Raw genomic sequence first — 57,115 nt, forward strand, 5'->3', positions numbered from 1 at the left:
CGGGATCCTCCTTGCAGGGAAGTTCAACCCCTGCCGTGCAGGCAGACAGCCTGAAACTGGGGACAACACCACTCAGAGGATTGCTGATCGTTCCATCAGGGACAGCCACTCCTGCCCACTCATCCTCCCTTCCAGCTGGAAGCGTTCCGCAGGGTGGGCATGGCGTGCAGGCTGGAGGAACCCCGACACAGAACAGCCCCGGATCATCAGGACAAGCAGCAGGTCTCTTGCCAGCGACTGCGAACCTGAAAGCAGGGACCGTTCTCCAGCTCCTGCCCCACAGTCCCGGAACACTCCACGCGCAAGCCTCGACACAGGGGAACACACCGGCCTTTACCGCAACAGCCGTCGGGCAGCATGCAGGCGGGACGATTCTCAATTCCCCGCTGGGTCAAATTCTTGTCGCCGGCCTGAACCATCTTGCAGAAGGCGAGAGCATTTCCCTGCGTCTGGTCTCTGTCGAAAACCCTCTTGCGCTTCTCTCAAAAACCCTGAACCCGGATGAGCGTCTGCACGAGGATCTGAGGCAGGCTCTGGCCATTCTGAACTCCTACGGGCAGGGACAGCAGTTTCACAATTCCCTTCCCCAGCCAGATACAAAGCTGACAAGCAAGCTGCTTTTCTTCCTCAATGCTCTCAACATAACACCCAGGCAGTCCTTTGAAACGCTCCCCCTGTTTCAGGCACTTGCCGATCTGGGCGAAGATCAGCTCCTGCAACGCCTCCTGCAGGATCTTCCCACTCTGGGCCGTTCCATCGAAACGCCGGCCGGGGACTGGCGGGCCATGCACATTCCCCTGTGGATTGACGGACAGCTGGAAACACTGCGCTTCCATATCAGGGATCAGGAACAGCAGGACAGCGAACAGGACCCGCAGGATAAAACCACACGTTTTCAACTGGAACTGAACCTCAGAGCAGTGGGAGACATGCAGCTGGACGGACTGGTCAAGAGCAAACGCTTCGACCTGATCATCAGAACGCGATCTCCCCTGCCCGCTCAAATGACCCGGGATATCCAGCAGCTCTTTTCGGATTCAGTCTCTGCCACAGGATATGAGGGCGCCTTGCGTTTCGAAGCCTCTGCGGACTGGACAAGTCTGCAGAACCATTCGGTTCAGACACAGGATCACAGCATCTGATCCGCAGAGCAGTTTCAAACCTATAAATGCGAAACAGAAAAGCGTCATCCAGCAGCAAGGCCCGGAGTTCCCATGTCTTTCAGCACCCCTGAAACTGCCTTTCCGAAAATCTCGCCCCTTATGAAAACTCTGGTCTTCGCCGGGGGACTCCCCTTTGTCTTCGGAGCCCTGCTCTCTCTTGCTGATGGCTCCTTTCTCGGGATTGCAGCGAACCATTTTCTGCTGAGTTATGGCGCGGTCATCGCGTCCTTTGTTTCCGGTTTGCACTGGTCCCGGGAAATGTTTGGCAAAAACAGCGGCTATCCCTTGCTGATCATCAGCAATGTGACGGCACTGGCGGCCTGGCTTGCCCTGATGACAGGTGGCTCGACAGGACTTGCCCTGCTGATTCTGGTCTTTGCCGCATTGCTTTATATCGACCACAAACTGAGGGTTGCCTTATCCGTGACACGGGAGTTTTTCAAACTGAGAGCAGCCATCACTGCACTCGTGATCTCCTGCCTTTTCATCGGTTTGATCGCGGGGCTCTGATACAGCCGAACCTTCAGTGTCTATTGCCTGGAGCGAGAGGCCCGTCTGTGAAGCTGCGTACCCATTTCATCCATCTCGATCTGCTCTTTCAGATCCAGTTCCCTTTGCAAACGCTCACGTTCCGCTTTCTGGGCCTCTTCGTACTTCTTCAGTTCCAGAAAGAAATCGCGGACAATCTGCTGGGCCTCATCCACAGCCTGCTGCGCGAGGGCCACGCGTTCCAGTGCCTCTGCCCGTTCCTGCTTATAGCGTTCAATATAGGCCGGAAAGGTCACCGTCATTTCAGGTTGGGACTGAACAAAAGCCCTTTCCCTTTCCAGAGCAAGGTCCAGTGCCTCAACAGCCTCTTCCATCCGCTGCAGAAAACCCTTGCGCTGCAAGAGTTCCTCGCGCGCTTCATCAAGTCTGTAATTCGAAACCCTTACAAGACTGTCCACTGACGTTTTCAAAGGCATCTGTTAAGCCTCCGTCATTCGAAATCGCGCAAAGACGGTTCCTGCCCCTGCATGGAAAACCCGCTGGCAGCTCCGGCCTGTTGTCCATAAAGTTCTTCAGCAACTGGTTCCTGCGGATGTGGTTCCGAAAAGGCTGTGCCAACCTCAATTCCAAGAATTTGAGCCAGTTGTGTATAGCCTGTCACCAGATCGCTTTGTTCGTGTTTGCCCTGTTTCAGAAAGGCTTCCAGCGCATCGTGATGGGCAATGGCCTGATCCACAGCAAGGTCTGCACCGGCCTGATAGGCACCGATGCGGATCAGTTCAGCCATGTTCTCATAAGTCGAGAGCAGCTCACGCGCCCGGGAAACAAGTGCATTTTCAGTGTCACTGTTGCATTCGGGCAGGGTCCGCGAAACCGACTTCAGGACATTGATCGCCGGGAACCTGTTCCTCTCGGCAATCCGGCGCTCCAGAACAATGTGCCCATCCAGAATACCCCGGACAGCGTCGGCAATGGGTTCGTTGTGATCATCCCCGTCAACCAGAACCGTAAAAAGCCCTGTCACCGATCCTCTTTCGGAGGTTCCCGGTCCGGCTCTTTCAAGCAGCTGGGGAAGCTCTGCGAAGACAGAAGGTGTATAGCCTTTGCTCGCCGGAGGCTCACCGGCAGACAGGCCAATCTCGCGCATGGCCATGGCAAAACGGGTCACAGAGTCCATCAGACACAGGACATCCAGTCCTTCGTCCCGGAAGTATTCGGACAGGGCCATGGTCAGATAGGCCGCCTGGCGCCTCATCAGGGGCGGTTCGTCAGACGTCGCGACCACGACAACCGAGTTGGCAAGACCTTCCTCGCCAAGATCATCCTCAAGCCACTCCTGAACCTCGCGCCCCCGTTCACCAATCAGTCCGATCACGTTCACATCAAGCGATGTGTAACGGGCCATCATCGACAGAAGAACCGACTTTCCGACACCCGACCCTGCGAAGATCCCCATCCGCTGCCCCCGGCAACAGGACAGAAAGGTATTGATCGTGCGAACGCCCAGATCAATTTTGTCACCGACACGCTTGCGATTGTGGGCAGGCGGAGGCTGGCGGCGGATTTTGAAGGGTTCAGGCCCCGCCGGTAACGGCCCCTTGCCATCAATCGGTTCGCCAAGGGCGTTGATGACACGCCCCAGCCAGGCTCTCGTGGGACGGATCACCGGCGTCGACTGGGACAGGACGGCCTTGCACCCGAGGCCAATTCCATCCAGGGAACCAAAGGCAAGCAGTTGCGCACGCCCCTGCTGAAAACCGATCACCTCGCAAGGGACAGGCTTGTTGTCGCGGCCAATGAGTTTGCAACGGGATCCGATTGTCAAAAGCCTGTCCAGTCCGGACAGTTCCACCAGCATGCCCAGGATACCCGAAACACGTCCATAGACCTGATGGTCAGACAGATTGTCAATTTCCCTTGTCAGGCTTTCAATTGTCATTGGCTACTCTTCAGCAAAACAGTCAGTTTCCTCAGTATGCGGATGGTAACATCCCATCCCTTTCGCTGCAGTTAAAATCACAGCTTGCAGAGATTCAGGAAGGCGATTTTCTGCCGGGACGCCGGGACAAGGCGAAACAGAAAACACAGCCCTTCACCACAGCTTACCCCCGGCAGAACCACAGAGGTGCTTAACCTTAATTTTCGCTTTACTGTAAATGCTGTTAATCAAGTTTCATGAAAAAAGCCTGTTCCCGGCAATAGAGAGACACCAAAAACACATACAATCATCCTCTTTCCTTCACAGAAAACAGAGTCCCGCCCCCGGAAACTGCTGCAAATTCATCCCTGCAGGGCTTTTTTCTGAAATGCCCCGTTTTTGTCACAGTTTTTATCAACCGGTAAGGTTTTGTTAACATCTATGGCGCAGTATCAAATTTATGTTAACCTTTCTTAATCGAAGGTAATCGACAGGTTACCTATTCCCTGAATGGTCAGGATTCATCTGACGCAGAAACAGATTTTACAGGATGTAAATCATGAGAGTTTTGCTGGTTGAAGACGATACTGCAACCGCCCAAAGCATCGAGATGATGCTGAAATCCGAAGGTTATGTTTGTGACATCACGGACATGGGTGAAGATGGACTGGAAATCGGCAAGATCTACGATTACGACATCATTATCCTGGATCTGATGCTTCCGGATATCGAAGGCTACGAGGTTATTCGCCGCATGCGCGCAGCGCGTGTCCAGACACCGATCCTTATTCTCTCGGGCCTCAACGGTCTGGACGACAAGATCAAGGGACTGGGTTTTGGTGCGGATGACTATCTGACCAAGCCTTTCGACAAGCGCGAACTGGTTGCCCGTATCCAGGCCATTGTTCGCCGCTCCAAGGGACATTCCGCTTCACTGATCAAGACCGGTCGTCTGACGGTGAACCTTGATACCCGCACTGTCGAGGTCGACAACAAGCTTCTGCACCTGACAGGCAAGGAATACGGCATCCTCGAACTGCTGTCGCTGCGCAAGGGCACAACGCTGACCAAGGAAATGTTCCTGAATCACCTCTATGGCGGCATGGACGAGCCCGAGCTCAAAATCATTGATGTCTTCGTCTGCAAACTGCGCAAGAAGCTGACCAATGTGACCGGCGGAGAGAACTACATCGAAACCGTATGGGGACGCGGTTACGTCCTGCGTGACCCCTATGAGGACGAGGAACAGGCAGCGGCCAACGGCTGATCTCCTTTCGCTCTGTCACCATTTACAAGAAAGCTGCCTTTTCACAGGGCAGCTTTTTTTGTGGCTCCGTTTTGCCCCGGGTCTGCAGCCATAACAAAAGCCCGCCGGACCATTCCGCAACGGGCTTCTGTTCAATCGACTGACCCTGCTGCTGGCATGCCGGCAGGGCTCTGCTTCTGTTACATGTTGCGTGTCAGGCCATAGACGCCACGCTGTCCGGGGATCAGCTTGAAGTCATCGGAAATACCCAGAACAGTTTCCGCACCTCCCAGATAAAGGAAGCCGTCGTCCTGCATGATACCGGACATGCCGGACAACACCTTGGACTTGGTTGGCTGATCAAAGTAAATCAGGACGTTACGACAGAAAATCACATCGAACCTGCCCAGTCCGGCAGGGCTGGACAACAGGTTAAACGGCTTGAATGTCACCATTCTGCGGATATCCTGGGAAATCTGCCAGCGATCCCCGTCCTGCGTGAAATGCTTCATCAGGAAGTTGATGGGAAGTCCGCGCTGTACTTCAAACTGTGTATAGACACCGTCCTTGGCCTTTTGCAGAATCTCGTTGGACAGATCCGTTGCCACAATTTCGATTTTCCAGCCCATGAGCTTCGCCTTTGCCTCATCCAGCAACATGGCGAGACTGTAGGGCTCCTGACCACTTGAACAGGCCGCAGACCAGATGCGAATGCTCTTGGTCGCAGCACGCTTTTCAAGCAGCTGGGGCAAAACCAGATCACGGAACTGGTCAAAGGGTTTCTGATCACGGAAGAAGAACGACTCATTGGTTGTCATCGCTTCTGTGATATCGACCAGCAATCGCTCGTCACTGGACGTGCGCAGCTTCTGGATCAGTTCATCAAAGCCTGAGAGGTTCCATCGACGCGCAACAGGATTCAAGCGACTCTCCAACAGGTAGGACTTGTCCTGATTCAGAACCAGTCCTGATCTCTGTTTGAGAATATCCGAGATATATTCGAAATCTTTCACATTCATGCCGCCGACCTTGTAACAAGACGTTGAATTTGAGGTGCGAGCTCTTTTAATGGCAACACTGCAGAACACAACCCGGCTGTTGCAACCGCACCAGGCATTCCCCACACAACACTGCTCTTTTCATCCTGCGCCACAACAGAACCACCTGCTGCAGTCACAATTTCGGAAGAGCGAAGTCCATCGCTCCCCATTCCTGTAAGTATCACAACCAGCAGTCGGGAACCATAGATCGCGGAAAGAGACCGGACCATGGGATCAACCGAAGGGCGACAGAAGTTTTCCGGCGCGTCCTGATTGAGACGAAGAACAAGGTTTGTTCCCTGTTTTTCAAACACCATGTGGTATCCACCCGGTGCCAGATAGATGTGCCCGCCTTTTACAATCTCTCCATCAACACCCTCCTTGCAGGGCATCGGGGAAACGCGGGAAATATGTTCCGCCAGCAAGGTCGTAAAGGTTGCCGGCATATGCTGTGTAATCACCACAGGCTGCGTTGTTGTCCCCAGGTTTCCCAGAACCTCGAACAGGGCCTGTGGTCCGCCCGTTGAACTTCCGATTGCAATGACATCCGGTTTGGCAGAGCCAAAGGGACGCAGAGAAACCTGCTTGCCTGCTCCGGGGGTCGCAGCAGCCGGTGAAACAGCGCGTTGCGGAGCCGCAGCCGTCTTTGCGGCCGGTGCCGCCGGGCGTCTGGCCACTTCAGGCTCGGGCCCCTGTTCCGTTTTTTGCGGGCCAACCACGATACGGGTTCTCATGCCCTTTGCCGCAGCTCCCAGGGCCTTGACCTTTTCAACGAGCTCCCGCTTGAAGTCATCAGCCCGGGTCAGAGAGCCTGAAGACGTGGGCTTGGGCAGGTAGTCCGCAGCACCCAGGCTCAGGGCCTTCATGGAAATCTCGGCGTTCTTGCGTGTCAATGTCGAGGCCATGATAACCTGCAAACCGGGTTTGGCCTGCAAAAGTTTCGGCAGGGCCTCGATGCCGTCCATAACCGGCATTTCAATATCCAGCACAACAACATCGATCTTGGCCGGATCTGCTTCCAGTCTGCGAACTGCAATCTCGCCGTTCGCAACAGACTCTACAACCTTGATGGCGGGATCACTCTCCAGCGTTCGCGTCAGAAGTCCCCGAATCACAGCGGAGTCATCAACAACCATTACCTGAAAGTCATGTTGCCCTGCATCTCTGACGGATGGTCCAGAGGGCGAAAGTGCTGAAGGCATATTAGAGGAGACCTACCTGAGAAAATTTGGATTCAATGATGTCACTGTCAAACGGCTTCATGATGTATTCGTTTGCACCGGCAGAGATCGCCTGCTGGATGTGCGCCATATCGTTTTCCGTTGTACAGAAAACAACAACCGGCTGCTGAACATTTTCCAGCGCGCGAAGGTCGATCAGGAATTCCAGACCGTTTTTAACAGGCATGTTCCAGTCAAGCAGAACGACATCCGGCATGGCAGCCTTGCATTTATCCAGTGCGACCTGACCGTCTTCGGCTTCCTCAATATTGAAACTGAGACCTTCAAGGATCTTGCGGGCAACCATTCTGACAACTTTGGAGTCATCGACCACCAGACAGGTTTTCATTTTGCAGCTCCGTATTAGTTATTTTGAAGCCCGGATAAAGACAGTCCCGGGCTTTGAACATCCCTGTTCTCTTATGCAACCTCGATGCGCTTGCCGTAATCCAGGAAGCGATTCACGTCCAGTACGACCAGAAGCGTACCATCCAAACGGTAAATACCGACAGAATAATCTCTGAAACGCTGATCCAGAGTCGGAGGATTTCTCTCGAAGGAAGACGAATCAACGGCCAGAACCTCGCCCACTGAATCAACCATCAGACTGTAGAGGTCATTCTCGTGCTCCACGACAATGCTCATGCTGTGCTCTTCCTCACGGTCCGGCAGCCCCAGACGCTTGCGCACATCAATTGCTGTCACAATCCGGCCACGCAGGTTCAGGGAACCGGCAATCTCGACAGGAGCCAGCGGAATGGGAGTAATCTGCTGGGCATTGAGAATATCCTGAACCGTCAAGACAGGCACTCCAAAGAGCTGTCCAGCGATGTAAAACGTGACAAAATCTTCTGTCGCTTTATAGGTTTCACTCACGGATTTTACCTTTCTTTCCGATCACCACTTAGGCCGCAGCGCCCTTGAGCTCTGCCAGGGTATCATTCAATGTCGACAACAGCGCGTCACGATCTGTCTTGGCCACATAGTCCTTGAAGCCCACCTCGCGACCGCGATCCAGATCGGCAGCAGAAGCAAAGGAAGACAGCGCCACCATCGGGATATTTTTCCAGCGATCGTTCTGCTGCAGCATTTCAGCGAACTCGAAACCGTTGACGTCAGGCATTTCGATATCGGAAACGATCACATCGAACATCTTGCCGTCCTCACAGAGCTGAAGCGCAGCCTTGACGCTGTCCACAGCCTTCACCTCGTAACCACCTGCTGTGAGCAGTGGTGTCAACAGGTTGCGGAAGAACGGACTGTCATCCACGATCAGGATACGGCTGCGTCCGCCACTGCTTCCATCAGCAGCACCCTCGGCAACAAACCAGTCGGGGAAGGCCTGTGTCAGATAGTAGGTTGTGTCCAGAACATCTGTCGCTTTCTCGGCGATGATGGCACTTCCGATAAAGCCGGGTTTGCCTGCACCGATTTCAACATTCATGCGGTCTTCGACAATATCGACGATCTCGTCGACGACCAGCCCCATGGAACGGTTGCGGTCAGAGAAGACCAGAACAGGCTTGTGCCCTTCCTTCGGAAGCACTGTGTTTTCTTCCATGGGAACCAGCGGCATCAACTGACCACGATACTGGACCAGATACTGGCCACCGGAGTGCTCCACCTTCTGCATGTCCACCTCTTCCAGGCGGGCCACAAGAGCCAGCGGAACAGATTTCGGCGCTTCGTCTCCGCCTTTGAAGACCAGCATGGCAACACGCTCTTCGTCCTTGGCAAGATGGCGATCCGCCAGCGAACCGATGTCTCCGTCCGTAACGGCGATTTCACCGGTGGACGCGGCAATGCCGTTCGGATCAAGGATCATCACCACAGCGCCATCACCCAGAATGGTGTTACCGGAGAAGAGCTGGATGTCACGGAGGATCGGTGCCACAGGCTTGACCACGATTTCCTCGGTGTCAAATACGCGGTCCACAATGATACCAAAGTTGTAGGTTCCCACCTGGGCCACAACGATAAAGTTGTCATTGCGCAGCTTGTCCTGCTCGTCCTCTTCCTGTGTTGACAGCTTCAGAAGGCTCTTCAGGTTCACCAGAGGCAGCAGACGGTTGCGCAGACGCAGAACCGGCGTGTCATTGATACGCTCGATCACATGTTCCGAATTGTCGGATGCACGCACCAGTTCGACAACAGACAGCTGCGGAATGGCAAAGCGCTCACGACCGGACTCGACGATCAGGGCAGAAACAATCGCCAGTGTCAGCGGAATCTTGATGGTAAAGGTTGTTCCCTTGCCTTCCACAGAATTCAGCTCGACCGTACCGCCGATTTTCTCGATGTTGGTGCGTACAACGTCCATACCGACACCGCGGCCCGATACAGATGTCACCTGTGCAGCGGTCGAGAAACCGGCCTTGAAGACAAACTGGTGGATCTGCTGATCGTTCATGGTTTCCAGTTCGGCCTCGGTCGCCAAACCGTTTTCGATACATTTCGACTTGATCTTGTCGGTGTTCAGGCCACGGCCATCATCCTGGATCAGGATAATAATGTGTCCACCTTCGTGATAGGCGTTCAGGAGAACCTGACCGTTTTCCGACTTGCCTGCGGCAAGACGATCAGCGGGCATTTCCAGACCGTGATCCGCAGAGTTCCGCACCATGTGCGTCAGCGGATCCTTGATCAGTTCCAGAACCTGACGGTCAAGTTCTGTATCCGCGCCCTTCATGACGAGATCGATTTTCTTGTCCAGTTCGTGCGCCAGATCGCGAACAATCCGTGGCAGTTTTGCCCAGGCGTTGCCAATCGGCTGCATACGCGTTTTCATCACGCCTTCCTGCAGCTCTGAAACCACGTGGTTCAGGCGTTGCAGTGGCGCAGCAAATTCGCTCTCTTTCTGGGTCCGCAGAATCTGCAGAAGCTGGTTTCTGGTCAGAACAAGCTCGGACACCATGGTCATCAGGTTCTCGAGCAGATCCACGTTCACACGAATAGACTGATTGGCCACAGAGGTTTCCGGAGCGGCAGCCTTGGCTGGTTCCTTCGGCTTGGCAGCTTCTGCCTTTGGCTTTGGCGCTTCGGCAACAGGAGCGGGGGCTGGCGCGGGAGCAGCTTCAACCGGGGCAGCAGCCTCTTCCTGGGCAGCGGCTTCAGCAGCCTGCATGGCTGCGAATTCCTCGGGACCGGGAGCATCGCGGAATGCGCGTTCCAGCTCGTCCAGTTCCTCTTCCTCTTCTTCGACAGCAGCGCCCATGGCAGGCTCGGCTTCAACAGGAGCAGGAGCCGCTGCGGCAGGTGCAGCACCAGCGTCCATACCATCAGCATGGGCGTTGAGGCGCGCAATCAGATCGCTGTCGTCTCCTTCAGGTTCTTCTTCGGTAGCTTCCAGAACACCCAGAATTTCACGGATTTTGTCCAGGCATTCCAGAATGAGGGAAACACCCTTTTCACTGACTTCCAGCTCGCCATCACGGAATTTGCCCATGATGTTCTCACCGGAGTGAGCGACCGACTCCAGTCTGGGAAGGCCAAGGAAACCACAGGTTCCCTTAATGGTGTGCATCAGGCGGAAGATGCTACTGAGCAATTCCGTATCATTTGGATTTTGCTCTAGCTTTACCAGCTCCATGTCCAGAGTGGTCAAGCCTTCGTTGGTTTCCGTCAGAAACTCGCTCAAAAGATCATCCATAGTCGCATTCCAGCCAAATTATACTGTAGAGACAATTGCGAACAGGCACTTACGTCTGTTCGGTTGTGTCCTAGATTGGCAGAGGAAGATTAATAACCTCTTACCTGAGGCGCACTATCTGTAAAAAGAATCCCGTTTTCTCTCTATTCAAATACATCTTTGTTTTCATAAGCTTACAACCTGGACCAGACTTTATCCGAAAGAGGGTCAAGCTTTTTGCCCCTTTTAAAATTCTCCATGCTCCCGGAATCTTTACCGTAAAATTAACCTTGAGACCCTCTGCGAACGATTGACAGAAGACCCATGACAGAGGCAAAACCTTTTTGATAATGCCACGCATAATCACATCCGAGGCCGGATGATGATGAATGGAACCAAACAAAGGCACAGCAGGGCTGGTGAAACACCGTCTTCAGTCCGCTTTTCTGGAGAGCGTTTTTTCTTGTCGCAGATCTCTGAGATACAACAGAACAAAGAGAAGAGCTTCCCGGTCAGGAGGTTCAGTCCGTCCCTCACCGGTTTGTCCTTTCTGATTGCCCTGCTTTTTGTCTTTCCCGTGATTGTCGTGACCTCCACGGCCTTTCAGTCGTCCGGCGAGCTGTGGCATCACCTGATTTCGACAGTTCTGACCGACTACATTGTCACGACCCTGCTTCTTGCCATCGGCGTTGCACTGATCGTCGCCATTGTCGGAACAGGCACGGCATGGCTTGTGACCATGTGCAAATTCCCCGGCGTCCGCTTTTTTGAATGGGCCCTGATCCTGCCCATGGCTGTCCCGGCCTACGTGATGGCCTATACCTATACAGACTTTTTACAGGTCAGTGGCCCTGTCCAGTCGCTGATCAGGGAACTGGCAGGCCTGAGCTACGGAGAATACTGGTTTCCGGAAATCCGTTCTCTTGGTGGAGCCACCATCATGCTGGGCTTTGTTCTGTACCCCTACGTCTACATGCTGGCCCGGGCGACCTTCAACGAGCAGTCCATCTGTGCACTGGAGGTCAGCCGAACCCTTGGAGCCGGCCCTTTCCGGACTTTCTTCAGGGTTGCCCTGCCTCTGGCCCGCCCCGGCATTCTGGCCGGCACGGCACTGGCCCTGATGGAAACACTGGCCGATTTCGGAACGGTCTCCTTCTTCGGCATCCAGACCTTCACAACCGGTATCGTCAACGCCTGGCTCAGTTTTGGTGATCTGGACGCAGCAAGACAACTTGCCACCTGTCTGCTGGTCTTCGTCTTCATGGTCATTACACTGGAACGCCTGTCCAGGCGCAAGGCACGCTACCACCACGCCACAAACCGCTATCAAACCCTGCCCGACTACAGGCTTTCACCCCTTCAGGCCCTTCTGGCCTTTCTGGCCTGTTTCATCCCTCTGCTGATCGGTTTCATTGTCCCGGCACTCATCTTGATTGCCATGAGCTTCCAGCTCGGGGATGCCCAGTTTGGCCCGAAGTTTTTCACTCTGGCAGGCAACAGCTTCACAATTGCGGCGATCACTGCTGTTGCAGCCGTTCTTCTGGCCCTGCCTCTGGTTTATGCCCAGCGTCTGACCCCCGGTCTGATGATCAGTCTGACCAACCGGATGGCTTCCATGGGCTATGCCATTCCGGGAACCGTTGTTGCTCTTGGTGTCCTCTTCCCCCTTGCGGCCTTTGACAACGCCCTTGCCTCCTGGACCAAAGAAAACTTCGGTTTTTCAACGGGCCTGCTCCTGACCGGAAGTGTCGCTGCGCTGGTTTTTGCCTATCTGGTTCGCTTCATGGCGGCTTCAATCCAGACACTGGAAAGCGGCCTCCAGAAAATCAGACCCTCCATGGAAGACGCCTCCCGCACCCTCGGTATGGGCAAGTACGCAACCCTCTGGCACGTGCATATGCCCATGATGAAAGGCAGCCTTCTGACAGCCGGTCTCATGGTTTTTGTCGATGTCATGAAGGAATTGCCTGCCACACTGGTCATGCGCCCGTTCAACTTCGACACGCTGGCGGTCCAGGCCTACAATCTGGCTTCGGATGAGCGTCTGTCTGAATCATCGACAGCATCACTGACAATTGTTCTGGTTGGACTGCTTCCAACCATTCTGCTCAGCCGGGCAATTTCCAAAAGCCGGGCCGGCAACGGAGAAACAGCAAAGAGCAAAGGAAGAGAGGAGCCTTAATCCTCTTCGTCCCGGCGGCCCACAGTGTCCAGAAGCGTATCGGAGAGTTCATCAAAGGTACGAACCACGGCTGCATTCGCCTTGTAGGCAGTAGAGGCAACCTTCAAATCGACGATTTCCTGCTCGAGGGAAACATTGCTCTGTGCCTCAATTCCGGAAGCACCAGCCAAACCGCCGGAAAGACCTTGCGGAACCGGGCGACCTTCTCTCAGGCGGACATCGGCGCTCACACCACCGTTCACACCGGAAACCGCTTCAACCCTGGAAGGACGGAACGGCACAAGATCCGGCAGGGCCGAGGACTCAACAGAGCGCACATTCACAATGTTGTTCGCAGCAACAGAGGCACGAACAGCATTGGTCTGAAGTCCTGAAACGGGAATGTCAAAGCGCATCCTGCTGTCTCTCTTCCTTCCTGGAAGCCGGAATTCCACCTTGGAATCCTGTGGCAAGACACCAACTATGGATGAAAGCCCGTTCAAAGGCAAATAAAGGTATTTCTCTCAAATTTGAACCTTTTGCCCCCTTTCAACGTTCAGAGAATAGAGGCCGCCAATCCATCAGGATGGCAGGCCGGAGCAGGGTCGTTACCTTTTGGTCACCCTGCTTATGCGAATGTCTCGTTGCAGCTATGCATCCATAGGCTTTTTCTTGTTCATGCCGTACTATGAACATAGAGTGGCTGTGAAATGTTATCCGTGTCAGATCACTCGCAACGTCTCCAACGGTCTGACACGCGGGAGCAGCCCTGAAGATGCTGCATGGGAAGTAACAGGATAAACACATGAAAAAATCCTATTTAACAGCTTTCATTCTGGCAGCTGGAACAGCGGTCTGGGTTCTTTCCGGGCAGGTTGGAACCGGCAGTGACCAAACTGCGGACGACCAGACCGGCGACAGTGAAGAGCAGGTCATTCCTGTCTCCAAGCCCCCTGTTGACCTGACACTGGAAAACGAAATCCAGTCTGTCAGGGTCAGCCCGTTCCTCGCCCAGGACTACAGCAGATCAATCTCGCTGAGAGGTCAAAGCGAGGCCCTCCGGTCTGTATCGGTCAAATCGGAAGTCCAGGGCAACATCGAGGAGCTTCCCTTCGAAAAAGGCGCTTTCGTCAAGGCAGGGGATGTCATCGCCCGGGTCGAGATCAACGACAAACGCGCCAGAATCGAGGAAGCCAAAGCCCTCCTCGCCCAGAGAACAATCGAGTATGAAGCCGCCAAGCGCCTGTCCAAAAAAGGCTTCAAGGCCGAAACACAGCTGGCAGCCAACAAGGCCGAACTGGAAGCCGCCCGCGCCAATCTTCGCCGTATGGAAATTGATCTGGCAAAGACACAGATCAAGGCGCCCTTTGACGGTATCCTGAACTCCCGCCCTGTTGAAATCGGCACCTATCTGGATACAGGCGACGAGCTTGGTGTCATTGTTGATCTGTCTTCGATACTGGTTTCTGCTGAAATCAACGAGAAACTGGTTTCCAGCCTCTCCGTTGGGGATCACGCAGAGGTTCACCTCTCATCCGGTCAGCGTGCTGTTGGCGAGGTTCGCTTTATTGCAGCAAGGGCAAATCCCGATACACGCACATTCCGGATCGAGGTGATCGTGCCCAATCCGGATTATTCCATTGCCGATGGTGTCACTGCCGAACTTTCCATTCAAATGGCTGCGCGCAAGGCCCATCTTGTTTCCCCGGGAATTCTGACCATCCGTGATGACGGACAGGTCGGCGTTTTCACACTGAAACAGGACAACACAGTGGAATTTGTTCCAGCGGACATTCTTGAAAGCACAACAGACGGCCTGTGGCTCAGCAACCTGCCGGACGATGCCGTTCTGGTTACTGTTGGCCAGGAATTCGTCCTCGACGGACAGAAGGTCCTGCCTGTTGATGCCAAAACCCTGCAGCCCTTTGAACAGAGTGCAGCCGGCCTTGAGCAAAATGCCGACCGCTCCTCCAGTGCGCAGGTGAACCCGGCGGAGCAACCCTCATGAACACCCTTATTGCAGCGGCCATTCATCACTCCCGGACTGTCCTGACTTCCCTGCTCCTGATCCTCATCAGCGGAACGATCTCCTACATCACCATTCCCAAGGAAGACACACCGGACATCAACGTTCCCTTCATCTATGTCAGCATGCACTATGAAGGCATTTCCCCTGCTGATTCCGAACGCCTCCTGCTCAAACCAATGGAGCAGGAACTGAAGGATATTGAAGGCGTGAAGGAGATGACATCAACAGCCTATCAGGGTGGCGGCAACGTCACGATGGAATTTGACGCAGGCTTTGATGTCGATATCGCACTGGCCAATGTCCGTGAAAAGGTCGACATCGCCAAGGCCGAGCTGCCCGAGGATGCCGACGAGCCGACTGTCAACGAGGTCAACCTGAGCCTCTTCCCCATTCTCGTGGTCAACCTGTCGGGCGAGCTCCCGCAGCGCACACTGCTGCAGGCCGCCAATCGTCTCCAGGACAAGATCGAGGGGATCCAGACCGTTCTGGAAGCCAAGATTGTCGGCGAACGGGAAGATCTGGTTGAACTGGTTGTCGATCCGCTGGCCCTTGAAAGTTACAATCTGGATGCCTCTGCCATTGTCGATGCCATTTCCCGTTCCAACATTGTCGTTGCTGCAGGGTCACTGGACACAGGGCAGGGACGCTTTACCATTCAGGTTCCCGGCCTTTTCGAAGGACCTGAAGACATTCTGAACATGCCGGTCAAGTCCGATGGCGATGCTGTTGTCAGCGTCAGGGACATTGCCTCGCTGCGCAAGACCTTCAAGGATGCGGAAGATTATGCACGCGTCAACGGACAGGGTGCAGTCACTCTGGAAATCTCGAAACGGACCGGCACCAACATCATTGAAACCATTGATCAAGTTCGCGCTGCTGTCATGGAAGAAAGCGCACAGTGGCCGGATGCCATTCAGGTCAGCTTTTCCCAGGACCAGTCAACACAGATCAAGACCATGCTGCTGGATCTGCAGAACAATGTGGCATCGGCCATCATTCTCGTTCTGATCGTCGTGGTCGCGGCCCTGGGTGTTCGCTCCGGCCTGCTGGTCGGTCTCGCCATCCCCGGTTCCTTTCTGACAGGCATCCTGCTGCTCAATGCCTTTGGCCTGACCGTGAACATGGTTGTGCTGTTCAGCCTGATTCTGGCTGTCGGGATGCTGGTCGACGGCGCCATTGTGGTGACAGAGCTGGCCGACCGGAAAATGAGCGAGGGCCTGCATCGTCGTGAGGCCTACAAGATCGCGGGCCAGCGTATGGCCTGGCCGATTATCGCAGCGACACTGACAACCCTTGCTGCCTTCGCCCCGCTGCTGTTCTGGCCGGGCACTGTTGGCGAGTTTATGAGATACATGCCGATCACCCTGATCATGACGCTCTCTGCCTCTCTGGTCATGGCCCTGATTGCCGTACCAACCCTGGGCAGCCTGATCGGCAAACCGGGGGGAGCCGCAGATCCGAAGGTGATGGCCAATCTGGCCGCTTCGGAAAGCGGAGACCTGACGTCTCTGTCCGGCCCGACCGGCCTTTATGTTCGCACCCTGAAAAAGGCCCTGAACTATCCGGGACTGGTGGTTCTGACAACGGTCGGTATCCTTTTTGCCTCCTTCACGCTCTACGGGCAGTTCGGCAAGGGCATCGAGTTCTTCCCCGAAGTCGATCCGGACCGGATGGCCGTCCAGATCAGGGCACAGGGCAACATGTCGCTGAACGAAAAGGATTCACTGGTTGCCGAGGTCGAGAAGGTGATTCTCGACATGCAGCGCGAGGACGGAGAGTTCCACAGCATTTACGCAACCTCCTATGCCGACACCCCCTCCGGCAATGATACCCCCGAAGATGTCATTGGCATTATCCAGATCGAGTTTACCGACTGGTTCAATCGCAGAACTGCCAACGAGATCATCGAGGAAATCCGCACACGCACAACAAACCTTGCCGGTATTGCTGTCGAGGCGCGCAAGGAAGAAGGAGGCCCGCCTGTTGGCAAGGCCATCCAGCTGGAGATTTCCTCAAGCACCCCGGAACTGATCTACCCGACCGCACAACGCATTGCCAACAAGCTTCATGAAACGGAAGGCCTTGTCGAAATTGAGGATGGTCTGCCTCTTCCCGGGATTGAATGGCGCCTGAACGTGGACCGCGCACAGGCCGCAAAGTTTAACGCCGACATTGCCCTCATTGGCAGCTACGTCCGCATGCTGACAAACGGCATGAAGGTTGGAACCTACCGCCCTGATGACAATGACGAGGAAGTTGATCTGGTCGTGCGTCTGCCGGAAGACAAACGCAATCTCGAGCACATGGATCAGATCAAGATTCAAACCAACACCGGCCTGATCCCGCTTTCCAACTTCGTCAAACGCGAAGCCGTGCCAAAGATTTCCCTGATCAACCGCATTGATGCGAAGCGCACTGTGACTGTCAAAGCAGATGTGGCACCGGGCGTTCTGGCCGACAATGTCGTCACGGACCTGCAAGCCTGGGCAGAAACGCAGGAATGGGACCCGAGGGTCAGCATCACCTTCAAGGGTGAAAACGAGGAACAGGAAGCCGCACAGGCCTTCCTTGGCAAGGCCTTTGGCATTGCCCTGTTCCTGATTGCGATCATTCTGGTCACCCAGTTCAACAGCTTCTACAGTGCCGCCCTGATTCTGTCCGCGGTGATCATGTCCACAGCCGGTGTCATGCTGGGGCTTTTGATCATCCAGCAACCTTTCAGCATTATCATGTCGGGGATCGGTGTCATCGCTCTGGCGGGGATTGTCGTCAACAACAACATTGTCCTGATCGACACCCATGATCGCATGAACAAGCTTTTCAAGGACCCGGCCGAGGCCATCCTGAGAACTGGTGCCCAGCGCCTTCGTCCTGTCATGCTGACAACGATCACCACCATTCTGGGCCTGATGCCCATGGTTCTGTCCATGAACATCGACCTGATCAACCGCAATGTCATGATCGGGGCGCCTTCGACCCAATGGTGGACGCAGCTCTCGACAGCCATTGCCGCCGGGCTGTGCTTTGCAACAGTGCTGACACTGATCGTTACACCCTGCGCCCTGATGCTGCGGGTGAAGTTCAGAAACTTCATCTCCCGCATAGGCAGGAAGAAAAAACAGCCTCCATCGGAAACAGAGGCTGCTGAACCTGCCGAATAGGGTCCCTCCTTCCTGTCACGGGAAACGGAAAAAGGCTCTGATCCTTTCACACGGATCAGAGCCTTTTACTTTTTGGGAAGGATCGCCTGCCTAATCCCTGAAGGCATCAAAGGCAGCATGGATACGAAAGGCGGTCGTCATCCAGCACAGTGTTCCGAAAATCCAGGCCATGACAGCAAAGTACTGAGGCAGGGCACAGGCCAGCAGCAGGAACGCAATTGTTTCGGCGCCCTCGGTTAATCCCCCGAGGTAATAGATGCTCTTCTTGCCTCTGATCTCCGTTGAAATCCCGCGTTTTGCAGCCAGGATTGCAAAGGCCAGAAAGGAGCATCCTGTCCCGATAAAGGCGTAGATCAGAAAGGCTCCAGCCAGAGCATTGGCTTCCGGAGCATAGAGTATCAACCCGAAGACGGCTCCTGAATAGAACAGGAAATCCAGCGTGATATCCAGATAGCCCCCAAGGTCTGTCTGGTAGCTGCCTCCATCCGGTTTCACAGCACGCGCAACGGCACCGTCGAGCCCGTCAAAACAGCGATTGAGCAGAATGCAGACAAAGGCCAGCCATTGCAGCTGGTATGCCAGAAGGGGAATGCTCAGCATCCCGATGACAAAACCGGTCCAGGTGATCTGATTGGGTGTCACGCCCATCCGGGCCAGTCTGCTGCCAAGCCTGTTGAGGGGAGGATCAATAATCCTGCGCAAAGAGGCGTCAAACAAAACTCACCCTCCCCTGATCCGGACAGACAAACCTAGGAATTGTCTTCGGGGTCGTCATCAACAGACCCGTCTGGCTGTGAACGGGCTTTCTGCCGTTCTTTCTGTGCTTCCATCTTGCGGATCATGGTCCGGAAAGAGAACTGGGCCAGAATGATGCTGACACCGTAACCGATCCCTGCAAGAGCAAGGGCAATCCAGGGTGTGGACAACAGGAAAGCCCCGTAGGCTGCGATGGCAACCATCACCAGTCCGACAAATTTGCGGGGGATGTGGATGCGCTTGGAGGAAAAGGTTGGCAGGGTACAGACAAACAGGGCTCCAACTGCAACGAACAGAGCACCGTTCAGGATCTCGTTGCGCCAGAAGGCATCGCCCATTTCAAAGCTCAGCACCATGGGCACAAGCATCAGACCGGCACCACCGGGGGCCGGCACGCCCACGAAAAACTTCGTGGCCCAGACCGGAGGATTCTCGTCAATCAGCCCCGTGTTGAAACGTGCCAGACGCATGGCGCAGCAAATGGCAAAGAGAATTGCCAGAGCCCAGGCAAAACCACCGGCATCCGGCAGAGCCCAGAGATAGACCACCAGCGCCGGAGCCACACCAAAGTTCACGAAATCGGCAAGAGAGTCCAGCTGGGCCCCGAATTCACTCTGGGCTTTCAGAAGACGGGCCGCCGGACCATCAAGACCATCGGTCACCATTGCCACGACAATACCAAGAACAGCCAGTTCCCAGTTTTGCTCCAGCGCGGCACGAATGGACGACAGGCCCGCACACAAACCCAGCAGGGTCAGACTGTTGGGAACCAGACGGGCAATGGACAAACCGCGAAGGCGTTTTTTACGGGCACGTCGTCTCATGATCAGCGCGCCTCGGCGTTGCGCTGGTCTTCATCGGAATTCAGATCGGCAATGACGGTCTCACCACCGATCATGCGTTGGCCGACAGCGACGAAAGGCTCTGTTCCCTTCGGCAGATACACATCGGTACGGCTTCCGAAACGGATCAGGCCAAAGCGCTCACCGGCCCTGACATTCTGGCCAATATGCAGCCAGTTCAGAATACGGCGCGCAATCAGGCCCGCGATCTGGACAAAGGCGACTTCCTTGCCATCCTCGGTTTCCATCTTCACGGACATGCGCTCGTTTTCTTCAGAGGCCTTGTCCAGTGCAGCGTTCAGAAACTTGCCGTGGTGGTAAACAGTTTCGGTGATACGGCCATCTGTTGGAACACGGTTCACATGAACATCAAAAACACTCAGAAAGATGGAAATCCGTGTTCTTGGCTCGCTTCCCATTTCCAGTTCAGCGGGTGGCACCGCGGTTTCAATTGCGGAAACCACTCCATCGGCAGGGCTGACAACCAGTCCCTTGCGCACAGGTGTCTGGCGCACAGGGTCACGGAAGAAATAGGTACAGAAAGCAGCAACAAGCAGGCCGGGAATGACCAGGGGCTTCCACAGCAGGGCAGCAAAAACAGAAAGAGCCAGAGCTCCGACAATGAAAGGCCAGCCAGCCTTGTTGATTGGAACCAGAACGTGCTTGAGCACTGTTGTCTCCTTTAGAGGTCTCATGAATTCCCTGTCAGACAAAAGAACAGGAAACCGGTCAAAGAACATGACCTGACGCAGATAGGTCGCAGTTGGTGCAACTCAATATAGCATTCGTATCAGTAATGTAAGGAAAAGTGACAGAAACTTAAAGGACAAGCGTCACAGGACAGTCATTTTATGCTGTCGCAATGCCGACCGCGCCTTTTCAAACGGGAAGATATAATTTTATTGCGTATTTCCGGTCTGCTTTGGAACAACAAAAATCTGCCCCGGATAGATCAGATCCGGATCCCTGATCTGCCCCTGATTGCGCTGATAGATAACGGTGTACTGTCCACCCTCTCCGTAAATGCGCCGGGAAATACGCCACAGACTGTTTCCGGGCTGAACCTTTACAACGCGTTCGTTCTCACTGACTTCGATGGAAGGTGAACGGGAGAATGGCAACTCGACACGCTCAACAACCCTGTCCTGACCTTCAACCTGATCAACACGGAGCTGATGGAGGCCTTCCTCAATCTCCTTCTGTGGCTTGATCGCCCAGCGCCCGTCAGGCCCGACATCTCCTTCGCCAATGAACTCGTTGTCGAGATAGGCAATCACCTTGTCACCGGACTTTGCCTTGCCGGCGATGACAGCCTTGCCCTCTTCGTCATAATCGACCGTATCAACAGCCAGATCACCGCTGCTGACACCTTCACCACTCTCGCCTTCACCGATCACTTCAGGTTCCGCACCGGGCTTCTGAACAACACGGCTGGGTGTGCCATCCTGTTGCTGCGGCACCAGAACCGTCAGGACCTCCTGCTCCGTCTCCCGCTCGGGCACCTCAACGATGGCAACCTGATCGGAAAGATCCTCCCTGCCATCAGCCGAGAGGCTTTTCAGAGTCAGCTCATGTGTTCCGGGTTCAAGTCTCCCCTCCAGCACAAAAACCCATTGCCCGTTTGCATCCGCTTCAATTTCGCCGATGATCCTGTCACCATCAATAATCCGGACCAGTTCACCGGGACGCGTCCGCCCGGCGATGACAACCTCACCGGTCCGATCGACGCGCACGACATCAAAAGCCGGCAGACCGTCATCCTCCGTCACCGGTTCTACGGACTGGCTGACGACTTCAGCCTCCACGCCCGGCTCTGCCGAAGTCACAGCCCCGGACTTTTCCGGGCTGTCAATCTGCGGCTCCCCGCTCCCGTTACCGGAAGAATCTGAGCTTTCCTCTGCAGGCGCAATATCATCTTCAGAACTTTCACCGGATGCCCCAAAGCGCGAAGACGGTGACACACGGCTGGCTGTTTCATTGCCGGAGCTGTCCCGGGAAACACTTTGCCGATCTTCGCCACTGTCGCCACCCTGCCAGACAAGGAGCCATCCACCAACAGCAACCACAAGAATAACAAGTATGGCAAAGATCAGGCGAAGCAAAGCGGGCAGATCCCTTTAAAATCAGAAAGAACACAACGTTTTTCGAACTTAATACCTACCATTTCCTCACTGCGCTGAACAGTACACAAAAACGTTTTCTTCCGTGCAGATGCTGCAAATACAAAGCTTTAGGAAAAACTTTCGCAAAAAGCCCTGACAAAGCCCTGTTCCTTTGTGTTAAAAAGACAGACTGATAACAAGAAAAACAGGTAAAAATAATAAAAATGACCGAAATTAACGCACTGTGCGTCTACTGTGGCGCAACTGACTCTGTTGATCCCCTTTTTCTGGATCAAGCCTACTCATTCGGCGCACAACTGGCCCGGAACTCCATTGCACTGGTTTACGGCGGTGGACGCGCCGGCTCCATGGGACGCATCGCCGACGGCGCGCTCTCCGGCAAAGGCCATGTCACCGGTATCATCCCCGACTATCTCGTCGACAAGGAACTGGCCCACACCGGCATCGACGAGCTTGTCCAGGTTGATTCAATGCACACCCGCAAGATGGAGATGTTCAAAAGGGCAGATGCCTTTTGCATCCTGCCGGGAGGCCTTGGAACCCTGGATGAGTTTTTTGAAATCGTCACCTGGAAACAACTGGGCATGCATGACAAGCCTGTCATCCTGCTGAACCAGAACGAGTACTGGACCCCGATGATTTCCTGCCTCAATCACATGGGGAAAACCGGGTTTATTCGCCGCTCCCCGAACGAGATTTTCCACATCGCACAGGATTTTGATCACGTGATGGAACTGCTTGAACTGGCACCGGTCCCGCAGGTCGCTGCCAACACAGCGCGCTTCTGAACGCCAAAGTCTTTGAGCTACGGACTTGCACCCTCCCGCGATCCTGATATCTTGCGGGAGGGTTTAACCTGACGATCTGTTTGTGCAGTCATAAAACAGATCAGGATTGAATGATAAATCAGACATGAACAGCAGATTTCCAATGGGTTGTCTGCACAACAGCAAAAGACGGGAGAACCGATAAATGGCTAAAATCAAAGTCAAAAATCCGATTGTTGAGCTTGACGGCGATGAGATGACACGGATCATCTGGCAAAGAATCAAGGACAAGCTGATCCATCCCTATCTGGATGTCGATCTGAAATACTACGATCTCTCCGTTGAAAAACGCGATGAAACAGACGACCAGATCACCATTGATGCCGCCAACGCCATCAAGGAACACGGTGTCGGCGTCAAGTGTGCGACCATCACCCCTGACGAAGCGCGCGTCGAGGAATTCAGCCTCAAGAAAATGTGGCGTTCTCCCAACGGCACAATCCGCAACATTCTGGGTGGCACCGTTTTCCGTCAGCCGATCATCATGCAGAACGTTCCACGCCTGGTTCCGGGCTGGACACAACCGATTGTTATCGGCCGTCACGCCTTTGGTGATCAGTACCGTGCGACAGACTTCAAGGTTCCCGGCGCAGGCAAGCTGACACTGACCTTCTCCCCTGCTGATGGCGGCGAGCCGATCACTCACGAGGTCTACGACTTCCAGGAGGCAGGTGTCGCAATGGGCATGTACAACCTGGATGATTCCATCCGCGGTTTTGCACGCGCCTGCTTCAACTACGGCCTGGATCTTGGCTGGCCTGTTTACCTCTCCACCAAGAACACCATCCTCAAGGCCTATGACGGCCGCTTCAAGGATCTCTTCCAGGAAGTTTTCGATGCAGAGTTCAAGGACAAGTTTGCAGCCAAGGGCATCATCTACGAACACCGCCTGATCGACGACATGGTCGCAGCCGCCCTGAAATGGAACGGCGGCTTTGTCTGGGCCTGTAAAAACTACGATGGCGACGTTCAGTCCGACACCGTAGCACAGGGCTTTGGCTCCCTCGGCCTGATGACCTCTGTCCTGATGACCCCGGACGGGAAAACTGTCGAGGCAGAAGCGGCACACGGCACGGTGACGCGTCACTACCGCATGCACCAGCAGGGCAAGGACACCTCCACAAACCCGATCGCGTCCATCTTTGCCTGGACACGCGGTCTGAAGTTCCGCGGCAACTTTGATGAAACTCCGGAAGTTGTGGAGTTTGCCGAAACGCTTGAACGCGTCTGTATCGAAACTGTTGAAAACGGCCAGATGACCAAGGATCTGGCCCTGCTCATCGGCCCGGATCAGGCGTGGCTCACAACGGATCAGTTCATGGATGCACTGGATGAAAACCTCCAGAAGGCCATGGCCTGATCACCTTTTTGTCTTACAGGGAAATCCCATGCAATCACTCTTCAAGAGACTTGTGCCTTTTGTGGCAGCACTCGTTACGACACTCGGTCTGCTGTCGACACCGGCAGCAGCTCTGGACCCGGAAAATGCACTGGTCATCGAGCTGAAAAACGGCCGTGTGGTCATTGAAATGCTTCCCGATCTGGCTCCCAATCATGTCGCCCGCATCAAGGAACTGGCGCGCGAGGGCTTCTATGACGGCATCGTTTTCCATCGGGTTATCGACGGCTTTATGGCCCAGACAGGTGACCCGACCGGAACCGGTCGTGGGGGGTCCGGCAAAAATCTTGCTGCCGAGTTCTCCAGAGAGCCCTTTGCACGCGGCATCGTCGGCATGGCGCGCTCGCAAAACCCGAACTCCGGTGACAGCCAGTTCTTCATCATGTTCGACAGGGCAGCCAGCCTGGATGGCCAGTACACTGTCTGGGGCAGGGTTGTTGAAGGCATGGACAAGGTCGACACCATCAAGCGTGGAAGTCGTGCACAGAACGGTGCCGTTTCCGATCCGGACAGGATGCTTTCTGTCAGGGTGCTTGCAGACATTCAGTAATCCCTGAAAAGTCCGGAGCAAAGGCGGGATCGCGATCTGTGATCCCGCCTTTCTCTTTTTCCGGTCTGAGGAATCATGCCTTGCTGCACCTGAATTATGACGCTAACGTGCAGCCGGATTACAACAAGCTTCCGAACAAGGGTAAAACCATGACAGATCACACTCTCGATCCGGAAAACACTCTGGTTATCGACATGAACGCGGGACGCATCACCATCGAGATGTTCCCCCAACTGGCACCAATGCACGTCGCCCGCATCAAGGAACTGGCCCGCGAAGGCTTCTATGACGGCATTGTTTTCCACCGTGTTATCGAAGGCTTCATGGCACAGACCGGTGATCCGACAGGCACAGGTACAGGCGGAAGCGGCAAGAAACTGATTGCCGAGTTCACCGACCAGTCCTTTGAACGCGGCACTGTCGGTATGGCACGCGCCCAGAACCCGAACTCCGGCGACAGCCAGTTCTTTATCATGTTTGCCCCTGCGCCGCACCTGAACGGCCAGTACACTGTCTGGGGACAGGTTGTCGAGGGCATGGACCTTGTTGACGGCATCAAGCGCGGTCTTCCCGGCAGCGGCGTTGTTGACGAGCCGGATCACATGAACAGCGTCAGGGTTCTTGCAGACATCTGATCAAAACGATCAGCACCGAACCGGAGAGGCAACCCCGCAGGGTTGCCTCTTTTTTTGCACAGTGCGCATGGCAGCCATTGAATAAAACTTTATTCTTTTTGAACCCGTTGACTTATAATCGCCGGATCAAACGCTTCCCTGTGTGCAAAGCTGGCGTACAGGAACAGAGAAACAAAGGGACAGATTACAATGGCTGATCACACGCCTGAATTTGTAAAAGAACTGTTGGGTGAACAGTTCGTGGAAACTTCGTTCGGTTTTGCAGTGGATATTGTCACTGCACTTGTCATCCTCATCATCGGTTTCATGATTGCCGGCTTTATCGCAGGGCGCGTCCGCTCCCTGCTGATGCGCTCCGGCAAGATCGACGACACCCTCAGGCCTCTTCTGGTCTCTATCGTCCGCTACACCATTCTGGCCTTTGTGCTGGTGGCTGTTCTCGGACAGTTCGGGGTTGAGACCGCCAGCATTATCGCCGTTCTCGGTGCTGCCGGTCTGGCCATTGGTCTGGCCTTGCAGGGCACGCTGCAGAACGTTGCTGCAGGCGTCATGCTGCTCATCCTGCGCCCGATGAAGGTTGGCGAATATGTTGATGCAGATGGTGTTGCCGGCACGATCAAGGAAATCGGCCTCTTTGTCTCCGAAATGGAAACCATCGACGGTCTGTATCTCTCGGTTCCGAACTCCCGTCTGTGGTCTGCCGTCGTGACCAACTACAGCCGCAACACAACCCGCCGGACCGATCTGGTTGTCGGCATTGGCTACGGGGATGACATTGGCAAAGCGCACGATGCCATCATGGCCGTGATCAAGGCGGATGAGCGTATCTTCACAGATCCGGAGCCTGTCGTACTCAATGCGGCGCTTGGAGAAAGCTCTGTCGATCTGAACATTCGCTACTGGACAAAATCGTCCGACTACTTCCCCTGCCTGAGCGACAACACCCGCGCCGTCAAGGAAGCCCTGGACAAGGCGGGCATCAACATTCCCTATCCGCAACGCGATCTTCACATCGTTTCGGATGTCCGCGCAGCCCGGTAAACCAACGCTGCAACCAGCCAGACAAAAAACGGGGCCTGTCAGTTCAGGCCCCGTTTTATTTTGTCAGTCTTTGTTTTCTCAGCCCTGCAACAAGGCTTCAATCGCTGCGATGGCATCATTCGCCTTCGAGGCATCAGGACCACCGGCCTGGGCCATGTCAGGACGCCCTCCGCCACCCTTTCCACCCAGAGCAGCAGAACCGGCACGCACCAGATCAACCGCAGAGAAACGCTCCTTGAGATCCTCTGTTACAGCAACAACGATCGATGCCTTGCCGTCTGTATCGGCGATCAGCACGATCACAGCCGAACCGAGCTGCTTTTTCATCTCGTCAGCCGTCGGCTTGAGGTCCTTTGGCAGGACACCGGACAGCACCCGGGCAGCCAGCGGCACACCGCTGATATCCTTGACAGCTGGCTCGGATGACGCTCCTGCACCACCGGAAGCGGCAAGTTTGCGGCGTGCATCCGCCAGTTCCTTCTCCAGACGCTTGCGCTCCTCAACCAGAGCGGCAACACGGCTTTCCAGCTCTGCGGGCGATGTCTTCGCGGCATTTGCAGCCGCTGCCAGCTGACCGGACTGTTCGCTGACATAAGCAAGCGCGGCCTGACCGGTGACAGCTTCAACACGGCGAACACCGGAGGCAAGTGCCGCTTCGGAGACAACCTTGAAGAAGCCGATGTCACCCGTGCGACGGACATGCGTTCCACCACACAGTTCGGTCGAGTAATAGCCGCTCCCTGTTTCCAGATCCTTGCCGCCCATGGAGACAACGCGCACTTCCTCCCCATACTTTTCACCAAAGAGTGCCATCGCACCCTCGGCAATGGCCTCATCCGGCGTCATCAGGCGTGTGATCACTTCATCATTCGCACGGATGCGTTCGTTCACCTCGGCCTCGACAACCGCAACATCCTCGGCACTGAGGGGGGTTGGCTGGGAGATATCAAAACGCAGACGCTCCTGGGCAACCAGCGAGCCTTTCTGGGTCACATGCGTGCCCAGACGGCGACGCAGCGCTTCATGCAGAAGGTGGGTTGCAGAGTGGTGCGCACGAAGAGCACCACGGCGCTCGGTGTTCACACGCATCTCAAGCGCCTGCCCCACTTTCAGGGTCCCCTTGTTCACAGTACCGGAATGTACGAAAAGCGCACCCAGCTTCTTCTGTGTATCGGCCACAGCAAGCTCGGTTCCCTCTGCAGAGAACATGATACCACGATCACCCTGCTGACCGCCGGACTCTCCGTAGAAAGGCGTCTGGTTGACAACAACGGCAACCTCGTCACCCGCAGCCGCTTCCTGAACCTCGTTGCCATCCTTGAGGATCGCCAGAACCTGGCCCTCTGCTGTCTCGGTGTCATAGCCGAGGAACTCCGTTGCACCCAGACGGTCCTGCAAACCGAACCAGACCTGCTCGGTCGCGGTATCGCCGGAACCGCTCCAGGCGGCGCGGGCTGCTTCCTTCTGGCGCTGCATCGCTGAATTGAAGCCATCTGTATCAACAGTCCGACCCTGACCGCGCAGGACATCCTGTGTCAGATCAAGCGGGAAGCCATAGGTGTCATAAAGCTTGAAAGCCACTTCACCGTTGAGAGTGCCCTGTTCGGACAGCCTGGAAGTCTCTTCCTCCAGCAGGCGCATGCCGCGATCCAGTGTCTGGCCAAAGCGTTTTTCTTCCAGCTTCAGGGTCTCTGTGATCAGAGCCTCGGCACGCGTCAGTTCAGGGAAGGCAGCCCCCATCATGCTTGTCAGTGTCGGCACCAGCTTGAACAGGGCCGGGTCCTTTGTTCCCAGCTTGTGAACATGGCGCATGGCACGGCGCATGATACGGCGGAGGACATAACCACGCCCCTCGTTGGAGGGCAGCACCCCATCCGCAATCAGGAAAGCGGAAGATCGCAGGTGATCGGCAATCACGCGGTGCGACACGGCCAGATCACCATCGGGATCAGTGCTTGTCACATCGGCAGAAGCCTCGATGATCGTGCGCAGCAAATCAATATCATAGTTGTCGTGCTTGCCCTGCATCACAGCTGTGATCCGCTCCAGCCCCATTCCGGTATCAATGGACGGCTTTGGCAGGTTGATCCGTGTCTGCTCGTCAAGCTGCTCGAACTGCATGAAGACAAGGTTCCATATCTCGACAAAGCGGTCCCCGTCTTCCTCAGGAGAACCGGGAGGGCCACCCCAGATGTGATCACCGTGATCGTAGAAAATTTCCGAACAGGGACCACAGGGGCCTGTCGGTCCCATGGACCAGAAGTTGTCCGATGTGGAGATACGGATGATACGATCATCACTCAAACCGGCAATCCTGCGCCAAAGACCTGCAGCCTCCTCGTCTTCGGAATAGACCGTCACAAGCAGGCGTTTCTCGTCAATCCCGTATTCCTTTGTGATCAGGTTCCAGGCCAGTTCAATCGCCTGATCCTTGAAATAGTCACCAAAGGAAAAGTTCCCCATCATTTCAAAGAAAGTGTGGTGACGCGCGGTGTATCCGACATTTTCCAGGTCATTGTGCTTGCCACCGGCACGCACACATTTCTGGGATGTCGCGGCACGTGTGTAGTCGCGTGTTTCATTACCGGTAAAGAGGTTCTTGAACTGAACCATACCTGCGTTTGTAAACATCAGGGTCGGGTCATTGCGAGGCACCAGCGGAGAAGAGTCCACAACCTCGTGACCATTTTTGGCGAAATACTGGAGAAATTCCCGACGAATATCGTTACCGGTAATCATTAATCTGATCCATCCCAGAGAGGCAGAGTTGATCCAGACCACGGTCGGAAACAGCACAATCCGTTTCGCCCGGGCCCATGGCTACAAGAGTTTTTCTGGTTTTAACCTGCTGTATCAGCCCTGTCCAGCAAGACCATTGAACTTGCATCCGATGGCCCCTGTTGTCTTTCGATTCTCTTTGAAAGACCTGCTTGCACAGGATCATTGAAAGAACACAATTCCGGTGGAGAAAGGAAGCAGCCGCACTGGTGAGCTTGCCAGACAAAGGTCCATGGCTTAGTGTCTGTTGCAACTGTGCCTTTTCCTGTTTTTTAAGGGCTTAATTCATTTGTTTGCCATACAAGGGTCCTGCCCCATGAAAAAAATCAAAAATCTGCTCAAAACCGGTTTTCTGGCGTTTGCTTTTGCCATGTCTGCAACCGGGCTGTCCTCTGCACAGGAAGCCACACAGGGCGAACCCCTGATCGAGCGTATCGACGACTGGAACTACATCTGTCCAAACGCCAACAATACAACCGACTGCTTTGCAGCGTTCCGTGTCTTTGTGACAGAAACCCAGCAGCCTCTCATGGAGCTGGCCTTTGGCGCTATCACCAAGGCGGATGGCACAAGGGAAGTCCAGGGGCGCGTGACACTGGTTGACGGCATTCTGCTGAAACCGGGCGTTGTGATTGCACTGGAAAACGATCTGTCCCGCAAGCTTGCCTTTGACATCTGTGCCAGAGGCCAGTGTGTTGCCAACTTCACCCTGGATCAGGAACTGCTGGCCAACATGAAAAGCCAGAACAACGGTGTGATCGGTTTCAAGGCGAGAAACGGCCAGACCCAGCAACTGCCCTTGAGCCTCAAGGGCTTCAGTGCTGTGATGAACAAGGCCTTTGGTCTCTGACACACACAGGATACCGCAGCGTTTCAAAAGGGTGGCTCTCTCAGCCGCCCTTTTTTTTGCGTGGGATCAATCATTAGCTTTTTTCATGCAAAAGCAGAATAAAATTCAGCAGATCAGAGGAATTATCTGTCATACTATGAGACCATCTCAGGAAAAGATCGGGTCTATCATGAACAACAGCCATATCCGCCTGCCCTCTCTCAAAGGCCTGAAAGCCTTCGAGACTGCCGCGCGTCTGGGCAGCTTTACTGCAGCAGCGAAGGAGCTGTTTGTCACCCAGGGAGCTGTCAGCCACATGATACAGGCCGTCGAGGAGGATCTTGGTCTCAGACTGTTCCACAGACAGGGAAGACGCCTGATCCTGACAGAGGAAGGCAAGCGCTACAGTCTGGTCCTGAGCGATGCCTTTTCCATGATACAGCAGGCCACCAGAGACATCCGGGATCAGCAGCTCGGCCAGAGCCTGACCGTTTCCATGCCCACCTCCTTTGCGACGAAATGGTTCGCCCCCAGACTGGCCAGTTTTCTGGAAGCCAATCCGGAGATTGATCTGCGCATCCGTGCATCCAACACCCCGAGCAGCTTCGATGACGGCGTGGACCTTGCCGTGCGCTACGGCCTTGGCGGCTGGAAGGGATGCCACGAGGAAATACTCTTCCGTGACCGCGTCTTCCCCGTTTGCAGTCCTTCCTTTGCAGAAACCCATGGCCCCTTCGAAGACACCAGCCAGCTGGAAAGGCTGCCCCTGCTCTATGGCATCGGTACCATGGACTGGAGAGAATGGCTGGACCTCAACGGTCTGAGAAAAATCTCCCCGCAACCCGGGCCTTCCTTCGATGAAGGCAACGCGCTGATGCAGGCTGTCATTGATGGCATCGGCCTCTCCCTGGGGCGCAGCTCCCTTGTAGAAGGTGATCTGAAAACAGGGCGCCTGCTGCGTGTTTTCGACAAGTCCCTCCTCTCCAGCAAGGCCTATTATCTCGTATGGCCGGAATGGAGAGCAACGTCACGACACTTCACGGTTTTCCGCGACTGGATCCTCTCGGAAATCCAGAAGTCCGAGCTCTCTGTCGTTGAGCACCTGAGCCTTCACCACATGTCCTGAAACAAAAAAAAGCCCGCTTGAACAAGCGGGCTTTCACAGTTTCATCTGTCTCAGGCTGTAACGTTACTCTGACGCAAGATCCCCTGATAGATCTCGTCGTCACCAACCACCCCGACGAAATGGCCGTCCTCGACCATCAGAACAGGGTTTCCGGTACTTTCGCGAAGCTCAATGGCCTGCTTCATTGTGATGGACGTCGGTGCAGCAATGATCACATCGCCTTCCGAAGCATCAAAGGTCGTTTCACCGTCAAAGGCAACGATCTTGAGAGGCATCTTGTCTTCGTAGGTGGCCTCTCTCAGAACGCCCTTTTCATCTGCAACAACCTTGAAGGCATTGAAGCGATCCAGAAGGACCTTGCCGGCATCATCGCGTTTCAGTTTGTCCTGCGTGGTCATCAGGGATGCGCAGCGGAGAACATTCAGCGGGTTCATGTGTGCCACAAACTCGGCCACATATTCATTGGCGGGGTTCAGAACGATCTCTTCCGGCTCGCCATACTGAACAATATGACCGCCTTCCATGATCGCAATGTGAGACCCGATCTTCAGCGCCTCGTCCAGATCGTGAGAGACGAAGATAATGGTTTTCTTCAGGTTGCGCTGAAGCTCGAGCAGCTCATCCTGCAGGTGATCACGAATCAGCGGATCCAGTGCAGAAAACGGCTCATCCATCAGCAGGATATCCGCATCGGTCGAGAAGGCCCGCGCCAGACCGACGCGCTGCTGCATCCCGCCGGACAGCTCGTGCGCATACTTGTCCTTCCACTCGTAAAGACCAACAAGCTTCAGCTTTTCTTCCACGATCGGCGTCCGCTCTTCCTTGGACATGCCCTTGATTTCCAGACCAAAGCCGACGTTTTCCTCGACAGTGCGCCAGGGCAGAAGGGCAAATTGCTGGAACACCATGGACACACGTTCCATCCGCATGCGGCGCAGTGTCTGCTCGTCACAGCTGGCCAGATCAACCTGCGTGCCACCATCTTCCAGAAGAACGGAGCCACGCACGACCTTGTTCAGACCGTTCACGGCGCGAAGCAGGGTGGACTTGCCGGAGCCGGAAAGCCCCATCAGGACACAGATTTCGCCTTCCTCAACCTTGATGTTTGCATTCGCTGTCCCCAGAACACACCCGGTTTCTTCCCGGATTTGTTCACGGTTCTTGCCCTGGTCCAGAGCATTCAGCGCAGCCTGGCTGTTCTTGCCGAAAATGATGTCGACGTTTTTAAACTCAACCATCGCCATGATTACAATCCTTCCGGAGCGTTACGCTGTTTGCAGAGGCGATCCAGGATCACAGCCACAATCACAATAGAAAGACCCGCTTCGATACCCACATCAATTTTCAGCTGGTTCAAAGCACGGACAACAGGTTTACCGAGACCGTCAGCACCAACGAGGGCTGCGATCACCACCATGGAAAGCGACAGCATGATACACTGCGTTACACCGGCACGAATGGTCGGCATTGCATGTGGCAACTCGACTTTCCACAGGATCTGGCTTTTGGTGGCACCAAAGGATTCCCCTGCTTCAATCAGGGACTTCGGCACAGAGGAGATACCCAGCTGGGTCAGACGGATCGGGGCCGCAATCGCAAAGATGATCGTCGCCACCAGTCCGGGAACCGCACCCAGACCAAAAAGGGTCAGCATCGGAATCAGATAGACGAAAGTCGGGATCGTCTGCATCAGATCCAGAACCGGGCGCAAGATTGTAAAGAGCCACGGGCGGTGCGCTGCCGCAACGCCGATCGGAACACCGATCAGAACACAGACAACCGTCGCGGAAATCACCAGTGCCAGCGTTTCAATCGTTTCTTCCCAGTACCCCATGTTCACAATCAGAAGGAGGGCAAGGAAGACAAAGGCCGTCAGTCCCTTTGAACGCTGCAGATAATACCCGAGACCGGAAATGGCAGTGATCAGCACCACAGCCGGAATAAAGAGCAGACCGTCGATGACCGTGTTGATCAGAAAGCTGAACACCTCTGTCAGGACGTCAAAGACACCGGAAAAGTTATCAATCAAAAAATCAAAAAAAGTTTCACCCAATTCGCCCAAGGGGATTTTATTATCCTCAAGCCACTTTTCAATGCCCAGCATAACGAACTCCTTGTTGTCGCCCTTAGACAATAGCCACGCTTTTTTGCGCTTCTTTTTGGAAATACACAAGATATCCCCCGGCACCTTTGGATGCCGGGGAACACATCAGAAGAGACTTTGAAAAAGTCTGTTAGAGGCCCAGGTGAGCCTTGACAGCGGCAGCACCGTCACCACCGTCAAAGGTGGTCACACCAGCCAGCCATTTGTCGAGGATTGCAGGGTTCGCGCTCAGCCATGCTGTCGCTGCATCCTCTGCATCTTCTCCATCATCCAGAATGGCACCCATGATCTCGTTTTCCATCGCCAGGGTGAATTCCAGATTGTCGATCAGCTTGCCAACGTTCGGGCATTCTGTCTGATAGCCCTTGCGAATGTTTGTGCGGACCTCGGCACCACCGAAGTTCGGGCCGAAGACATCATCGCCACCGGAAAGATAGGTCAGCTCAAAGTTCGCATTCATCGGGTGTGGCGCCCAGCCAAGGAACACAACGCCCTTGTCACGACGGGTTGCACGCGCAACCTGCGAAAGCATGCCCTGCTCGGAAGATTCAACAACTTCGAACTCGCCCAGACCGAACTGGTTGCTGTCGATCATGCCCTGGATCAGACGGTTGCCGTCATTGCCCGGCTCGATCCCGTAGATCTTGCCGTCCAGCTCGTCCTTGAACTTCGCGATATCGGCAAAGTCTTTCAGGCCCTTTTCAGCAAGGTAGGTCGGGACAGCAAGCGTGTACTTCGCACCCACGAGATTGACACGCGGTGTCTCGACGGAACCCTCTTCACGATATGGCGCAATATCCGCTTCCATTGTCGGCATCCAGTTGCCGAGGAAGATGTCCACATCGCCGTTTTTCAGGGATGCATAGGTGACCGGAACAGAAAGAACCTGTGTATCGGTGTTGTAACCCAGACCTTCCAGAACAACAGATGTTGCAGCTGTTGTTGCTGTGATGTCAGTCCAGCCCACATCAGCAAAGTTCACATCCTGACAGGACGCAGATTCAGCCGCCTGGACAGGTGCGCCAAGTGTCAGTGCTGCAGTCAGAGCGAGTGCGCTGACACCAAGGCCGGATTTCAGATAAGAAAGCTTTGACATAGTAAAAAACTACCTCCGCATAAAAGTGAATGACTTCCCAATTTTCGGGCTTTTGTGACCAAGCCCTTCCATATGGAACAAAACGACTTAAGAACTGGTTAGTTTAGTCTCCAAAAGAGAGCCGAAATCAACAATTATTGTTTTGTTTCAATCAGGTTTCCGGCGCATGACATATCCTGAGGGCTATCCCCGCGCAAAACCGACTTCCGCACTCTTTCATCGCTTTGACCTGTGCCTATCATTGTTTATTTTAATTGAACGTTCAATAAAAAATAATTGGACGTTGTTTTTCCGGGGCGTCATAATCATGAAAAATTGAACCCGGGGAGATTTCAATGCCGCGTATTGGCGTAGAGGAAATCCGAAAAAAGCAGTTAATTGAAGCCACTATCGCGGTCATCCACGAAGTGGGCTTTACGGCTGCGACCATTGCAAAGATCAGCAAGCATGCCGGGTTGTCCACGGGAATCGTTGCACACTATTTCACAGACAAGGATGGACTCCTTGTTGCGACCCAGAAACACCTGATGCAGGAACTGGGGCAGGAGACTCGGGATCTTCTCGCACAGGCAGACTCTCCCCACAAGCGACTGATGGCCATTGTGAATGCGAACTTCAGCGACAACCAGTTCAAGAAGGGTGTCGCCGATGTCTGGCTGGCGTTCTGGGCTCTGGTGCCGCAATCTCCGCAGCTGTCACGCCTGCACCGCATCAACGAGCAACGCATGCAAAGCAACTTTCGCAGTGCCCTGCAACCCCTTATAGGAGAGCAGCATATCAATCAGGCGGCGATCAGCCTGGCTTCTCTGATTGAAGGACTCTGGCTGAGATGCGCACTCAGCGACGGGGGCATCACCCCGGCCGAAGCCCGCAGTATTATGAAACAACATATCGACACACTGATCGAATCTGGCTGCAAAGACAGCTGAGAAAGATTATACACAGGAAAATTCATCCGGGACGGCCATGCCTCCCCTTGAACCGAAGGATCAACCTCATGAGCAAATTCCCTGTTCAAAAACTTTACATCGGCGGCCAGTACGTCGATGCAACATCCGGCGAGACCTTTGAGACCCGCAACCCCGCAACCGGCGAGGTTCTTGCGGAGGTTCAAATCGCCTCCCAGGCCGATGTCGACAAGGCCGTCGCCTCTGCCAAAGAAGGCTTTGCTGTCTGGTCCCAAATGAGTTCTGCCGAACGCTCCCGCATCCTGCGCAAGGCACAGGATATCCTGCGTGAGCGCAATGACGAGCTTGCTGAGATCGAAGTTCTCGACACCGGCAAGCCCCTGCAGGAAGCAAACTGTGTGGATGTGATTTCCGGTGCCGACTGTATCGAGTACTACTCCGGCATTGCAGGCGCACTGAACGGGGAACATATCGATCTGGGCGGTGGCACCTTTGCCTACACGCGCCGTGAGCCCCTTGGTGTCTGCGCTGCCATTGGCGCGTGGAACTATCCCATCCAGATCGCATGCTGGAAGTCAGCCCCTGCACTCGCCTGCGGCAACTCGATGGTCTACAAGGCTTCTGAAGAAACACCGCTGAGCGCATTCAAACTGGCGGAAATCTACACGGAAGCCGGCTTGCCTGCCGGCGTTTTCAACGTCGTTGGTGGTCTTGGTCCGGTCGGGAAAATGCTGGCAGAGCACGAGGGTATTGAAAAAATCTCCCTGACAGGCTCTGTACCGACAGGCAAGAAAGTCATGAGTGCTGCTGCAGAAACACTCAAGCACGTCACGCTTGAACTGGGTGGCAAGTCTCCACTGATCATCTTTGAAGACAGCGATCTGGACAATGCTGTATCAGCAGCCCTGATGGCCAACTTCTACACACAGGGTGAAATCTGCTCCAACGGAACACGTGTTTTCGTCCATGAAGATGTCATGCAGGCCTTCCTCGACAAGCTTGTCGAACGCACCAGGAAGATGGTGATCGGCGATCCGATGGACATCAACACCCACGTTGGCTCCCTGATCCACGAGAACCACATGAACAAGGTTCTCGAATATATCCAGATCGGCAAGGACGAAGGCGCGACGCTGCTGTGCGGTGGCAACCGCGTGACAGTTCCCGGTTGCGAGGCGGGTTTCTTCCTTGAGCCAGCCGTTTTCGCAGATGTGAAAGACGACATGCGCATCGCCACGGAAGAAATCTTTGGCGCCGTCATGTGCGTCCTGAGCTTCAGGGATGAGGACGAGGTTATCGCACGTGCCAACGACACAGAATTCGGTCTGGCAGCTGGCGTCTTCACAAAGGACCTCACACGGGGACACCGCGTGATCTCAAGGCTCGAGTCCGGCACCTGCTGGATCAACAACTACAACATCACACCGATTGAAATGCCGTTTGGTGGTTACAAGAAATCCGGCATTGGCCGTGAAAACGGCACCGACGCGGTTCGCCACTTCACACAGACCAAATCTGTCTATGTTGAAATGGGTGATGTCGAGGCGCCGTACTAAATCCGATCGCCCGGATGCTTGATTTTTAAAGGGGACCTGCGAAACTGCGGGTCCCCTTTTTAATTGACGGTATGCGAACCATGGCCTTTTCCCTGCACCCCCAACTGGCAGCCGACACAGTTCCTGTCGAGGAAACCGAGGAGCACCTGATTCTGCTGATGAATGACAGCCAGTATCCCTGGCTCATTCTGGTTCCGAAGCAGGAAGGCCTCCGGGATCTGGATGATCTTGAAAGTGACGCCTACGACAGAACCCTGCACAGGGTGCGTGCGCTCTCAAAGACCCTCAAGGCAGAGTTCTCGGCAGAAAAGATCAATGTCGCAGCGCTGGGCAACATGGTGCCACAGCTCCACATCCATATCATTGCACGTTTTCAGGATGATCCGGCTTGGCCGGCACCGGTCTGGGGTGCGAAACCCGCCCGGCCCTATGAAAAAGATGCCCTGCAGGCGATGAAAGCCCGCATGTTGAAAAGCCTCTAGCCTCCGGGCAAAAAAAAGGGGTGGGAAAACCGAACCCACCCCTCATGCGCATCATACGGAATATTGAATGATGCGCGTCTGTGAATGCCTGTTCCACGCCTTCAAGGAGCCAGGCACCCAACCAGATTGCTTGTCAGATTTTCAAGCAGTTTCTCGTAGGAAACCAGATCACCTCCGCTGGTTCCCAGAGGATCAATGGATGCAACTTTCAGATCCAGATCCGCAGCCAGTCTTTTACCAACAGTGCCCTTGAACTGAGGCTCGACGAAAAGACATCTGACCTTGTTTTCCTCGATTTCATGACGCAACTCGGCCAGATGCTTTGCCCCGGCACCTCTTTCCGGATCAAGGGTGACAGCACCGATTGAATTCAGGCCATAGTGCGATTCAAAATACTGGTAGGCATCGTGATACACGACGAAAGGCGCGTCCTTGACAGGAGCAAGATCCGCTTTGATCTGGCTGTCCAGCGCCTTCAGGTCCTTGCGGAGTTTTTCTGCGTTGGCCTTGTAAACATCTCCGTTCTCCGGAGAAATCAGCACCAGCGTCTGCTCGATTGCGTTGACCATTGCAATGGCGTTGAAAGGATCCAGCCAGATGTGAGGATCGGTTGAGCCAGGCGCATGATGATGCCCCTCGTGCCCGTGTTCGTCATGGTGCTCACCTTCTTCATGTCCGGCTTCCTCATGCCCGTGATCGCCATGATCATCGTGCTCATCATAATGCGCCTCGGCGTGATGCTCTTCCTTGTGATCATCGTGCCCGTCATGACCGTGATGGTCATCCTTGTGATCCTGATGATCATCCTCGTGCGCATGTTCCCCGTGAGACTTGTGCTCATCGTGGTGGTCCTCGTCATGCCCGGCGTGATCTCCGTGATCTCCTTCGTCGTGGTCGTGCGCTTTGCGCTCCCACTTCTCAAGCGAGCGAACCGTTGTCAGATGAATGCCTTCAGCCTTGATCAGGGGAAAACTGACCTTCTCCAGATTCTGGGACTTCAGAACCTTGGGCATGAAACCTTCAAGCTCCGGGCCGATCCAGAAGATCACATTGGCATCAGACAGACTGCGCAGCTGTGACGGCTTCAGGGAGAAGCCATGAGGAGAAGCCGTGCCCTTCACCAGAAGCTCAGCTTCTCCCTCCCCCCCCAGAACCGACTGAACGAGAGCATGAACGGGAGCAATGGAACTCACCACTTTGGGCGCCTCAGCCCAGGCCGCACCTGCGGACAGCGCACAGACTGCAGCCGTTCCTGCTAGGAGTTTGGAAAGAGATCTCAAAACCAACATGTTGTAACCTGCAAAAGAGTTGAAAGGGGCCAATTGCCCAACCAGATTTTGTTATGTTATAACATTTACATCGCTGTCAAGCCCTGTTAGAAAAAATTCATGACTGACTTTAACAACACCCACCTCTCCTTTGACGGCCATTCCCACGATCACAAGACCTGCGTGAGCGAGGCCCTCAAGTCTGCCAGAAGCCTGTGCGAGACTCGCGGCGCGCGCCTGACTCCGATCAGACAGCAGGTGCTTGAGCTGATCTGGAACTGCCACAAACCTGTCGGGGCCTACGATTTGCTTGCTTCCCTTTCAAAGGATGGTGAAAAGGTTGCCCCGCCGACAGTCTACAGAGCTCTGGACTTCCTTCTGGAACAGGGGTTGATACACCGGATTGAGTCCCTGAACGCCTACGTCGGCTGTCCACATCCGGAAACCGAGCATTCCAGCCTGTTTCTGATCTGTCGCACCTGCCAGCACGCCGCTGAGGTCCATGACCAGCGCCTGTTTCAAAAGCTGTCTGACACAATCGCCGGCATCGGCTTTGCGCAGGAGCAACAGGTTCTCGAGATTCGCGGAATATGCCCGGATTGCCAGAAGGCGGACCGCTCATGACCCTGACAGAAAAACAGGACAGCTGCGGATGCGGCATGGATCATTCCCTGCCCACAGAAGAAACAGAAATGCTGGGCGAGATTCTGGTCAGCATGAACGATGTTTCCGTTCGCTTTGACGGACAACTCACACTGGACCGGATTTCCCTCAAGCTGCACAAGGGCGAGGTCATCACACTGATCGGCCCCAACGGAGCAGGGAAGTCAACCCTGCTCAAAACGCTGCTGGGCACCCAGCGCAATCACAGCGGACAGGTCTGGCGCAGGGACGAGCTGTCCATCGGCTATGTTCCCCAGAAGCTGAACATTGACCCCGGCTTCCCCATGACGGTCGAGCGCTTCCTTTCGGTTCCACAGCGTCACCCGCTGAAAAACCGCAAGGCGATGCTGGAGCGCGTTGGTGCCCTTCATTGCCTGCAACGTCCCGTTCAGGCCCTGTCCGGCGGGGAGTTCCAGCGTGTTCTTCTGGCCCGGGCCCTGCTTCGCAAACCTGACCTCATGGTACTGGATGAACCTGTTCAGGGAGTCGACTTCCACGGTCAGACAGCCCTGTACAACCTCATCACAGATCTGCACGAAGAGTATGGTTTCGGCGTTCTCATGGTTTCCCATGACCTCCATGTTGTCATGGCCTCCACCAACAAGGTGGTCTGCCTGAACAAACATATCTGCTGTACCGGTGCCCCGCGACAGGTTTCAGATGATCCGGAATATCGCGCTCTGTTTGGCGGACAGATGCAGGATGGCCTGGCTGTCTATCATCACCGCCACAATCACAGCCATCACTAGGATACAGAATCCCCGAAATGTCCTTTCTCATTCCCGATGACTTTCTTTTCCGCGCCCTGATCGCAGGCATCGGTGTGGCCATCATTGCCGGACCGCTGGGCTGCTTTGTCGTCTGGCGTCGCATGGCCTATTTTGGCGACACCCTTGCTCACTCTGCCCTGCTGGGAGTGGCCATCGGCCTCCTGCTGGATGTCAACGTCACGCTGGGTATTGTTGCAACAGCAACGCTCATCGCCCTGACCGTTTCCTGGTTTCAGCACCAGCGCAAGATTGCCAGCGATACCCTGCTGGGGATCCTCGCCCACTCCGGCCTGGCGATTTCGCTTGTTGCACTGGGCCTGATGGACGGTTATCGCGTTGATCTGATGTCCTATCTCTTTGGTGATGTCCTCGCCGTTTCTGCCGAGGACATCTACTGGATCTACGGCGGCTCCGCGCTGGGCTTTCTTGCCCTGCTCAGGATGTGGCGCCCTCTTCTGGCCCTGACCATGAACGAGGAACTGGCACAGGCAGAAGGTGTCAACATTGCCGCTTACCGCACCCTTTTTACCGTTATTCTCGCTCTGATTATCGCACTGGCCATGAAGGTTGTCGGTGTTCTGCTGATCACATCCCTGCTTATCATTCCCGCTGCGACCAGCAGACGCCTGTCCGCAACACCTGAGCAGATGGCCATCGGTGCCAGCCTTCTCGGCAGCCTGTCTGTCTTCTCAGGCCTCTGGGCCTCTCTGGAATGGGACAGCCCTTCGGGTCCGTCCATTGTTGTGGCCCAACTGGTCTTCTTCCTATCGGTCATGTGTCTGGGGGCCCTCAGGGAGATCCTGCAACGAAAGAAAAAGGAACTGTAGCCGTCAGAGTTCCAAACAGAAAAGCCGGGCAATTGCCCGGCTTTTTGCTGTCATTCTTCTGTCGGTCAGATAAACCAGGGCAGAGAGAAGGTCTTGACGTTTGTAAAGCTCTTCATCGCCTCGATCACGCCTTCCTTGTAACCCAGACCGGAATCCTTGATGCCACCGAACGGAGACATCTCGATCCGGTAACCGGGCACTTCCCATACGTTCACAGTTCCCACGACCAGCTCTTCAACAAAGCGGGTCACATAGTCCATGCGGTTTGTGCAGACACCCGAAGACAGACCGTAGGCAGTGGAGTTGGAAATGCGGATCAGATCGTCAATGTCCTTGCAGCGAATAATCGGACAAACAGGACCAAAGGTCTCCTCGCGAACCAGCTCACAGTCGAACGGGACATGGTCCACAACAGTCGGGGCGTAAAGCGCCCCCTGACGCTCGTTGCCAAGCAGCAGTTTTGCACCCTTTTCAACAGCATCATTCACGCGGTTCTGGAACAGGGTGGCCGCCTTCTCGTCAACGACAGTCCCCATATCATTGTCACGGTCCATCGGGTTGCCGTAGCGGATCGCCCCTGATTTTTCGACAACCTTCTCGACAAAGGCATCAGCAATGGAATCAATCACAAGCACGCGCTTGACAGCCGTACAGCGCTGACCGGAGTTCTTGTAGGCTCCGGCAACGGCAAGATCGGCAGCCTTGTCCAGATCCGCATCTTCCATCACGATCAGGGGATCATTGCCACCCAGTTCCAGAACTGTGCGCTTGTAACCGGCTGTGCGGGCAATGTGCTTTCCAATCGGCACACCGCCTGTGAAAGTCACCATTTCGGCATGTTCGTTGGTCACCATCTCATCCGCGATAACCTCCGGCAGGCCTGTCACGATAGAGAGCATCTCGCCCGGCAGACCGGCTTCGTAGAAGATATCCGCAAGGATCAGGGCCGTCAGCGGTGTCTTCTCTGTTGGCTTCAGAACCATGCAGTTGTTGGTTGCAACAGAAGGCGCAATCTTGTGAGCCACCTGGTTCAGCGGGTGGTTGAAGGGTGTGATCGCCGAAATGACGGTCAGCGGCATCCGCTGCGTAAAGATCTTGCGCTTCTTGCCCTGCTTTGTCAGATCACAGGAAAAGATTTCGCCGTCATCCTGGATACACATCTGCGCAGCCAGATTGAAAACATCGGACGCGCGGCCAATTTCATACAGGCTGTCCTTTTTACAGATCCCGCATTCCGCCGTGATCAGATCGGAAACTTCCTCGGCCCGCTCCTCAACCAGAACAGCGGCCTTGCGCAGGATTTCCGCACGCTCGTAGCGGCTCAGGGAGGATTTGTATTTCGCGCCGATTTCAAAGGCTTCACGAACCTGCTCGACAGTGCCCTGAGGAACCGTTCCAACGACAGAATTGTCCCAGGGGTTCAGAACCTCGATAACACCGGGCGCATCGACTTTCCTGCCCGCAATGCGCATGGGCTGATGACCAACTGAATATGACATGGTTTTTCGTACCTTCTCCAAAATCGCTTAGACGGCGTAGTTCAATGCGCAATAGAAAGCGTCAAAGTTGCGAAGACGCATATCGTTCGGCAAAGCAGGCATAGCACAGTTGCTGATGAAAGGAACCACCTGTTCACTCAAACCGCCATGGGTTCTCAACGGACGGTCCAGGGCAGAGAGATCGTGCCGGTCCTCGGATGTCCCGACAGACATGTAATCCTCTGTAATCACGATGATATCGCCCATGCGATCCTCCGGCAATTCATAGCGGTCACATCCGGCAGGACCTGACAGCGCCACCTCGACACCGGCAACAGAAGACAGACGCGCACAGGCTTCATCCGCAGTCACGCCATCCGGAAGATAGGCCGTTGCAAAGGAGCCAAGCGCACCATGGTGAACAACATAGGGGTCCGTGATCGGCAGGATCACACGACAGGAATTCTCACCATACCATTCATCCAGCTGGTCCTGGAGATAGAAGACATTCGGCCTGCCTTCCGAATTGTGCTTTGGCTTCATGCCGTGATCCGCCGTCAGGACAACGATTGCCCCCAGGGCATCAAGTTTCGCCCAGTAGCCATCCATCATCTCATAGAACGCCAGCGCACCTTCTTCTTCAGGTGCAAACTTGTGCTGAATAAAGTCTGTGGTTGACAGATACATCAGTTCCGGGCGGTCGCGCTCCAGCAGTTTCACACCGGCAGCAAAAACAAATTCGGACAGATCGGAGCTGTAGACAGACGGAACAGGCAGGCCGACGAAATCGTTGACATTCTCAATGCCATTGTCAGACAGATTGGCCTTGTTGGACGCTTCCGAGGAGAAGCAGACCGCAGTGCCGCCACTGAAATCCAGACCGTGCCCCAGCAACTTGCGAAGCTTGTCCTTTGCTGTCACGACGGCAACAGAGGCCCCGGCTTCCTGAAAGGCCTTGAAGATCGTCTTTGCGCGGTAATAGCTGGCATCGTTCATCAACTCTTCCTCACCGGTTTCCTGGTTGTAGAAGTAGTTTCCGCAAATGCCGTGCTGGCGGGGCGGGCAACCCGACACGATGGACAGGTTGTTGGGATTTGTGAAGCTCGGGATCACGGACTCAGCCAGAACATTGGTGCTGTCTTCGCGCTCAACGAGAGACTTCAGCCACGGCATGCGCCCCCGGGCCATCGCGGTTTCCATATAGGCAGGTTCGCTGCCATCCACACAAACGACCACGACGGGGCGTTCGGATCGGTTATAAAGACGGCCGTTTACGGCAACGCGTTTACTCATAGTCATTTCCTCTCTCAAGCCGCAACAGGCGTACAGTTTTGCACACCCATTTCTGTCAGAACGGCCTCAATGGCTTCAAGGGCTACCCTGATTTCACGAACCCCCATTCGCCCGATACAACCGATGCGGAAGGAGTCCGCAACAGTCAGCTTGCCCGGATAGATCAGGAAGCCGCGTCTGGCGAGTTCGTCATAGAATTTCTGAAAGTCGAATTTCGGATCAACAGGCTTGTGAAAGGTCACAATGATCGGGGCCTGAAGCGCGTCGGGAAGCAGGGTCTGGAAACCGAGCTTGCGCATTCCTTCAACCAGCACCCTGCAGTTTTCGGCATAGCGTCCACCGCGCCCGGCAACACCACCTTCGGCGCGGTGTTCCTCAATAGCCCTGTTGAAGGCAACAATACACTGGATGGGCGGGGTAAAGCGCCACTGTGTTGTCTTTTCAATCTGAACCCACTGGTCATGGAGATCAAGAACCAGCGACGGGGAATTGCCCTTGCACTGTTCCAGAACAGATTTGCGCACCAGGACAAAACCCATGCCCGGCACACCTTCCAGACACTTGTTCGATGAGGCTGCAACCGCATCATAATGGATGTCCTGCGAAGAGATTGGCAGAGCTCCGAAGGCGCTCATTGAATCGATCAGCAATGACTTGCCATGCGCTCTTGCAACAGCCGCCACTTCGGCAACCGGGTTCAAAATACCGGATGTTGTCTCGCAGTGAATGACAGCCACATGGGTAATGGCCGGGTCTGCCCTGAGGGCAGCATCCAGATCACTTGCAGAAACCGGCTGATCCTCGGCATAGCTCAGCTTGTCAAAGGCCCGCCCGTAAACAGAGCAGATCTTGCAGATCCGCTCGCCATAGGCGCCGTTCACCAGCACCAGCAGCTTGCCGGAGGCGGGAACCAGCGAACCGATCATGGCTTCAACAGCAAAGGTTCCACTGCCCTGCATCGGAACGGTTGTGAATTCGTCCCCTCCTTCAATGATCTCGACAAGTGAACGGCGCACCCGCTCGTTGATGTCAATAAAGACCTGATCCCGGGAACCGTAATCACGGAGCATTGCTTCCTTGACAGACAGGGATGTCGTCAGGGGACCCGGCGTCAAAAGCCAGGGATCACCGGATGGTGTCAGGAAAGGTTCTGGAAGGGGCGTTTTTGATGTCATTTGCCAGGCCTCTTGATGAAACGGCGTTAATCAATGAAATCGAGTTATCAAACCAAAATTCCCGCGGTTTGCAGGCCTCTTCCGGGCCTTTCGGTTCCGTCCCGGTCACCCCTGGAACGGCGCCATGGTTCTCACCGCGTTTCTTTTGACTTGTTCTTTATGACAGCAGGCCATAATATAAATCAAATCGATATATTTAATATTACAGATTTGTTTAAGCTATGAATTATGCACAGCTCAGAGCCTTCCATGCCGTAGCATCAGAGGGCAGTTACACAAGGGCCGCCGATGTCATGAATGTGACCCAGCCGACCCTTTCGACACAGGTCGCCAGTCTGGAAGCGCACTATGATGTAAAGCTCTTCCAGCGACAGGGGCGCGGCATTGCCCTGACCCAGATCGGGAAACGGCTGCTGAACGTGACACAGCGTTTTTTTGCCGTTGAGAACGAGGCGCGACAGATTCTGCAAACATCCCGCGGGTTGATGTCCGGCGAACTGCGTGTCTATGCGGATGCCCCCTATCTGGTGGTCCCGCTGCTCGCGACCTTCAATTCTCTCTACCCGGGCATCCAGTTTTCGCTCTCTTTCGGCAACTCGACACAAATCCTGCAAAGCCTCTTTGACCGGCGCTGCGATGTTGTCGTCATGCCGGATATCCCCTCGGAGCGCCGCCTGCACTCCATCGCCCTGAAGCGGGAAGAAGTGGTTGCCTTTGTCGCAGTGGACCATCCCCTTGCCAGCCGGGACAACATTACACTGGAAGAACTGGCCAGACACCGCATCATCCTGCGGGAAGAAGGCTCGACAACCCGCAAACTGCTTGAAGAGGCGCTTGATGCAAGGGAGATCCACCTCAGCGACAGTCTCACCGTTGGCACACGCGAAGCTGTTCGGGAGGTGGTTGCTTCCGGTTTGGGCATCGGTGTGATCTTTGTGGATGAAATCGGCTCGGACACACGCCTGAAGCCGCTTCCGATTTCCAATGCCACCCCTGAAACCACAGAGTATGTTGCCTGTCTGGCCGAGCAAAAGGACGCGCCGCTGATCAAGGCCTTCTTTGAACTGCTCCAGGCCGCCGCAACAGGTGAGGACCCCGGCAAGCATATTGCCAAATCCTGAAGACAGTCATCAGCCTGCCCGGAAACAGCCTTACAGGGAACAGTTCAGGCGGCGCAAAAGAAACGGGGCACAAGGAAACAGGGCAAGACCGGCGCGCGTTACTTCACGCGCCAGGCCTGCGTTCTTTTTTCCAGCAACCACGAAGCACCCAGATGCACCAGTCGGGCCACAGCATTGGTGTAGAAAATCATCATGCCCATCGCTGCAGCAGGTGCAATGTCCCCGGCATCATCCATGTTCAGAACCGATACAGAGGCAAGCTGTGTCGAGGTCCCGTAAATGAACACCACAGCCGACACTGTCGTCATGGCATTGACAAAGAGATAGACCGCGATCTCCAGAATGGCCGGCGAACAGACCGGCACAGTCACGCGGAAGAAGGTCTTATAGAACGGCTGCTTGAGGGACTGGGACACCGCCTCGAACTCCTTGTCCATCTGCTTCAGCGCCGTCATGGCCGTCAGATGAGCCACAGTATAGAAGTGCGTGATGGTGCAGATCACCAGAATGGCCATCGTGCCATAGAGGAAATTGAACGGGTTGTCCGGATTGTTGAAGAAGAAGATATAGGCCAGTCCCAGCACCATTCCCGGAACGGCCATCGGCATCATCGCAAAGAACTGAAACAGCCCGCGCCCCTCATCAAAACCACGCCCCTTCTCGACCATATAGGCACCGACAAAGATCACAGCTGTACCGACAAAGGCTGTCCAGAGCGCCATGCGAATGGAGTTCCCGTAAGCCTCCCAGCCTCCACCATCAACAATGTCGAAGTTGTAGTGCTGCAGCCCCAGCTCCAGATTATAGGGCCAGAACTTCACAAGGGCTGCATACTGGCAGGTGCCGAGAATCAGCAGGATAATCAGGATAATGGCCCCGCAATAAAGCGTCATGCCGACATCAAGAACCCTGTTCCTCTTCGGGGCATAGGGCACAGCCCGCGCGGAAAGAAGCGCCACCTGTTTCTTCTGAACACGGCGATCAACCGCAAAGGCCATAATGGCAGGGATCAGAAGAATGACAGAGACCACAGCCCCCATCGAGAAATTTTGCTGTCCGATCACCTGTTTGTAGATATCAACAGCCAGAACATTGTACTGCCCGCCAATCACCTTTGGCGCTCCGAAATCGGTGATCACAAGCGTGAAGACAACAAAGGCGGCAGAGATCAGACCATAGCGTGCGCCGGGCAGCGTCACCGTGCGGAACACCTTCGAGCGCGACGCCCGCAGGGCCGAAGCAGCCTCGTAAAGGCGCCCGTCCGCAATGGAAAGCGCCGTCATGATGATCAGAAGGGCATGCGGAAAGGTAAAGAAAACCTCTGCAATGACAATACCGAGAGGCCCGTAAATGCTCTGCCCCAAAAGCAGTTCCTTCATGTAACCCTGGTTTCCGAACATGTAGATCAGGCCGATCCCCGGCAGCAATGAAGGAACCAGAATAGGCACCATCGCCAGCATCCTGAAGGTCCGTTTGAACGGCATGCAACTCCGCGTCAGGCCATAGGCGAACCAGAAGGCCAGCGTTACAGTGATGAGCGTTGTCACCAGTGAAATCGTGATGGAATTGCCAATGGAATTGAAAAGAGCCGGAGTGGAGAAATACTCCACATAGTTCGCCAGGCCGACAAAATCTCCATCCCTGTTTTCCAGCGACTTTGAAAGCATCGCATAAAGTGGCAGGGCAAGCGTCACCAGCAGATAGAGACCGATCATCACCATAAAGCCGCGCATGGCCCAGTCATCGCGACTGACCTTCGGCTTCAGGGGTTTCACAGGAGCTCCGGACAGAGACAGTTCACTCATCCCTGTTCTCCCGCCTGCGGCGCAGGATAGACGGAGATCACCCCGGTGCGCAGGGCAACGTGAATCTCCTGCCCGACACCAAGGGCCTCGCGCCGGATCAGGTTAATGGAAAAGTCGGCACGCACAACAAACCGGCCCTGTCCCGTCACGATCTCCAGATCCGCCCGGTAGAAACTACCGAGGAATTCCATCCCGAGAATGGTGGCCGCAAAACAGTTCTCCCTCTCATCCCTTTCGCACACGACAAGATCTTCCGGGCGAAAGGCCACCAGCACCTCCTGCCCGTCGCTGTAGATTTTTTCGGGGTCACACGCCAGCGCAACACCCTGCATGTCCACACGGTGACTGTCCTGCAGTGTTCCCGGCACGAAATTCATGGTGCCGATAAAGTCCGCAACAAACGGACTGGCCGGATTGCGATAGATGTCAAAAGGTGTTCCCACCTGTTCGATCACACCATGGTTCATCACCACAATCCGGTCTGCCATGGTCAGGGCTTCTTCCTGATCATGCGTGACCATGATCGTGGTCACCCCCAGTTTGCGCTGAAGTTCCTTGATTTCATGACGCAGGTGACCGCGAACCTTGGCATCCAGGGCAGAAAGCGGCTCATCCAGCAAAAGCAGACCCGGCCGGGTTGCGATTGCCCGTGCCAGCGCCACACGCTGCTGCTGCCCGCCAGAGAGCTGGGCCGGATACTTCTGCGCCTGGGCCGAAAGCCCGACCAGTTCCAGAAGCCCGGCAACCTTGTCGTCGATGTCCCGCCTGCCGGTTCCCTTGTTTTCCAGACCGTAGGCAATGTTCTTGTGAATGGTCAGGTTCGGAAAAAGCGCATAGGACTGGAAGACAATGCCGAAATCGCGCTCTGCCGGCGGCAGGACAGAAACATCCCGTCCGGCCTGGTCAATGGACCCTTCGTTCTGAATGTCCAGCCCCGCGATGGCGCGAAGCAGGGTTGTCTTTCCGCAGCCTGACGGACCAAGGAAGCAGACAAACTCGCCTTCAAAGATTTCCAGATCAATTGAATCCAGCGCAACAAACTCGCCAAAGCGTTTTGTCAGATCCCGGATTGTGAGATAGGGCACTCCTGTCTGGTTCTGTGCAGACTGCTGCACTCCTGTGACATCACTCTTTTCCATCAGATCCAGCACGGGTCATGCTCCCCCATTACATCAGAAAACGAAAACAAAAGCCGTTCGGAAATCCCGAACAGAACAGCCATTTCAAAAAGCCGGAGAACCCTGACCCCCACAGGGAGTCAGGGTTTCTGTCTGTTCGCCATAGAGGCAATCAGTATTTCCCGACCGTCCTAGCTCTTTGGCTCGGACTTGGTGTCATAACGGTTTGTCCATTCCTTGAGGATGCGATCACGGTTGTTCGCAGCCCACTGGAAGTCGTTTTTGATCATTGCGTCGGTCAGACCTTCGGGGAAGTACTGCACAGGCTTCGCAACACCCGGCATCGCAACAACGGCGTAACCTTCGTTGTAGAGCTTCATCGCCTTTTCAGTGATCGACCAGTCGATCAGTGTTCTGGCCGCATCCAGCTTGTCTGTGCCCTTGACGATCGCAGAGGCTTCCATATCCCAGCCCACGCCTTCAGTCGGGACAACGATTTCCAGTGGAGCACCCTGTGCCTTGGACTTCGCACCACGGAAGGCGAAGGACACACCGATTGGCACTTCACCGGCAGCAGCCTGCTTGCAGGGCTTGGAACCGGAGTGTGTGTAGTGGCTGATGTTCTTGTGCAGGCCGTCCATGAAGTTCCAGCCGCCTTCTTCACCAAACATCTGCAGCCAGCTGGAAACGTCCAGGAAGCCGGTTCCGGAAGAACCCGGGTTCGGCATCGCAACATGTCCCTTGTAAACCGGCTTGGTCAGGTCTTCCCAGGACGCAGGCATGGGCAGACCGTTTTTCTCGGCTTCAACGGTGTTCACACAGACAGAGGCAACCCACGCATCCATGCCAACCCAGGACGGTGTGTCTGTTGTGTCGCGAAATTTGGCATCCAGCTTGTCAGCACCATTGGGTTCGTACTGTTCCAGCATACCTTCCGACTTCATGATCAACAGGCTTGTTCCGGCCAGACCCCAGATCACGTCAGCCTGCGGATTTTCCTTTTCAGCCAGCAGTTTCGCAGTCACAACGCCAGTGGAATCACGCACCCAGTTGATCTTGATATCGGGGTGATCCTCGTTGAAAGCAGCGGCATAGCGCTTCAGATCTTCCGCTTCGACCGCAGTGTAAACAGTCAGTTCTGTTTCAGCAGACGCCGCACCAGAAAAAGTAACAGCCAGAGCCAGCGCAGAAACACCGCCAGCCAGGGAATTCATGAGAAATTTTTGCATTTGATTGCTCCTAAAACGACCATCTTGTCTGAACAGATGACTCTGTCTTTTGTCAGTGAGCACCATAGCTAGGTGAGCTTTGTTACAGCTTTGTAATCATAAAGGAGACAATTCATAAATTTGGCATGAATTTTAAGCGTCAATCATTGATTTCCTCAATAATTCACATTCAGTTTCATATCGAAAATTTTTCATCCCGCTTCCAAAAACAAAAAAGGAGGGACATCTGTCCCTCCTTGAAAACTGAGCATTCAGTTGTTTTTTCTTTTTCAAATCAGAGTGATGGCCCTGGCTGATCTAGAGAGTACTCCATCAGCCCCCTGGTCACATAGTCAAAGGCTTCATCCATGGAGTCCGTGACGATGTAGAGGTCCAGATCTTCCTTGCTGATCGTCCCGAACTCGCAAAGAGCCTCGAAATTGACAACCTTGCTCCAGTAATCCTTGCCGTAGAGGACAATCGGCATCTTCTTCTTGATCTTGTGCGTCTGGATCAGGGTGAGCAGCTCGCAGAACTCGTCAAGTGTTCCAAAGCCACCCGGCATCACCAGAACGGCCTTGGCCAGATAGATAAACCAGAATTTCCGCATGAAGAAGTAATGAAACTCCAGGGAAAGCTCCCGGGTAATATAGGGATTGCCACTCTGTTCGAAAGGCAGGGAGATGTTCAGGCCGACATTCACACCGCGCCCTTCGGAAGCACCTCTGTTCGCGGCTTCCATGATACCCGGGCCGCCCCCTGTACAGACAACGAAGCGCCGCTCCTTTTCATCCAGTGTCTTGGACCACTCGGTAAAGCGTTTGGCAAGCTCCCGTGTTTCTTCGTAATAGCGGGACATGGACAGGGCCTTCCGGGCCCGCTCCGGATCTCCCTCGCCGCGCTCTGCCGCTGCAACCATGGCTTCAGCCTCTTCGCGCGATTTGATTCGGGCAGATCCGAAGAAGACAATTGTATCGTCCACGTTCAGCTTATCAAAACGGGTCTGCGGTCCATAATATTCGGAAAGGATTCTCATACCGCGCGCTTCAGGCGCGTTCATAAACTCAGGATTGTGATAAAACTTGCTTTCGCTGAACTTCGTTTCGCCGTTGTTATTTTCATTGTCATTTTTTTTATTTTCAGCGTCTGTCATTGAAAGACCTTTCATTATTATCTTTTTTTTAGTCCTTTTAATGTAAGCCTTAACGGGTCGTAATGCACTGATTTTTTGTGAATTCCGGGAATGCTATATCAACTTTTTTGTGAAGAAAATTTGTCATTTTCAAACAGAGGCGTGTATATTTCTGTTCAGAAAATACAGTCTGCAAAGAGTGATACTGAGCGATTTCGACCGCAGTAGGCAGATCAGTTGGTGCATTCAGAATTTGCTAACCTTTGGATTGGACAGTCATGCCTTTTGTTTCCCGTGCGCCGGATGGCACCATTACATCACTGCACCGCGAAATGGACAGCGATAATCTGGAGTATCTCCGCCCGGATCATCCGGATGTTCTGACCTTTCTGAGCAATCCTGACGGGAGCGACAGCAAGGAGGCATCCGGCGAGCGCGAGCAGTACATCAGCGATCTGGTTGAATCAGACCGGGACATGGTCCGTGTTCTGGAGGATCTGATCTCCGTGCTGATCGACAAGCGCGTGATCGTCATGACGGATCTTCCCCAGGCGGCGCAGAAAAAACTGTCCCGCCGCTTTGGCTTGCGAAGCAAGATGCAGGACCTTGGGGGTATTGTGGCTGACTCTGACGACATCATGCTGCCCTGAAACATCCTAAAAGCCAATCCGGCCAATGAGCAAACCCGACATTCCAGTCAACATCGCGGACCAGACCCCCAAGCCGCGCATCGTTCAGTACAGGAAAAAACGCTATTCCATCCGGCTTGAACCCGTGTTCTGGCGTGCCCTTGAACGCATGGCCCGTGAAAGGCGGAAAAAGCTCGGACAGTTCCTCATTGAGCTGGAGGAAAAGCATGAGGGCATCAATTTTGCCTCCTTCCTGCGCTCCTACTGCATGCTGGAAGCGGAACAGACCGCCGCCGAACACGCCCTGGAAAACAGGGAGGCTTCCATTGCGCAGTTTCTCAGAACCAGTCCCGCCCCCGGCGCGCTGATCCGGTCCGATCTTCATATTGTCGACGGCAATGATGCCTTTTACCAGTGGCTGGGCGAGGACCAGAAACGCATTGAGGGTGTCGACGTGACATCCCTGTTCCAGATTCGTTCCCGCGCACCGCTCCAGGACGCCTGGAAAGACCTGATGAGCGGCAAGAACGAACAGCTTGATGCCAGAATTATCCGCATGGTTCCCGGGCGTGTGACAACAGCGCAGGCCCGCTTCATCAAAATGAAGAGCATGGAAACAGCACAGGATTACGGCCTGCTGTGGATTGTCTCCACCCCCAAGGCTTCCCTGCCACAGCGCACGACGCCTCTTCCTGCCCAGGGCAAATCTCCCCCTCAAAGACAGATCGAACAGGGGCGCCCTGCGGCCTCGTCCATGCGCAATGTGCGCGTGACAGCACAGGTTATTCGCCCACCGACAAAAACCGAAACCGAAGACTGAATTCCCCGACCACCGGGATCATTTGGCATCTGAAAAAAGTGAATTCGCTTGGATCAGGTCTTCTGAATCGCTATACAGACTCGCACCAGCCCCTTGGCTCCCTGACAAAAACGGCACACAGAAACAAAGATGAACGATTTAACCCGTGAAGAAAAAAGCTTTATCACCTATGACGAAGCCGGCTTTGAAGGCATGCGTCGTGCGGGCAGACTGGCCGCAGAAACCCTGGATTACATCACTCCCTTTGTAAAACCCGGCGTTTCGACAGGTGAGCTGAACGATCTGTGTCATGCCTTTATCACCGAGCATGGTGCCACTCCGGCTCCGCTGAACTACAAGGGCTTTCCGAAATCTGTCTGTATCTCCATCAATCACGTTGTCTGCCACGGCATTCCAGATGAGGGGCGTATCCTCAAGGACGGCGACAGCCTGAATATTGATGTCACCGTGATTCTGGACGGCTGGCACGGTGATACAAGCCGCATGTTCTTTGCAGGCAAGCCGACCATCAAGGCCAAGCGCCTTGCCACAGTGACCTATGACTGCCTGATGTACGGCATCGAAGCCGTCAGACCCGGCGCCACCCTTGGTGATATCGGACACGCCATTCAGACCCACGCAGAGGGCAATCGCTGCTCTGTCGTGCGGGATTTCTGCGGACACGGTCTTGGTCTCCAGTTCCATACGCCGCCCAGCATTCTGCACTACGGCAGGGCCGGTACCGGCCCCCGCCTGAGAGAGGGAATGATCTTTACCATTGAGCCCATGATCAATCTGGGCAAATATGATGTAAAGATCCTCAACGATGGATGGACTGCTGTCACACGTGACAAAAGCCTGTCCATGCAGTTCGAACACTCCCTTGGCGTAACTGAAGACGGATGCGAAATCTTCACACTTTCCCCGAAAGGATGGCATCAGCCACCTTACGATCAGGCCTGAATGGAAAACTCCCGTGACGGAAGGCGCAACAGGAAAGGCTGCGCCCCACCAGCACGGACACCGGGAGCGCCTGCGAAAGCGCCTTGTTGAGGGCGGTGCGTCTTCCCTGCCGGACTATGAGCTTCTGGAACTTCTGCTCTTCGGTGCAAATCCCAGAGGCGATGTCAAACCGCTGGCAAAGGAACTGATTGCCCGCTTCGGAACACTCGCCGGGGTCTTCGCCGCACCTGACGAACAGCTGCTCCGGACATCAGGGCTGGGTCTTTCCGCTCTCGCCATTCTCAGGGCCGTTCCGGAAGCCGCCATTCGGATGGCGCGGCAGGACATTCTTGAAGCTCCCGTCATCAATTCATGGGACAGGCTGGAAGACTATTGCCGCATGCAGATGGGGCGTCTACAAATCGAGCAGTTCCGCCTGCTTTTTCTGGACCGCAAAAATCGCCTGATCGCCGATGAAATCCAGCAAACAGGAACCGTTGATCACACACCTGTCTATGTGCGGGAGGTGATCAAGCGCAGTCTGGAACTCGGCGCGACGGCCATTATTCTGGTTCACAATCACCCCAGTGGCGATCCCGAACCGTCCCGGGCCGACATCGACATCACCAGAGCCATCCAGACCGCCTGTTCCAGCGTCGGAATCACTGTTCACGACCATCTGATTGTCACCAGGGGAAAACATCTGAGTTTCCGCAATCACGGACTTCTTTGACTCTTCCTGCCCTTGAAAGGAGCCTTTGGAATTGACAGCGCCGGACTTTTCCGGTTGTTTCGGCCCAGACACTTCCACAGGGACAAACAGTGCAAAAAGCTGGAGCTGTCCCTTCACAGCCCTGACAGCAAGAGGACGACAAAGATGATCCCCCGCTACAGCCGGCCTGATATGGTCAATATCTGGGAACCTGCCAACAAGTTCCGTATCTGGTTTGAAATCGAAGCCCATGCCTGTGACGCACAGGCAGAACTCGGTGTCATTCCGAAAGACGCAGCCAAGGCTGTCTGGGACAAAGGCCGGAAGGAATACACTCCGGAACGGATTGCGCGCATTGACGAGATCGAGCTCGAAGTGAAGCACGACGTCATCGCCTTTCTGACAGAACTGGCTGAAAACGTTGGCGAGGAAGCCCGCTTTGTCCACCAGGGCATGACCTCTTCCGATGTGCTCGACACCTGCCTCTCCGTCCAGATGACACAGGCTGCCGACATTCTGCTGGCTGATCTGGACCGCCTTCTTGCTGCCCTGAAAACCCGCGCAGAAGAAACGAAGATGATGCCCTGCATCGGCCGCTCCCACGGGATCCACGCCGAGCCGGTCACAATGGGTCTGAAGTTTGCGCGTTTCTATGCCGAGATGAAACGCAACCGCGACCGCCTGCTGCAGGCGCGCGAGGACATTGCTGTCTGTGCGATCTCCGGTGCTGTGGGAACCTTTGCAAACGTCCACCCCTACGTCGAGGAGTACGTCGCGGAGAAGATGGGTCTTTCCCCCGAGCCGATCTCCACACAGGTGATTCCCCGCGACCGCCACGCGAACTATTTCTCCGTTCTGGGGATCATTGCATCCTCCATCGAAAACATCGCGATTGAAATCCGCCATCTGCAGCGCACAGAAGTCCGCGAAGCCCAGGAATACTTTGCTCCGGGCCAGAAGGGCTCCTCTGCCATGCCGCACAAGCGCAACCCGATTCTGACAGAGAACCTGACAGGTCTTGCGCGACTGGTGCGTTCTGCCGTTGTCCCTGCCCTGGAAAACGTCGCCCTGTGGCACGAGCGTGACATCTCCCACTCTTCTGTGGAGCGCATGATCGGTCCTGATGCGACTGTTACCCTGGACTTTGCCCTTGGGCGTCTGGCCGGCACCATCGAAAAGCTGGTTGTCTATCCACAGAACATGATGGACCACCTCAACAACTTTGGCGGCATCCACGATGCGCAGCGGGTACTGCTTTATCTGACACAGAACGATGTCAGCCGCGAGGATGCCTATCGCATCGTCCAGCGCAATGCGATGCGCGTCTGGAAAAGCTACGGCATTGATCCCGACAACCCCGATTCCGCTCCGGAACTGGATGCGGTGGAGAAGGAAGCGGCCCAGCACGACAACCGTTTCTTCTTCTTCATGTCCAGAGACGAAGGACTGACAAAGATTCTGAGTGTCGAAAAGCTCTCCAAACTGCTGGAAGAAGACTCCATCAGCTATCACACCAAGCGCGTCGACACGATTTTCGAACGCGTGTTCGGCCAGTAAATACGGGTCAGACCCGGCACGAAAAAGCCGCCCTGTCCGGGCGGCTTTTTTATAACCTGAAGTTATAGAGTTCTACTCTGTCATAACCTGACGCTGCGCTTCGGCCTCGAATTCGGAGAGGCTGCGTTGCAACTGATGGTCAGAAAGCACAACACCTCCCTGTTCAAGGGTTTCACCCAATCGGGCAACAAGCCTTTCACGCCCGGGTTCATCAAGGTTCAAACGAACCAGATCAAGGGCAAAGCTCTCCGCCTTTGCGGCAGGCATATCAACCTGTTCAGCCACCCACAGACCGGCCATTTTAACAAGGCGCGCCTCGATTTTGAAACGCAGTTCTTCCTCGTGTTTGAATTTGTCCTCGAAAGCCTTTTCACGTGCACTCAGTGTAGACATTGCTCAACTTCTCCTGTCCCCAATGCTTCGGAAGTAAACCCTGATCAATCCGGAGATCGGACTGCGGGCCTTATGTGCTGGCAACGTCAGGACTTCAAAAGCTTTACCCACGTCAATTGAAACTCTTTTCCGTTGCTCGCCTGAAACGATATCGGGACTTTTTGAACAAAAAATTATGAACTGGATCGCATTTGTATTGCATTCGAGACAAATTGAATCCTGGTTTTTTCCGGGAAACAGGGCAGTAGCCGTTCCCAAAGACAGCAAACACAGTCAGGCAAGGCTACAGAGTATAAAGCCCATACAAGATATACCCGGCTTGCTCTCACAAAAAATGTGCAATCCATATACACAAAAAAATTGAATTTTCTTCATAACAAAAGGCCGTCCCATTCCGGGACGGCCTCTGTTCAATCAATTATCTGCCCGGTTTCCTGCCTTCAGACAGGCCGGACCGAACCACTGCTACTCAGCCATGATCTGCTGCTTTGCCTCAGCTTCACACTCTGCCAGATTGCGTTCAACCTGATGCTTGCTCACACCTGATGAGACCGCTTCCAGATCTGTCATGACCTTTCCGACAACATCATCAAGTCCGGGTTCTCCCAGATTGAAGGTTACGAGCTCCTTGGCATAGGCCTCTGCCTCATCACCACTTTTGCCCAGCTGCCCTGCAACCCACAAACCCAGCAGTTTCACCTGACGCGCTTCAACCTTGAAACGGATTTCCTCGTCATGCTGGAACTTGTCTTCAAAGGCCTTTTCACGATCGCTCATTGTTGCCATGGAATCAGGATCTCCTGTTTTAAAACGACATCACGTCTGATCTTGCATTGAACCTCACTTGTAACAGGACTTTATGACGAAATTGGGTCCGTATCCAAGAAACAAATCCAGAGTCCGCACCTTTTTCAAGGACATAAGAACAATCTTCAACATTGAAACTCGCCAGAGGGCAGCTATTCTGGAAAGGACATCACTCTTTGGAATGCCTTTCCCATGTGCAGCGTTATCATTGCCCGTCAGCCGGGCAGCAACTGGCCCCTCCTGATCGGTGCGAACCGGGATGAAATGAACAACAGGCCCTGGCTTCCCCCTTCCCGTCACTGGCCCGACCA

Annotated in this window: 52 protein-coding genes (2 of these 52 cut by a window edge); 26 read left to right on the forward strand and 26 right to left on the reverse strand. The window is 54.7% G+C overall.

Annotated elements, in window-relative coordinates:
• Together AAAH10_RS01470 and AAAH10_RS01475 are read left to right on the forward strand one after the other, a co-directional pair.
• Positions 1-1,142: the 3' portion of a hypothetical protein gene (locus tag AAAH10_RS01470; protein WP_343559844.1), read on the forward strand. Its footprint begins 367 nt before the window's first position; the window shows 1,142 of its 1,509 coding nt (coding positions 368-1,509); its start codon lies off the left edge, out of view; the stop codon is at positions 1,140-1,142.
• A gap of 72 nt (positions 1,143-1,214) precedes the next feature.
• Positions 1,215-1,673, forward strand: a complete 459-nt coding sequence (locus AAAH10_RS01475) for a DUF3429 domain-containing protein (protein ID WP_343559846.1) — start codon at positions 1,215-1,217, stop codon at positions 1,671-1,673.
• Between the two features lie 20 nt (positions 1,674-1,693).
• Here AAAH10_RS01475 and AAAH10_RS01480 read toward each other — a convergent pair whose 3' ends face one another.
• Together AAAH10_RS01480 and fliI are read right to left on the reverse strand one after the other, a co-directional pair.
• The gene (locus AAAH10_RS01480) at positions 1,694-2,128 is read right to left on the reverse strand and encodes a flagellar export protein FliJ (RefSeq protein ID WP_343559848.1); all 435 of its coding nucleotides are present in this window, start codon (positions 2,126-2,128) and stop codon (positions 1,694-1,696) included.
• Between the two features lie 14 nt (positions 2,129-2,142).
• A complete protein-coding gene (gene fliI, locus AAAH10_RS01485; protein ID WP_343559850.1) occupies positions 2,143-3,591 on the reverse strand; it encodes a flagellar protein export ATPase FliI in 1,449 nt (482 codons plus the stop codon).
• A 538-nt stretch (positions 3,592-4,129) separates the two neighbouring features.
• On the opposite strand from fliI, the gene ctrA reads away from it, so the two are divergent.
• Positions 4,130-4,837 (forward strand): response regulator transcription factor CtrA, encoded by a 708-nt coding sequence (gene ctrA / locus AAAH10_RS01490; RefSeq protein WP_343559852.1) that lies wholly within the window; start codon positions 4,130-4,132, stop codon positions 4,835-4,837.
• Between the two features lie 179 nt (positions 4,838-5,016).
• Here ctrA and AAAH10_RS01495 read toward each other — a convergent pair whose 3' ends face one another.
• The 5 genes from AAAH10_RS01495 to AAAH10_RS01515 form a co-directional block, all read right to left on the reverse strand.
• Complete coding sequence (locus AAAH10_RS01495) at positions 5,017-5,835, reverse strand: CheR family methyltransferase (protein WP_343559854.1); 819 nt, start codon at positions 5,833-5,835, stop codon at positions 5,017-5,019.
• Positions 5,832-7,058, reverse strand: a complete 1,227-nt coding sequence (locus AAAH10_RS01500) for a protein-glutamate methylesterase/protein-glutamine glutaminase (RefSeq protein ID WP_442490256.1) — start codon at positions 7,056-7,058, stop codon at positions 5,832-5,834. The genes AAAH10_RS01495 and AAAH10_RS01500 overlap by 4 nt, the downstream gene beginning before the upstream one ends.
• 1 nt (position 7,059) lies before the next feature.
• Positions 7,060-7,425 (reverse strand): response regulator, encoded by a 366-nt coding sequence (locus tag AAAH10_RS01505; protein WP_343559857.1) that lies wholly within the window; start codon positions 7,423-7,425, stop codon positions 7,060-7,062.
• Between the two features lie 71 nt (positions 7,426-7,496).
• The gene (locus AAAH10_RS01510) at positions 7,497-7,952 is read right to left on the reverse strand and encodes a chemotaxis protein CheW (RefSeq protein WP_343559859.1); all 456 of its coding nucleotides are present in this window, start codon (positions 7,950-7,952) and stop codon (positions 7,497-7,499) included.
• Between the two features lie 28 nt (positions 7,953-7,980).
• On the reverse strand, positions 7,981-10,725 hold the full coding sequence (locus AAAH10_RS01515) for a hybrid sensor histidine kinase/response regulator (protein ID WP_343559860.1): 2,745 nt from the start codon (positions 10,723-10,725) through the stop codon (positions 7,981-7,983).
• Between the two features lie 442 nt (positions 10,726-11,167).
• On the opposite strand from AAAH10_RS01515, the gene AAAH10_RS01520 reads away from it, so the two are divergent.
• The gene (locus AAAH10_RS01520) at positions 11,168-12,886 is read left to right on the forward strand and encodes an ABC transporter permease (RefSeq protein WP_343559861.1); all 1,719 of its coding nucleotides are present in this window, start codon (positions 11,168-11,170) and stop codon (positions 12,884-12,886) included.
• Here AAAH10_RS01520 and AAAH10_RS01525 read toward each other — a convergent pair.
• Positions 12,883-13,281, reverse strand: coding sequence for a flagellar basal body rod C-terminal domain-containing protein (locus AAAH10_RS01525; RefSeq protein WP_343559863.1), 399 nt, complete (start codon positions 13,279-13,281; stop codon positions 12,883-12,885). The genes AAAH10_RS01520 and AAAH10_RS01525 overlap by 4 nt on opposite strands.
• Before the next feature lie 389 nt (positions 13,282-13,670).
• Between AAAH10_RS01525 and AAAH10_RS01530 the strand changes: the two genes are divergently transcribed.
• Together AAAH10_RS01530 and AAAH10_RS01535 are read left to right on the forward strand one after the other, a co-directional pair.
• A complete protein-coding gene (locus tag AAAH10_RS01530) occupies positions 13,671-14,873 on the forward strand; it encodes an efflux RND transporter periplasmic adaptor subunit (RefSeq protein ID WP_343559865.1) in 1,203 nt (400 codons plus the stop codon).
• Positions 14,870-18,055, forward strand: a complete 3,186-nt coding sequence (locus AAAH10_RS01535) for an efflux RND transporter permease subunit (protein WP_343559866.1) — start codon at positions 14,870-14,872, stop codon at positions 18,053-18,055. Before AAAH10_RS01530 ends, AAAH10_RS01535 begins: the two co-directional genes overlap by 4 nt.
• 90 nt (positions 18,056-18,145) lie before the next feature.
• Here AAAH10_RS01535 and AAAH10_RS01540 read toward each other — a convergent pair whose 3' ends face one another.
• From AAAH10_RS01540 to AAAH10_RS01555, 4 genes are all read right to left on the reverse strand, one after another.
• Positions 18,146-18,772 carry a CDP-alcohol phosphatidyltransferase family protein gene (locus tag AAAH10_RS01540; RefSeq protein ID WP_343559867.1) on the reverse strand — a complete coding sequence of 209 codons (627 nt, stop codon included), beginning with the start codon at positions 18,770-18,772 and terminating at the stop codon, positions 18,146-18,148.
• A gap of 32 nt (positions 18,773-18,804) precedes the next feature.
• Positions 18,805-19,635 carry a CDP-alcohol phosphatidyltransferase family protein gene (locus AAAH10_RS01545; RefSeq protein WP_343559868.1) on the reverse strand — a complete coding sequence of 277 codons (831 nt, stop codon included), beginning with the start codon at positions 19,633-19,635 and terminating at the stop codon, positions 18,805-18,807.
• A gap of 2 nt (positions 19,636-19,637) precedes the next feature.
• Positions 19,638-20,348, reverse strand: a complete 711-nt coding sequence (locus tag AAAH10_RS01550; protein ID WP_343559870.1) for a phosphatidylserine decarboxylase — start codon at positions 20,346-20,348, stop codon at positions 19,638-19,640.
• A 204-nt stretch (positions 20,349-20,552) separates the two neighbouring features.
• Positions 20,553-21,755 carry a LysM peptidoglycan-binding domain-containing protein gene (locus tag AAAH10_RS01555; RefSeq protein WP_343559872.1) on the reverse strand — a complete coding sequence of 401 codons (1,203 nt, stop codon included), beginning with the start codon at positions 21,753-21,755 and terminating at the stop codon, positions 20,553-20,555.
• 224 nt (positions 21,756-21,979) lie between these two features.
• Between AAAH10_RS01555 and AAAH10_RS01560 the strand changes: the two genes are divergently transcribed.
• From AAAH10_RS01560 to AAAH10_RS01580, 5 genes are all read left to right on the forward strand, one after another.
• The gene (locus AAAH10_RS01560; RefSeq protein ID WP_343559874.1) at positions 21,980-22,564 is read left to right on the forward strand and encodes an LOG family protein; all 585 of its coding nucleotides are present in this window, start codon (positions 21,980-21,982) and stop codon (positions 22,562-22,564) included.
• Positions 22,565-22,748: 184 nt separating this feature from the next.
• A complete protein-coding gene (locus AAAH10_RS01565) occupies positions 22,749-23,963 on the forward strand; it encodes an NADP-dependent isocitrate dehydrogenase (RefSeq protein ID WP_343559876.1) in 1,215 nt (404 codons plus the stop codon).
• Between the two features lie 28 nt (positions 23,964-23,991).
• On the forward strand, positions 23,992-24,552 hold the full coding sequence (locus AAAH10_RS01570) for a peptidylprolyl isomerase (RefSeq protein ID WP_343559878.1): 561 nt from the start codon (positions 23,992-23,994) through the stop codon (positions 24,550-24,552).
• A 149-nt stretch (positions 24,553-24,701) separates the two neighbouring features.
• On the forward strand, positions 24,702-25,187 hold the full coding sequence (locus AAAH10_RS01575; RefSeq protein WP_343561313.1) for a peptidylprolyl isomerase: 486 nt from the start codon (positions 24,702-24,704) through the stop codon (positions 25,185-25,187).
• 189 nt (positions 25,188-25,376) lie between these two features.
• The gene (locus AAAH10_RS01580) at positions 25,377-26,228 is read left to right on the forward strand and encodes a mechanosensitive ion channel family protein (RefSeq protein WP_343559879.1); all 852 of its coding nucleotides are present in this window, start codon (positions 25,377-25,379) and stop codon (positions 26,226-26,228) included.
• A gap of 78 nt (positions 26,229-26,306) precedes the next feature.
• On the opposite strand, the gene alaS is transcribed toward AAAH10_RS01580, so the two are convergent.
• Positions 26,307-28,967 carry an alanine--tRNA ligase gene (gene alaS / locus AAAH10_RS01585; RefSeq protein ID WP_343561315.1) on the reverse strand — a complete coding sequence of 887 codons (2,661 nt, stop codon included), beginning with the start codon at positions 28,965-28,967 and terminating at the stop codon, positions 26,307-26,309.
• 355 nt (positions 28,968-29,322) lie between these two features.
• On the opposite strand from alaS, the gene AAAH10_RS01590 reads away from it, so the two are divergent.
• Positions 29,323-29,856 carry an invasion associated locus B family protein gene (locus tag AAAH10_RS01590; RefSeq protein WP_343559880.1) on the forward strand — a complete coding sequence of 178 codons (534 nt, stop codon included), beginning with the start codon at positions 29,323-29,325 and terminating at the stop codon, positions 29,854-29,856.
• Between the two features lie 136 nt (positions 29,857-29,992).
• Entirely contained in the window at positions 29,993-30,961 is a 969-nt protein-coding gene (gcvA, locus tag AAAH10_RS01595; protein WP_343559881.1) for a transcriptional regulator GcvA, read from the forward strand.
• Between the two features lie 50 nt (positions 30,962-31,011).
• Here the strand turns inward: gcvA and choV are convergent, their stop codons facing one another.
• The 3 genes from choV to AAAH10_RS01610 all read right to left on the reverse strand — a co-directional run bounded on the left by choV (position 31,012) and on the right by AAAH10_RS01610 (position 34,161).
• Positions 31,012-32,205 (reverse strand): choline ABC transporter ATP-binding protein, encoded by a 1,194-nt coding sequence (gene choV, locus AAAH10_RS01600; RefSeq protein ID WP_343559883.1) that lies wholly within the window; start codon positions 32,203-32,205, stop codon positions 31,012-31,014.
• A gap of 2 nt (positions 32,206-32,207) precedes the next feature.
• The gene (gene choW / locus AAAH10_RS01605; protein ID WP_343559885.1) at positions 32,208-33,065 is read right to left on the reverse strand and encodes a choline ABC transporter permease subunit; all 858 of its coding nucleotides are present in this window, start codon (positions 33,063-33,065) and stop codon (positions 32,208-32,210) included.
• A 130-nt stretch (positions 33,066-33,195) separates the two neighbouring features.
• Complete coding sequence (locus AAAH10_RS01610) at positions 33,196-34,161, reverse strand: choline ABC transporter substrate-binding protein (RefSeq protein ID WP_343559887.1); 966 nt, start codon at positions 34,159-34,161, stop codon at positions 33,196-33,198.
• Between the two features lie 335 nt (positions 34,162-34,496).
• Between AAAH10_RS01610 and betI the strand changes: the two genes are divergently transcribed.
• The 3 genes from betI (at position 34,497) to AAAH10_RS01625 (ending at position 37,107) form a co-directional block, all read left to right on the forward strand.
• A complete protein-coding gene (gene betI, locus AAAH10_RS01615; protein ID WP_343559889.1) occupies positions 34,497-35,090 on the forward strand; it encodes a choline-binding transcriptional repressor BetI in 594 nt (197 codons plus the stop codon).
• 68 nt (positions 35,091-35,158) lie between these two features.
• Positions 35,159-36,625: a betaine-aldehyde dehydrogenase gene (betB, locus tag AAAH10_RS01620; RefSeq protein WP_343559891.1), complete on the forward strand. Its 1,467-nt coding sequence runs from the start codon at positions 35,159-35,161 to the stop codon at positions 36,623-36,625.
• 80 nt (positions 36,626-36,705) lie between these two features.
• The gene (locus AAAH10_RS01625; RefSeq protein WP_343559893.1) at positions 36,706-37,107 is read left to right on the forward strand and encodes an HIT domain-containing protein; all 402 of its coding nucleotides are present in this window, start codon (positions 36,706-36,708) and stop codon (positions 37,105-37,107) included.
• A gap of 101 nt (positions 37,108-37,208) precedes the next feature.
• Here AAAH10_RS01625 and AAAH10_RS01630 read toward each other — a convergent pair whose 3' ends face one another.
• Positions 37,209-38,396 carry a zinc ABC transporter substrate-binding protein gene (locus AAAH10_RS01630; RefSeq protein ID WP_343559895.1) on the reverse strand — a complete coding sequence of 396 codons (1,188 nt, stop codon included), beginning with the start codon at positions 38,394-38,396 and terminating at the stop codon, positions 37,209-37,211.
• Positions 38,397-38,495: 99 nt separating this feature from the next.
• On the opposite strand from AAAH10_RS01630, the gene AAAH10_RS01635 reads away from it, so the two are divergent.
• From AAAH10_RS01635 to AAAH10_RS01645, 3 genes are read left to right on the forward strand one after another with little or no spacing between them, the layout of a single operon-like run.
• Entirely contained in the window at positions 38,496-38,999 is a 504-nt protein-coding gene (locus tag AAAH10_RS01635; RefSeq protein ID WP_343559902.1) for a Fur family transcriptional regulator, read from the forward strand.
• Positions 38,996-39,787, forward strand: a complete 792-nt coding sequence (locus AAAH10_RS01640) for a metal ABC transporter ATP-binding protein (RefSeq protein WP_343559903.1) — start codon at positions 38,996-38,998, stop codon at positions 39,785-39,787. Before AAAH10_RS01635 ends, AAAH10_RS01640 begins: the two co-directional genes overlap by 4 nt.
• A 17-nt stretch (positions 39,788-39,804) precedes the next feature.
• Entirely contained in the window at positions 39,805-40,635 is an 831-nt protein-coding gene (locus tag AAAH10_RS01645; RefSeq protein WP_343559905.1) for an iron chelate uptake ABC transporter family permease subunit, read from the forward strand.
• A gap of 65 nt (positions 40,636-40,700) precedes the next feature.
• On the opposite strand, the gene phnY is transcribed toward AAAH10_RS01645, so the two are convergent.
• The 3 genes from phnY to AAAH10_RS01660 are packed head-to-tail and all read right to left on the reverse strand — an operon-like array spanning position 40,701 to position 44,581.
• Entirely contained in the window at positions 40,701-42,134 is a 1,434-nt protein-coding gene (gene phnY / locus AAAH10_RS01650) for a phosphonoacetaldehyde dehydrogenase (protein ID WP_343559907.1), read from the reverse strand.
• A 27-nt stretch (positions 42,135-42,161) separates the two neighbouring features.
• A complete protein-coding gene (phnA, locus tag AAAH10_RS01655; RefSeq protein ID WP_343559908.1) occupies positions 42,162-43,406 on the reverse strand; it encodes a phosphonoacetate hydrolase in 1,245 nt (414 codons plus the stop codon).
• A 14-nt stretch (positions 43,407-43,420) separates the two neighbouring features.
• The gene (locus tag AAAH10_RS01660; RefSeq protein ID WP_343559909.1) at positions 43,421-44,581 is read right to left on the reverse strand and encodes a 2-aminoethylphosphonate--pyruvate transaminase; all 1,161 of its coding nucleotides are present in this window, start codon (positions 44,579-44,581) and stop codon (positions 43,421-43,423) included.
• Positions 44,582-44,802: 221 nt separating this feature from the next.
• Here AAAH10_RS01660 and AAAH10_RS01665 point away from each other — a divergent pair, with 221 nt between their 5' ends.
• Positions 44,803-45,702, forward strand: coding sequence for a LysR substrate-binding domain-containing protein (locus AAAH10_RS01665; RefSeq protein WP_343559911.1), 900 nt, complete (start codon positions 44,803-44,805; stop codon positions 45,700-45,702).
• A 98-nt stretch (positions 45,703-45,800) separates the two neighbouring features.
• On the opposite strand, the gene AAAH10_RS01670 is transcribed toward AAAH10_RS01665, so the two are convergent.
• The 4 genes from AAAH10_RS01670 to AAAH10_RS01685 all read right to left on the reverse strand — a co-directional run bounded on the left by AAAH10_RS01670 (position 45,801) and on the right by AAAH10_RS01685 (position 50,869).
• The gene (locus AAAH10_RS01670) at positions 45,801-47,507 is read right to left on the reverse strand and encodes a putative 2-aminoethylphosphonate ABC transporter permease subunit (RefSeq protein WP_343559913.1); all 1,707 of its coding nucleotides are present in this window, start codon (positions 47,505-47,507) and stop codon (positions 45,801-45,803) included.
• The gene (locus AAAH10_RS01675) at positions 47,504-48,658 is read right to left on the reverse strand and encodes a putative 2-aminoethylphosphonate ABC transporter ATP-binding protein (protein WP_343559915.1); all 1,155 of its coding nucleotides are present in this window, start codon (positions 48,656-48,658) and stop codon (positions 47,504-47,506) included. The genes AAAH10_RS01670 and AAAH10_RS01675 overlap by 4 nt, the downstream gene beginning before the upstream one ends.
• A gap of 158 nt (positions 48,659-48,816) precedes the next feature.
• Positions 48,817-49,854: a putative 2-aminoethylphosphonate ABC transporter substrate-binding protein gene (locus AAAH10_RS01680; protein WP_343559917.1), complete on the reverse strand. Its 1,038-nt coding sequence runs from the start codon at positions 49,852-49,854 to the stop codon at positions 48,817-48,819.
• 274 nt (positions 49,855-50,128) lie between these two features.
• Positions 50,129-50,869, reverse strand: a complete 741-nt coding sequence (locus tag AAAH10_RS01685; protein WP_343559919.1) for an LOG family protein — start codon at positions 50,867-50,869, stop codon at positions 50,129-50,131.
• 374 nt (positions 50,870-51,243) lie between these two features.
• Here AAAH10_RS01685 and AAAH10_RS01690 point away from each other — a divergent pair, with 374 nt between their 5' ends.
• The 5 genes from AAAH10_RS01690 to purB all read left to right on the forward strand — a co-directional run bounded on the left by AAAH10_RS01690 (position 51,244) and on the right by purB (position 55,604).
• Complete coding sequence (locus tag AAAH10_RS01690; RefSeq protein WP_343559921.1) at positions 51,244-51,615, forward strand: hypothetical protein; 372 nt, start codon at positions 51,244-51,246, stop codon at positions 51,613-51,615.
• Between the two features lie 25 nt (positions 51,616-51,640).
• Complete coding sequence (locus AAAH10_RS01695; RefSeq protein ID WP_343559923.1) at positions 51,641-52,414, forward strand: ribbon-helix-helix domain-containing protein; 774 nt, start codon at positions 51,641-51,643, stop codon at positions 52,412-52,414.
• Positions 52,415-52,543: 129 nt separating this feature from the next.
• On the forward strand, positions 52,544-53,356 hold the full coding sequence (gene map / locus AAAH10_RS01700; RefSeq protein ID WP_343559926.1) for a type I methionyl aminopeptidase: 813 nt from the start codon (positions 52,544-52,546) through the stop codon (positions 53,354-53,356).
• A gap of 13 nt (positions 53,357-53,369) precedes the next feature.
• On the forward strand, positions 53,370-54,068 hold the full coding sequence (gene radC, locus AAAH10_RS01705; protein WP_343559927.1) for a RadC family protein: 699 nt from the start codon (positions 53,370-53,372) through the stop codon (positions 54,066-54,068).
• Between the two features lie 144 nt (positions 54,069-54,212).
• Entirely contained in the window at positions 54,213-55,604 is a 1,392-nt protein-coding gene (purB, locus tag AAAH10_RS01710; RefSeq protein WP_343559929.1) for an adenylosuccinate lyase, read from the forward strand.
• 72 nt (positions 55,605-55,676) lie between these two features.
• Here the strand turns inward: purB and AAAH10_RS01715 are convergent, their stop codons facing one another.
• Both AAAH10_RS01715 and AAAH10_RS01720 read right to left on the reverse strand, forming a co-directional pair.
• Positions 55,677-55,997: a DUF1476 domain-containing protein gene (locus AAAH10_RS01715; RefSeq protein ID WP_343559931.1), complete on the reverse strand. Its 321-nt coding sequence runs from the start codon at positions 55,995-55,997 to the stop codon at positions 55,677-55,679.
• Positions 55,998-56,462: 465 nt separating this feature from the next.
• On the reverse strand, positions 56,463-56,783 hold the full coding sequence (locus AAAH10_RS01720) for a DUF1476 domain-containing protein (RefSeq protein WP_343559933.1): 321 nt from the start codon (positions 56,781-56,783) through the stop codon (positions 56,463-56,465).
• 213 nt (positions 56,784-56,996) lie between these two features.
• Here AAAH10_RS01720 and AAAH10_RS01725 point away from each other — a divergent pair, with 213 nt between their 5' ends.
• On the forward strand, positions 56,997-57,115 hold the 5' portion of the coding sequence (locus tag AAAH10_RS01725) for an NRDE family protein (protein WP_343559936.1). It continues 670 nt past the right edge of the window; 119 of the gene's 789 nt are visible here — the first part of the coding sequence; its start codon is at positions 56,997-56,999; the stop codon falls past the right edge of the window.

Origin of the sequence: Carbonatibacter coralli (assembly GCF_039592655.1) — a bacterium.
GTDB classification, from domain to species: Bacteria; Pseudomonadota; Alphaproteobacteria; order Kiloniellales; family Kiloniellaceae; genus Carbonatibacter; species Carbonatibacter coralli.

What these genes read in the sequence shown, in the direction of transcription:
- AAAH10_RS01695 (WP_343559923.1), top strand. Translation starts at nt 51,641, where the DNA reads ATGAGCAAACCCGACATTCCAGTCAACATCGCGGACCAGACCCCCAAG.
- choW (WP_343559885.1), bottom strand. Translation starts at nt 33,065, where the DNA reads ATGCTGGGCATTGAAAAGTGGCTTGAGGATAATAAAATCCCCTTGGGC.
- AAAH10_RS01640 (WP_343559903.1), top strand. Translation starts at nt 38,996, where the DNA reads ATGACCCTGACAGAAAAACAGGACAGCTGCGGATGCGGCATGGATCAT.
- AAAH10_RS01590 (WP_343559880.1), top strand. Translation starts at nt 29,323, where the DNA reads ATGAAAAAAATCAAAAATCTGCTCAAAACCGGTTTTCTGGCGTTTGCT.
- AAAH10_RS01635 (WP_343559902.1), top strand. Translation starts at nt 38,496, where the DNA reads ATGACTGACTTTAACAACACCCACCTCTCCTTTGACGGCCATTCCCAC.
- choV (WP_343559883.1), bottom strand. Translation starts at nt 32,205, where the DNA reads ATGGCGATGGTTGAGTTTAAAAACGTCGACATCATTTTCGGCAAGAAC.
- AAAH10_RS01475 (WP_343559846.1), top strand. Translation starts at nt 1,215, where the DNA reads ATGTCTTTCAGCACCCCTGAAACTGCCTTTCCGAAAATCTCGCCCCTT.
- AAAH10_RS01550 (WP_343559870.1), bottom strand. Translation starts at nt 20,348, where the DNA reads ATGAGACCTCTAAAGGAGACAACAGTGCTCAAGCACGTTCTGGTTCCA.
- betB (WP_343559891.1), top strand. Translation starts at nt 35,159, where the DNA reads ATGAGCAAATTCCCTGTTCAAAAACTTTACATCGGCGGCCAGTACGTC.
- AAAH10_RS01545 (WP_343559868.1), bottom strand. Translation starts at nt 19,635, where the DNA reads ATGAGACGACGTGCCCGTAAAAAACGCCTTCGCGGTTTGTCCATTGCC.
- AAAH10_RS01580 (WP_343559879.1), top strand. Translation starts at nt 25,377, where the DNA reads ATGGCTGATCACACGCCTGAATTTGTAAAAGAACTGTTGGGTGAACAG.
- AAAH10_RS01625 (WP_343559893.1), top strand. Translation starts at nt 36,706, where the DNA reads ATGGCCTTTTCCCTGCACCCCCAACTGGCAGCCGACACAGTTCCTGTC.
- AAAH10_RS01525 (WP_343559863.1), bottom strand. Translation starts at nt 13,281, where the DNA reads ATGCGCTTTGACATTCCCGTTTCAGGACTTCAGACCAATGCTGTTCGT.
- phnA (WP_343559908.1), bottom strand. Translation starts at nt 43,406, where the DNA reads ATGAGTAAACGCGTTGCCGTAAACGGCCGTCTTTATAACCGATCCGAA.
- phnY (WP_343559907.1), bottom strand. Translation starts at nt 42,134, where the DNA reads ATGTCATATTCAGTTGGTCATCAGCCCATGCGCATTGCGGGCAGGAAA.
- AAAH10_RS01630 (WP_343559895.1), bottom strand. Translation starts at nt 38,396, where the DNA reads ATGTTGGTTTTGAGATCTCTTTCCAAACTCCTAGCAGGAACGGCTGCA.
- fliI (WP_343559850.1), bottom strand. Translation starts at nt 3,591, where the DNA reads ATGACAATTGAAAGCCTGACAAGGGAAATTGACAATCTGTCTGACCAT.
- AAAH10_RS01670 (WP_343559913.1), bottom strand. Translation starts at nt 47,507, where the DNA reads ATGAGTGAACTGTCTCTGTCCGGAGCTCCTGTGAAACCCCTGAAGCCG.
- AAAH10_RS01715 (WP_343559931.1), bottom strand. Translation starts at nt 55,997, where the DNA reads ATGTCTACACTGAGTGCACGTGAAAAGGCTTTCGAGGACAAATTCAAA.
- AAAH10_RS01535 (WP_343559866.1), top strand. Translation starts at nt 14,870, where the DNA reads ATGAACACCCTTATTGCAGCGGCCATTCATCACTCCCGGACTGTCCTG.
- purB (WP_343559929.1), top strand. Translation starts at nt 54,213, where the DNA reads ATGATCCCCCGCTACAGCCGGCCTGATATGGTCAATATCTGGGAACCT.
- AAAH10_RS01560 (WP_343559874.1), top strand. Translation starts at nt 21,980, where the DNA reads ATGACCGAAATTAACGCACTGTGCGTCTACTGTGGCGCAACTGACTCT.
- map (WP_343559926.1), top strand. Translation starts at nt 52,544, where the DNA reads ATGAACGATTTAACCCGTGAAGAAAAAAGCTTTATCACCTATGACGAA.
- AAAH10_RS01690 (WP_343559921.1), top strand. Translation starts at nt 51,244, where the DNA reads ATGCCTTTTGTTTCCCGTGCGCCGGATGGCACCATTACATCACTGCAC.
- AAAH10_RS01565 (WP_343559876.1), top strand. Translation starts at nt 22,749, where the DNA reads ATGGCTAAAATCAAAGTCAAAAATCCGATTGTTGAGCTTGACGGCGAT.
- AAAH10_RS01480 (WP_343559848.1), bottom strand. Translation starts at nt 2,128, where the DNA reads ATGCCTTTGAAAACGTCAGTGGACAGTCTTGTAAGGGTTTCGAATTAC.
- AAAH10_RS01610 (WP_343559887.1), bottom strand. Translation starts at nt 34,161, where the DNA reads ATGTCAAAGCTTTCTTATCTGAAATCCGGCCTTGGTGTCAGCGCACTC.
- alaS (WP_343561315.1), bottom strand. Translation starts at nt 28,967, where the DNA reads ATGATTACCGGTAACGATATTCGTCGGGAATTTCTCCAGTATTTCGCC.
- AAAH10_RS01720 (WP_343559933.1), bottom strand. Translation starts at nt 56,783, where the DNA reads ATGGCAACAATGAGCGATCGTGAAAAGGCCTTTGAAGACAAGTTCCAG.
- ctrA (WP_343559852.1), top strand. Translation starts at nt 4,130, where the DNA reads ATGAGAGTTTTGCTGGTTGAAGACGATACTGCAACCGCCCAAAGCATC.
- AAAH10_RS01495 (WP_343559854.1), bottom strand. Translation starts at nt 5,835, where the DNA reads ATGAATGTGAAAGATTTCGAATATATCTCGGATATTCTCAAACAGAGA.
- AAAH10_RS01530 (WP_343559865.1), top strand. Translation starts at nt 13,671, where the DNA reads ATGAAAAAATCCTATTTAACAGCTTTCATTCTGGCAGCTGGAACAGCG.
- AAAH10_RS01645 (WP_343559905.1), top strand. Translation starts at nt 39,805, where the DNA reads ATGTCCTTTCTCATTCCCGATGACTTTCTTTTCCGCGCCCTGATCGCA.
- AAAH10_RS01680 (WP_343559917.1), bottom strand. Translation starts at nt 49,854, where the DNA reads ATGCAAAAATTTCTCATGAATTCCCTGGCTGGCGGTGTTTCTGCGCTG.
- AAAH10_RS01505 (WP_343559857.1), bottom strand. Translation starts at nt 7,425, where the DNA reads ATGAAAACCTGTCTGGTGGTCGATGACTCCAAAGTTGTCAGAATGGTT.
- AAAH10_RS01570 (WP_343559878.1), top strand. Translation starts at nt 23,992, where the DNA reads ATGCAATCACTCTTCAAGAGACTTGTGCCTTTTGTGGCAGCACTCGTT.
- gcvA (WP_343559881.1), top strand. Translation starts at nt 29,993, where the DNA reads ATGAGACCATCTCAGGAAAAGATCGGGTCTATCATGAACAACAGCCAT.
- AAAH10_RS01515 (WP_343559860.1), bottom strand. Translation starts at nt 10,725, where the DNA reads ATGGATGATCTTTTGAGCGAGTTTCTGACGGAAACCAACGAAGGCTTG.
- AAAH10_RS01500 (WP_442490256.1), bottom strand. Translation starts at nt 7,058, where the DNA reads ATGCCTTCAGCACTTTCGCCCTCTGGACCATCCGTCAGAGATGCAGGG.
- AAAH10_RS01685 (WP_343559919.1), bottom strand. Translation starts at nt 50,869, where the DNA reads ATGAGAATCCTTTCCGAATATTATGGACCGCAGACCCGTTTTGATAAG.
- betI (WP_343559889.1), top strand. Translation starts at nt 34,497, where the DNA reads ATGCCGCGTATTGGCGTAGAGGAAATCCGAAAAAAGCAGTTAATTGAA.
- AAAH10_RS01660 (WP_343559909.1), bottom strand. Translation starts at nt 44,581, where the DNA reads ATGACATCAAAAACGCCCCTTCCAGAACCTTTCCTGACACCATCCGGT.
- AAAH10_RS01575 (WP_343561313.1), top strand. Translation starts at nt 24,702, where the DNA reads ATGACAGATCACACTCTCGATCCGGAAAACACTCTGGTTATCGACATG.
- AAAH10_RS01665 (WP_343559911.1), top strand. Translation starts at nt 44,803, where the DNA reads ATGAATTATGCACAGCTCAGAGCCTTCCATGCCGTAGCATCAGAGGGC.